The 56,122-nt window shown below is 65.2% G+C and carries 53 protein-coding genes and 1 pseudogene (1 of these 54 cut by a window edge); 23 read left to right on the top strand and 31 right to left on the bottom strand.

Annotation, left to right across the window (positions count from 1 at the left end; genetic code table 11):
* The 3 genes from M3I53_RS14810 to M3I53_RS14800 form a co-directional block, all read left to right on the top strand.
* A protein-coding gene (locus M3I53_RS14810; protein ID WP_254316661.1) for an ABC transporter substrate-binding protein crosses the window boundary here: on the top strand, positions 1-101 show its 3' portion. Its footprint begins 667 nt before the window's first position; the window shows 101 of its 768 coding nt (coding positions 668-768); its start codon lies beyond the left edge, outside the window; the stop codon is at positions 99-101.
* 245 nt (positions 102-346) lie between these two features.
* On the top strand, positions 347-1,462 hold the full coding sequence (locus M3I53_RS14805) for a succinylglutamate desuccinylase/aspartoacylase family protein (RefSeq protein ID WP_254316660.1): 1,116 nt from the start codon (positions 347-349) through the stop codon (positions 1,460-1,462).
* Positions 1,463-1,965: 503 nt separating this feature from the next.
* Entirely contained in the window at positions 1,966-3,141 is a 1,176-nt protein-coding gene (locus M3I53_RS14800) for a porin (RefSeq protein WP_254316659.1), read from the top strand.
* Positions 3,142-3,303: 162 nt separating this feature from the next.
* Here the strand turns inward: M3I53_RS14800 and M3I53_RS14795 are convergent, their stop codons facing one another.
* Positions 3,304-3,645 (bottom strand): zinc ribbon domain-containing protein YjdM, encoded by a 342-nt coding sequence (locus M3I53_RS14795; RefSeq protein ID WP_254316658.1) that lies wholly within the window; start codon positions 3,643-3,645, stop codon positions 3,304-3,306.
* A 167-nt stretch (positions 3,646-3,812) separates the two neighbouring features.
* Here M3I53_RS14795 and M3I53_RS14790 point away from each other — a divergent pair, with 167 nt between their 5' ends.
* Complete coding sequence (locus tag M3I53_RS14790) at positions 3,813-4,229, top strand: DUF6232 family protein (protein ID WP_133187842.1); 417 nt, start codon at positions 3,813-3,815, stop codon at positions 4,227-4,229.
* Positions 4,230-4,271: 42 nt separating this feature from the next.
* On the opposite strand, the gene M3I53_RS14785 is transcribed toward M3I53_RS14790, so the two are convergent.
* Positions 4,272-6,725, bottom strand: coding sequence for a glycogen/starch/alpha-glucan phosphorylase (locus M3I53_RS14785; protein WP_254316657.1), 2,454 nt, complete (start codon positions 6,723-6,725; stop codon positions 4,272-4,274).
* A 647-nt stretch (positions 6,726-7,372) separates the two neighbouring features.
* On the opposite strand from M3I53_RS14785, the gene M3I53_RS14780 reads away from it, so the two are divergent.
* Positions 7,373-8,725: an MFS transporter gene (locus M3I53_RS14780; protein ID WP_254316826.1), complete on the top strand. Its 1,353-nt coding sequence runs from the start codon at positions 7,373-7,375 to the stop codon at positions 8,723-8,725.
* An 86-nt stretch (positions 8,726-8,811) separates the two neighbouring features.
* Here M3I53_RS14780 and ltaE read toward each other — a convergent pair whose 3' ends face one another.
* Both ltaE and M3I53_RS14770 read right to left on the bottom strand, forming a co-directional pair.
* Positions 8,812-9,816, bottom strand: a complete 1,005-nt coding sequence (gene ltaE / locus M3I53_RS14775) for a low-specificity L-threonine aldolase (RefSeq protein ID WP_254316656.1) — start codon at positions 9,814-9,816, stop codon at positions 8,812-8,814.
* A gap of 155 nt (positions 9,817-9,971) precedes the next feature.
* Positions 9,972-10,694 (bottom strand): peptidoglycan DD-metalloendopeptidase family protein, encoded by a 723-nt coding sequence (locus M3I53_RS14770; protein ID WP_254316655.1) that lies wholly within the window; start codon positions 10,692-10,694, stop codon positions 9,972-9,974.
* A 289-nt stretch (positions 10,695-10,983) separates the two neighbouring features.
* Between M3I53_RS14770 and M3I53_RS14765 the strand changes: the two genes are divergently transcribed.
* Positions 10,984-11,304 carry a hypothetical protein gene (locus tag M3I53_RS14765; protein WP_254316654.1) on the top strand — a complete coding sequence of 107 codons (321 nt, stop codon included), beginning with the start codon at positions 10,984-10,986 and terminating at the stop codon, positions 11,302-11,304.
* A 130-nt stretch (positions 11,305-11,434) separates the two neighbouring features.
* Positions 11,435-12,247 carry a DUF2968 domain-containing protein gene (locus tag M3I53_RS14760; protein ID WP_254316653.1) on the top strand — a complete coding sequence of 271 codons (813 nt, stop codon included), beginning with the start codon at positions 11,435-11,437 and terminating at the stop codon, positions 12,245-12,247.
* Here M3I53_RS14760 and M3I53_RS14755 read toward each other — a convergent pair.
* The 10 genes from M3I53_RS14755 to M3I53_RS14710 all read right to left on the bottom strand — a co-directional run bounded on the left by M3I53_RS14755 (position 12,196) and on the right by M3I53_RS14710 (position 21,546).
* Positions 12,196-12,444: a hypothetical protein gene (locus M3I53_RS14755; RefSeq protein ID WP_254316652.1), complete on the bottom strand. Its 249-nt coding sequence runs from the start codon at positions 12,442-12,444 to the stop codon at positions 12,196-12,198. The genes M3I53_RS14760 and M3I53_RS14755 overlap by 52 nt on opposite strands.
* A gap of 17 nt (positions 12,445-12,461) precedes the next feature.
* On the bottom strand, positions 12,462-14,189 hold the full coding sequence (locus M3I53_RS14750; protein ID WP_254316651.1) for an IlvD/Edd family dehydratase: 1,728 nt from the start codon (positions 14,187-14,189) through the stop codon (positions 12,462-12,464).
* A 515-nt stretch (positions 14,190-14,704) separates the two neighbouring features.
* A complete protein-coding gene (locus M3I53_RS14745) occupies positions 14,705-15,031 on the bottom strand; it encodes a DUF4148 domain-containing protein (protein WP_201697350.1) in 327 nt (108 codons plus the stop codon).
* Positions 15,032-15,240: 209 nt separating this feature from the next.
* The gene (gene gndA, locus M3I53_RS14740; RefSeq protein ID WP_254316650.1) at positions 15,241-16,653 is read right to left on the bottom strand and encodes an NADP-dependent phosphogluconate dehydrogenase; all 1,413 of its coding nucleotides are present in this window, start codon (positions 16,651-16,653) and stop codon (positions 15,241-15,243) included.
* A gap of 121 nt (positions 16,654-16,774) precedes the next feature.
* A complete protein-coding gene (locus tag M3I53_RS14735) occupies positions 16,775-17,389 on the bottom strand; it encodes a DUF938 domain-containing protein (RefSeq protein WP_254316649.1) in 615 nt (204 codons plus the stop codon).
* A gap of 47 nt (positions 17,390-17,436) precedes the next feature.
* Entirely contained in the window at positions 17,437-18,054 is a 618-nt protein-coding gene (locus M3I53_RS14730) for a pyridoxamine 5'-phosphate oxidase family protein (protein ID WP_254316648.1), read from the bottom strand.
* 28 nt (positions 18,055-18,082) lie between these two features.
* Positions 18,083-18,949, bottom strand: a complete 867-nt coding sequence (locus tag M3I53_RS14725; protein WP_254316647.1) for an NAD-dependent protein deacetylase — start codon at positions 18,947-18,949, stop codon at positions 18,083-18,085.
* Between the two features lie 21 nt (positions 18,950-18,970).
* Positions 18,971-19,237 carry an oxidoreductase-like domain-containing protein gene (locus tag M3I53_RS14720; RefSeq protein WP_254316646.1) on the bottom strand — a complete coding sequence of 89 codons (267 nt, stop codon included), beginning with the start codon at positions 19,235-19,237 and terminating at the stop codon, positions 18,971-18,973.
* Positions 19,238-19,320: 83 nt separating this feature from the next.
* Positions 19,321-20,085 (bottom strand): SDR family oxidoreductase, encoded by a 765-nt coding sequence (locus M3I53_RS14715; RefSeq protein WP_254316645.1) that lies wholly within the window; start codon positions 20,083-20,085, stop codon positions 19,321-19,323.
* Between the two features lie 51 nt (positions 20,086-20,136).
* Positions 20,137-21,546, bottom strand: coding sequence for a DUF2252 domain-containing protein (locus M3I53_RS14710; RefSeq protein WP_254316644.1), 1,410 nt, complete (start codon positions 21,544-21,546; stop codon positions 20,137-20,139).
* Between the two features lie 258 nt (positions 21,547-21,804).
* Here M3I53_RS14710 and gltS point away from each other — a divergent pair, with 258 nt between their 5' ends.
* From gltS to M3I53_RS14695, 3 genes are all read left to right on the top strand, one after another.
* On the top strand, positions 21,805-23,019 hold the full coding sequence (gene gltS / locus M3I53_RS14705) for a sodium/glutamate symporter (RefSeq protein WP_254316643.1): 1,215 nt from the start codon (positions 21,805-21,807) through the stop codon (positions 23,017-23,019).
* 86 nt (positions 23,020-23,105) lie between these two features.
* The gene (locus M3I53_RS14700) at positions 23,106-23,726 is read left to right on the top strand and encodes a LysE family translocator (RefSeq protein ID WP_254316642.1); all 621 of its coding nucleotides are present in this window, start codon (positions 23,106-23,108) and stop codon (positions 23,724-23,726) included.
* A 191-nt stretch (positions 23,727-23,917) separates the two neighbouring features.
* Positions 23,918-24,895: a 2-dehydropantoate 2-reductase gene (locus M3I53_RS14695; RefSeq protein WP_254316641.1), complete on the top strand. Its 978-nt coding sequence runs from the start codon at positions 23,918-23,920 to the stop codon at positions 24,893-24,895.
* A 123-nt stretch (positions 24,896-25,018) separates the two neighbouring features.
* Here the strand turns inward: M3I53_RS14695 and M3I53_RS14690 are convergent, their stop codons facing one another.
* Together M3I53_RS14690 and oxlT are read right to left on the bottom strand one after the other, a co-directional pair.
* Positions 25,019-26,155, bottom strand: a complete 1,137-nt coding sequence (locus M3I53_RS14690; RefSeq protein ID WP_254316825.1) for a LysR family transcriptional regulator — start codon at positions 26,153-26,155, stop codon at positions 25,019-25,021.
* A 21-nt stretch (positions 26,156-26,176) separates the two neighbouring features.
* Positions 26,177-27,532, bottom strand: coding sequence for an oxalate/formate MFS antiporter (gene oxlT, locus M3I53_RS14685; protein ID WP_254316640.1), 1,356 nt, complete (start codon positions 27,530-27,532; stop codon positions 26,177-26,179).
* A gap of 372 nt (positions 27,533-27,904) precedes the next feature.
* Here oxlT and M3I53_RS14680 point away from each other — a divergent pair, with 372 nt between their 5' ends.
* Positions 27,905-28,849 (top strand): LysR family transcriptional regulator, encoded by a 945-nt coding sequence (locus M3I53_RS14680; protein WP_069261631.1) that lies wholly within the window; start codon positions 27,905-27,907, stop codon positions 28,847-28,849.
* Between the two features lie 101 nt (positions 28,850-28,950).
* On the opposite strand, the gene M3I53_RS14675 is transcribed toward M3I53_RS14680, so the two are convergent.
* The 5 genes from M3I53_RS14675 to M3I53_RS14655 all read right to left on the bottom strand — a co-directional run bounded on the left by M3I53_RS14675 (position 28,951) and on the right by M3I53_RS14655 (position 33,451).
* Positions 28,951-29,922, bottom strand: coding sequence for a hypothetical protein (locus M3I53_RS14675; RefSeq protein WP_254316639.1), 972 nt, complete (start codon positions 29,920-29,922; stop codon positions 28,951-28,953).
* Between the two features lie 49 nt (positions 29,923-29,971).
* Positions 29,972-30,784, bottom strand: coding sequence for a fumarylacetoacetate hydrolase family protein (locus M3I53_RS14670; RefSeq protein WP_254316638.1), 813 nt, complete (start codon positions 30,782-30,784; stop codon positions 29,972-29,974).
* A 15-nt stretch (positions 30,785-30,799) separates the two neighbouring features.
* Positions 30,800-32,047, bottom strand: coding sequence for a formyl-CoA transferase (gene frc, locus M3I53_RS14665; RefSeq protein WP_254316637.1), 1,248 nt, complete (start codon positions 32,045-32,047; stop codon positions 30,800-30,802).
* 458 nt (positions 32,048-32,505) lie between these two features.
* Positions 32,506-33,234: a GntR family transcriptional regulator gene (locus tag M3I53_RS14660; RefSeq protein WP_254316636.1), complete on the bottom strand. Its 729-nt coding sequence runs from the start codon at positions 33,232-33,234 to the stop codon at positions 32,506-32,508.
* Positions 33,215-33,451 carry a hypothetical protein gene (locus M3I53_RS14655; RefSeq protein WP_254316635.1) on the bottom strand — a complete coding sequence of 79 codons (237 nt, stop codon included), beginning with the start codon at positions 33,449-33,451 and terminating at the stop codon, positions 33,215-33,217. The genes M3I53_RS14660 and M3I53_RS14655 overlap by 20 nt, the downstream gene beginning before the upstream one ends.
* Positions 33,452-34,003: 552 nt before the next feature.
* On the opposite strand from M3I53_RS14655, the gene M3I53_RS14650 reads away from it, so the two are divergent.
* The gene (locus M3I53_RS14650; protein ID WP_254316634.1) at positions 34,004-34,465 is read left to right on the top strand and encodes a DUF2917 domain-containing protein; all 462 of its coding nucleotides are present in this window, start codon (positions 34,004-34,006) and stop codon (positions 34,463-34,465) included.
* A 114-nt stretch (positions 34,466-34,579) separates the two neighbouring features.
* On the opposite strand, the gene M3I53_RS14645 is transcribed toward M3I53_RS14650, so the two are convergent.
* The gene (locus M3I53_RS14645; RefSeq protein ID WP_254316633.1) at positions 34,580-35,743 is read right to left on the bottom strand and encodes a porin; all 1,164 of its coding nucleotides are present in this window, start codon (positions 35,741-35,743) and stop codon (positions 34,580-34,582) included.
* A gap of 627 nt (positions 35,744-36,370) precedes the next feature.
* On the opposite strand from M3I53_RS14645, the gene mprF reads away from it, so the two are divergent.
* Both mprF and M3I53_RS14635 read left to right on the top strand, forming a co-directional pair.
* On the top strand, positions 36,371-38,980 hold the full coding sequence (gene mprF, locus M3I53_RS14640) for a bifunctional lysylphosphatidylglycerol flippase/synthetase MprF (RefSeq protein ID WP_254316632.1): 2,610 nt from the start codon (positions 36,371-36,373) through the stop codon (positions 38,978-38,980).
* A 92-nt stretch (positions 38,981-39,072) separates the two neighbouring features.
* Positions 39,073-40,350 (top strand): virulence factor family protein, encoded by a 1,278-nt coding sequence (locus tag M3I53_RS14635; RefSeq protein WP_254316824.1) that lies wholly within the window; start codon positions 39,073-39,075, stop codon positions 40,348-40,350.
* A gap of 165 nt (positions 40,351-40,515) precedes the next feature.
* On the opposite strand, the gene M3I53_RS14630 is transcribed toward M3I53_RS14635, so the two are convergent.
* The 4 genes from M3I53_RS14630 to M3I53_RS14615 form a co-directional block, all read right to left on the bottom strand.
* Positions 40,516-40,779 carry a cupin domain-containing protein gene (locus M3I53_RS14630; RefSeq protein WP_254316631.1) on the bottom strand — a complete coding sequence of 88 codons (264 nt, stop codon included), beginning with the start codon at positions 40,777-40,779 and terminating at the stop codon, positions 40,516-40,518.
* A gap of 194 nt (positions 40,780-40,973) precedes the next feature.
* Entirely contained in the window at positions 40,974-42,575 is a 1,602-nt protein-coding gene (gene ahpF, locus M3I53_RS14625) for an alkyl hydroperoxide reductase subunit F (RefSeq protein WP_254316630.1), read from the bottom strand.
* A gap of 187 nt (positions 42,576-42,762) precedes the next feature.
* Positions 42,763-43,326: an alkyl hydroperoxide reductase subunit C gene (gene ahpC / locus M3I53_RS14620; RefSeq protein ID WP_028202722.1), complete on the bottom strand. Its 564-nt coding sequence runs from the start codon at positions 43,324-43,326 to the stop codon at positions 42,763-42,765.
* A gap of 312 nt (positions 43,327-43,638) precedes the next feature.
* On the bottom strand, positions 43,639-44,547 hold the full coding sequence (locus M3I53_RS14615; RefSeq protein ID WP_254316629.1) for a LysR family transcriptional regulator: 909 nt from the start codon (positions 44,545-44,547) through the stop codon (positions 43,639-43,641).
* 167 nt (positions 44,548-44,714) lie between these two features.
* Here M3I53_RS14615 and M3I53_RS14610 point away from each other — a divergent pair, with 167 nt between their 5' ends.
* The 5 genes from M3I53_RS14610 (at position 44,715) to M3I53_RS38195 (ending at position 47,600) form a co-directional block, all read left to right on the top strand.
* Positions 44,715-45,440: a pirin family protein gene (locus tag M3I53_RS14610; protein ID WP_254316628.1), complete on the top strand. Its 726-nt coding sequence runs from the start codon at positions 44,715-44,717 to the stop codon at positions 45,438-45,440.
* Between the two features lie 132 nt (positions 45,441-45,572).
* A complete protein-coding gene (locus M3I53_RS14605) occupies positions 45,573-45,986 on the top strand; it encodes a DoxX family protein (protein WP_254316627.1) in 414 nt (137 codons plus the stop codon).
* Positions 45,987-46,189: 203 nt separating this feature from the next.
* On the top strand, positions 46,190-46,747 hold the full coding sequence (locus tag M3I53_RS14600) for an aromatic acid exporter family protein (RefSeq protein ID WP_254316626.1): 558 nt from the start codon (positions 46,190-46,192) through the stop codon (positions 46,745-46,747).
* Positions 46,748-47,014: 267 nt separating this feature from the next.
* Positions 47,015-47,143 carry a hypothetical protein gene (locus M3I53_RS38200; protein WP_266227690.1) on the top strand — a complete coding sequence of 43 codons (129 nt, stop codon included), beginning with the start codon at positions 47,015-47,017 and terminating at the stop codon, positions 47,141-47,143.
* A gap of 40 nt (positions 47,144-47,183) precedes the next feature.
* On the top strand, positions 47,184-47,600 hold the full coding sequence (locus M3I53_RS38195; RefSeq protein WP_302057693.1) for a rubredoxin: 417 nt from the start codon (positions 47,184-47,186) through the stop codon (positions 47,598-47,600).
* Between the two features lie 26 nt (positions 47,601-47,626).
* Here the strand turns inward: M3I53_RS38195 and M3I53_RS14590 are convergent, their stop codons facing one another.
* Positions 47,627-48,481: a helix-turn-helix transcriptional regulator gene (locus tag M3I53_RS14590; protein ID WP_254316823.1), complete on the bottom strand. Its 855-nt coding sequence runs from the start codon at positions 48,479-48,481 to the stop codon at positions 47,627-47,629.
* A gap of 130 nt (positions 48,482-48,611) precedes the next feature.
* Between M3I53_RS14590 and M3I53_RS14585 the strand changes: the two genes are divergently transcribed.
* From M3I53_RS14585 to M3I53_RS14575, 3 genes are all read left to right on the top strand, one after another.
* Positions 48,612-49,442: a carbon-nitrogen hydrolase family protein gene (locus M3I53_RS14585; RefSeq protein ID WP_254316625.1), complete on the top strand. Its 831-nt coding sequence runs from the start codon at positions 48,612-48,614 to the stop codon at positions 49,440-49,442.
* A gap of 123 nt (positions 49,443-49,565) precedes the next feature.
* Positions 49,566-50,921, top strand: coding sequence for an APC family permease (locus M3I53_RS14580; protein WP_254316624.1), 1,356 nt, complete (start codon positions 49,566-49,568; stop codon positions 50,919-50,921).
* 534 nt (positions 50,922-51,455) lie between these two features.
* The gene (locus M3I53_RS14575; protein ID WP_254316623.1) at positions 51,456-52,589 is read left to right on the top strand and encodes a DUF2242 domain-containing protein; all 1,134 of its coding nucleotides are present in this window, start codon (positions 51,456-51,458) and stop codon (positions 52,587-52,589) included.
* Positions 52,590-52,665: 76 nt separating this feature from the next.
* Here M3I53_RS14575 and M3I53_RS14570 read toward each other — a convergent pair whose 3' ends face one another.
* Positions 52,666-53,292 carry a LysE family translocator gene (locus tag M3I53_RS14570; protein ID WP_254316622.1) on the bottom strand — a complete coding sequence of 209 codons (627 nt, stop codon included), beginning with the start codon at positions 53,290-53,292 and terminating at the stop codon, positions 52,666-52,668.
* 389 nt (positions 53,293-53,681) lie between these two features.
* On the opposite strand from M3I53_RS14570, the gene M3I53_RS14565 reads away from it, so the two are divergent.
* Positions 53,682-54,164, top strand: coding sequence for an Lrp/AsnC family transcriptional regulator (locus M3I53_RS14565; protein WP_028202732.1), 483 nt, complete (start codon positions 53,682-53,684; stop codon positions 54,162-54,164).
* Between the two features lie 38 nt (positions 54,165-54,202).
* Here M3I53_RS14565 and M3I53_RS14560 read toward each other — a convergent pair whose 3' ends face one another.
* From M3I53_RS14560 to M3I53_RS14550, 3 genes and pseudogenes are all read right to left on the bottom strand, one after another.
* The gene (locus tag M3I53_RS14560) at positions 54,203-54,871 is read right to left on the bottom strand and encodes an OmpA family protein (RefSeq protein WP_254316621.1); all 669 of its coding nucleotides are present in this window, start codon (positions 54,869-54,871) and stop codon (positions 54,203-54,205) included.
* Positions 54,872-54,877: 6 nt separating this feature from the next.
* Entirely contained in the window at positions 54,878-55,681 is an 804-nt protein-coding gene (locus M3I53_RS14555) for a flagellar motor protein (RefSeq protein ID WP_254316620.1), read from the bottom strand.
* 14 nt (positions 55,682-55,695) lie between these two features.
* A pseudogene (locus M3I53_RS14550) lies at positions 55,696-56,122 on the bottom strand (Crp/Fnr family transcriptional regulator); the annotation flags it as partial.

The raw sequence follows: 56,122 nt of genomic DNA, 5'->3' as shown, positions 1-56,122 counted from the left end.
TGAAGGGCAAGATCGACAAGGCTATCGCCGACATGATCAAGGACGGCACGTACAAGAAGATCGAATCCAGGTACTTCGACTTCGACGTGTACGGCAGCTAAGCTCCAAATCGCGCCGGCGCTGTATCACGGCGCACGAAGCCCGGGCTTTCCGCCCGGGCTTTTTCGTTTCCGGAATTTTATTTCGGATTCCATATTTTTACGACGATGCGGCAGACGCGCGCGGGCGCGCTGGTTCCGGCGGCGCGTCGAATCGGCTAAGATCGGTCTACGGCCCCCAGCACTTGCTTACTGGGCCATCGTCCACTCCAACACCTTTGCGGGCCGCCGCGCCTCGCGCATCCATCATGCAAACCCGAAACCACCCGTTGATCGCGCCCGCCCTCGGTACCGCGCGGGAACTTGCCAGTTTCCACTACGGCAAGGCCGGCGGTCCCAAGGTCTACATCCAGTCCTCGCTGCACGCCGACGAACTGCCGGGCATGCTCGTCTCGTGGGCGCTGCGCCGCAAGCTCGCGGTGCTGGAAGCTGAGGGCCGCCTTCGCGGCGAGATCGTAATCGTGCCGGTGCCCAACCCCGTGGGCCTGAATCAGCACTGGCTCGGGCATATGATCGGCCGCTTCGAATCGAACACGGCGCAGAACTTCAACCGTAATTTCCACGAACTCACCGCGCTCGTGCTGCCCAGCATCGAGGCGAGTCTCGGACCCGACGAAGCCGCGAACCGCACCGCAATCCGCGCCGCCATGGGCGAAGCACTGGCCGCGCAGAAGCCGAAAACCGAACTCGATTCGATGCGGCTCGCGCTTCAGCGCCTTTCATACGACGCCGACATCGTGCTCGACCTGCATTGCGACTGGGAAGCCGCCATGCACATCTACACGAACCCAGAGCTGTGGTCCGACGTCGAGCCGCTCGCGCGCTATCTCGACGCCAAGGCGTCGCTCCTCGCGCTCAACTCGATCGGCAATCCGTTCGACGAGATTCACAGCTTCTGCTGGTCGGAGTTGCGCGAGCACTTCGGCACGCGCTTCCCCATTCCGTACGGCTCGATTTCGGTGACGGTCGAGCTGCGCGGCCAGCGCGACGTCTCGCACGAACTCGCCGAGCACGACGCCCAGGCCATCGTCGACTATCTGATCGGGCGCGGCGTCATCGAAGGCACGGCCGCGCCGCTGCCGCCGCTCGCCCATGCGGCCACGCCGCTGGCGGGCACGGAGCCGATCGTGGCGCCTGCCAGCGGCGTGCTCGTGTTTCGCGTGGATTGCGGCACCTGGGTGGAACGCGGCGCGGCGATTGCCGATGTCATCGACCCGCTCGCCGATACTGTGACGACGCTGCACGCGGGCGTGAGCGGCGTGATGTACGCGCGCCATAGCGCGCGCTTCGCCACGGCCGGCATGGAAGTCGCACGCATTGCCGGCGAAAAGCCCATTCGCAGCGGCTCGCTTCTTTCGCTGTAATCTGCAACGCTTTACCGTAAAAAGGCTCGCATCCGTGATGCGAGCCTTTTTTCATGGGCGATTCCCGCTATTTCAATTATTTCGGGTAACTAATTTTCAATTTCCATGAATCGATGGCAATCAACCATGTAAAGCGCGCATTGATCGGCCGTTAATGCGCCCTTGAGATCAATCGAACCCAGCTTGAAGCGAGAGTCAAAAGATCCATTAACCCGGCAGATAGAAGAAAGCTTAGAAAAAAATTTTATAAGGCCGATTGCCGCAGTCCAGCCTTTCGAATTGACAGAAAAATCGCCCGCGAAGCCACCAGTAGCGGGCTTCGGGCGTCGTTGAGCGGGGCTACAACCTGTCTGTGGCATTTACACAACAGAATGGCGACATTTCCCCTACAAACCCTTACTGTCACATTCCTTTCGTTATCGAGCCTTAAATTGCAGCCCGTCGCATTGACCGGCCCATAAGAGGCCGGGAGTAGTCATCTCGTCCTTTACCCGGAGAAACAGTTGAATAAGAAGATTCTGACCACCGCTATTCTGGCCTCGATTGCAGGCGTTGCCCACGCACAAAGCAGCGTAACGCTGTACGGCGTGATCGACGCGGGCGTGAATTACATCAGCAACGTGAAGAACTCGAACGGTACGAACGGCAGCTCGCATCAGTTCTCGTACGGTGACGGCGTGGCGCAGGGCAGCCGTTGGGGCCTGCGCGGCACGGAAGACCTGGGCGGCGGCCTGAAGGCGATCTTCGTGCTCGAAAACGGCTTCAACAGCGGTAACGGCACGGCAGGCCAGGGCGGCGCGATGTTCGGCCGTCAAGCATTCGTCGGTCTGACGCAGTCGAACATCGGTTCGCTGACCTTCGGCCGTCAATACTCGCTCAACACGGACATTCTCGGCTCGCAGTACTCGACCGGTGGCAACACCGTCTCGGGTAACTGGGCATACCACTTCAACGACATCGACCAGCTGACCTCGAGCCGCATCAACAACGCGGTCAAGTTCCAGAGCGTGAACTTCTCGGGCTTCACGTTCGGCGCGTTGTACGGCTTCTCGAACTCAACCTCGTTCGCCGGCGCACCGGCAACGGGCCCGGCGGCCAGCCCGATCGCCGGCTCGTCGCGCGCGTACAGCTTCGGCGCGAACTACGGCTACGGCCCGTTCAGCATCGGCGCTGCCTACTTCAACCAGACGTACCCGGGCCAGACCACGCCGTCGACCACGACCACGATCGCCAACGTTGCACAGGGCACGCTGCGCGACACGCGCTCGTTCGGTGTCGGTGGCCGCTACATCGTCGGCCCGGCAACGCTGTGGGCCCTTTGGACCAACACGCTGCTCTCGCCGATCGCCGGTTCGTCGACGCTCTACAACGCGTACGAAGCAGGCGGCAAGTACGCCTTCACGCCGGCTCTCGCGGCTGCGCTCGGCTACACGTACTCGCGCACCTCGGGCAGCCAGACGGCTCACTGGAACCAGGTCAACGCATCGCTTGACTACGCGCTCAGCAAGCGCACCGACGTCTACGGCCTCGTGTCGTATCAGGACGCATCGGGCACGCTCGCGAACGGCCAGAAGGTTCAGGCACAGATCGGCGACTCGGGCTCGAACATTTTCCAGCCGTCGGGCCCGGGTTCGCAGGATCAAGTCGCGGTTCGCGTCGGTATCCGCCACAAGTTCTAAGCAGCGTCACTCGCGCAACAGCGGCGGCCGGCGACTCATAGCGCCGGCTCTGCTCGGCGCGCCGCAGCTCGCGCTGCACGCCGCGCCTTACCGGACGGGGCATCCCTTGGGATGCCCCGCTTTTTTTGGTTCATCGCAGTCGATGCACGACGACGCTCTTCGTCACGCCTTCCTGACGAACTCCGATTTGAGGCTCATGGCGCCGAAGCCGTCGATCTTGCAATCGATATCGTGGTCGCTATCCACCAGCCGGATATTTTTCACTTTGGTGCCCATCTTGATCACGCCACCCGAACCCTTGAGTTTCAGGTCCTTGATGACCGTGACGGTATCTCCGTCCTGAAGGACATTGCCGGCCGAATCGCGATACTCCTTGCCCGCGGTTTCCGCGGGCGCGGTGGCTTGCCCTGACCATTCATGCGCACACTCCGGGCAGATGTAGACGTTCCCATCTTCGTAGGTGAACCCGGAATTGCATTTCGGACAGCGTGGCAGTGTGCTCATGGAGAATCCCTGGTGCCGACGGGGGCATTAAAAGCGCGCAAGTATAGCGGCTCCGGCAGGCGGCCCAACCCGCCCTTGGTCCGGGCTGCGACGTTATGTCCGCCGCGAGCCCGCCCTGGCCCCGCTTCTGGTACGCTGCGCTCTCTCACCTCGCAGCTATCGAACCGATGGAACTCCCTTTCAACGAAGCCGCCGTCTCGGTCACGCGCAACGCGCTCTCCGCGGCCGGCCAGGTCTTCCCCATGCGCGACATCGAGGACGTGCGTATCGTCATCGGGCGGCGCAGCCGCGTTGTGCCGATCGCGATCAGCCTGGTCGGCGCCGCCGGCGCTGTCGTGGGCGGCGTGCTCGGCTCGGCGTCCGGTCTCGCGTGCGGCGTGATGGTGATCGTGGTGGGCTGGCTCGCGTGGCTCTGGCAGGAAGCCGTGCACCGGCTCTACGTCGTGACGGGCGGCGAATCGCGCGAGGCGGTCACGAGCCTCGACCCGGCATTCCTCGAACGCGTGCAGGAAGCGGTGCGCACCGCCAAGGCCGCGCAAGCGGCGCAGGCAGAAGGCGGCACGACGCGTCCCGCAGCACCCTGATACCGCCGAAAGCACGGCCGGCAGCACCGCGGGCGCTCGCCCTCACTCCATCTCGATCGACTTCACGTGCCAGATATCGCGTGCGTATTCCGCGATCGCACGGTCCGAAGAGAATTTCCCCATCCCCGCCACGTTTTCGATCGCGCTCGCGGTCCACGCCGGCACGTCCATGAAGCGCTGGTCGGCGGCGTCCTGCGCCTCGATGAAGGCCGAGTAGTCGGCCAGCACGAGGTAGTGGTCGCCCCAGTCCACGAGCGTGTGGAAGATGTCCCTGTAGCATGCCGAATCGTGCGGTGAAAAGAAGCCCGTGCGGATCTGGTCGAGCGCGCGGCGCAGTTCGGCGTTTTCCTCGTAGACCTGGCGCGGCCGGTAGCCCGCGCAACGCAGCTGGTCGACTTGGTCGGAGGTGTGCCCGAAGATGAAGATGTTGTCCTGCCCCACCGCCTCGCCGATTTCGATGTTCGCGCCGTCGAGCGTGCCCATGGTGAGCGCGCCGTTGAGCGCGAGCTTCATGTTGCCGGTGCCCGACGCTTCGGTGCCCGCCGTCGAGATCTGCTCGGACAGGTCCGCCGCGGGAATCAGCGCCTCGGCCACGCTCACGCCGTAGTTCGGGACGAACACCACCTTGAGCCGATCGCCCACTACGGGATCGTTGTTGATCTTCGCGGCCACGTCGTTGATGAGGTGGATGATCATCTTCGCCATGCGGTACGCCGACGCGGCCTTGCCCGCGAACAGCACGACGCGTGGTACCCAGTCGCGTTCCGGGGCTTCGAGAATGCGGTTGTAGCGCGTGATCACGTGCAGCACGTTGAGCAACTGGCGCTTGTACTCGTGAATGCGCTTGACCTGCATGTCGAACAGCGCGTCAGGATTGAAGACGATGCCCGTGCGCTGGAGGGCACGATGTGCGAGGCGCACCTTGTTGCTGCGCTTGGCCGCGCGGAACGCGGCTTCGAACGAAGCGTCGCCGCGCAGCTTGCGCAGCGCGCCCAGTTCGAAGAGATCGCTGCGCCAGCGCGGCCCGATCGCTTCGTCCACGAGGCGCGCGAGCGGCTGGCTCGCCTGCGCGAGCCAGCGGCGCGGCGTGATGCCGTTGGTGACGTTCGTGAAGCGCTCAGGAAAGAGACGCGCGAAGTCGGCGAAGATATCGCGCGTCATCAGTTGCGAGTGCAGCTTCGAGACGCCGTTCACCTTGTGGCTCGCCACGATCGCGAGATAAGCCATGCGCACGCGACGCTGGCCGTATTCGTCCACGAGCGAAATGCGGCGGATCAGGTCGAGGTCGTGCGCGCCGTGGTCGCTCGCCTCGCGCAGGAACGCGGCGTTGATGTCGAAGATGATTTCGAGGTGGCGCGGCAAGAGGCGCGCCAATAGTTCGATGTCCCAGGTTTCTAGCGCTTCGGGCATCAGCGTGTGGTTGGTGTACGAGAACACGCGGCGCACGTGGCGCATCGCCTCGTCCCATGGCAGATGATGCACGTCCACGAGCAGACGGATCAGCTCGGGAATGGCCAGCACCGGGTGCGTGTCGTTCAGGTGCACCGCGACCTTTTCGGAGAAGCGCCCGAACGTGCTGTGCGTGCGCAGGTAGCGGCGAATCAGGTCCTGCATCGTCGCGGAGACGAAGAAGTATTCCTGACGCAGACGCAGTTCGCGCCCGGCCATCGTCGAGTCGTCGGGATAGAGCAGCCGCGAGACGTTCTCGGAGATGTTGCGCGCTTCCACCGCGCGCTGATAGTCGCCCTGGTTGAACGCCGAGAGATCGAGTTCTTCATCCGCGCGCGCGGACCACAGCCGCAGCGTGTTGGTCGCGCTGGTGGCATAGCCGGGAATGACCGTGTCGTAGGCCATGGCGTTCACATGCTGCGTGTCGACCCATTCCACATGGCCGTTGCGCTGCATGGTGCGGCCGCCAAAGTGCACGGGATACTGGACCTCGGGCCGCGGAAACTCCCACGGATTGCCATAGCGCAGCCAGTAGTCGGGCGCTTCGACCTGCTCGCCGTTCACGATCTGCTGGCGGAACATGCCGTAGTCGTAGCGAATGCCATAGCCGAAGCCCGGAATGCCGAGCGTCGCCATCGAATCGAGAAAGCACGCCGCGAGGCGGCCGAGACCGCCGTTGCCGAGCGCCGCGTCGGGCTCGTAGTCGAGCACAGTGTCCATATCGACGCCCACGCTCGCCAGCGCTTCTTTCATCTGGTCGTGGATGCCGAGCGCGATCAGCGCGTTCGAGAACGTGCGGCCGATGAGAAATTCCATCGACAGGTAGTAGACGCGTTTGACGTCCTGATCGTACTGGCGGCGCGTGGTGATCATCCAGCGCTCGACTAGCCGGTCGCGCACGGCGAGCGCCGCGGCGTGCAGCCAGTCCTGCGGACGGGCCGTCACGGCGTCCTTGCCCACACCGTACATCAGGCGATTGGAGAGGGAACGGCGCAGCGCTTCGACGCTGCTTTGCAACTGATCGAACTCGAGACCGATGGCTGTCATCGACGACTCCTGTCGAGTACACCTGGCGCTTTAGCTGTCGGCAGGAGTTAGAGCTTTAGCACTTACTCCGGCCCCACGCAGAGCGCTTGGTGCATTCCACGCAAAGCGCTGGAAATGGCGGCGCGCCCATAAAGATGCAGGGCGCGCGGTTGTTCTGGGCATGCGCCGCGCGCGGCGGAACGGGACGACGCGCATCGGCGCATCGGCGAAAAAGGCCGGCACCGCTCGCCAGCGAGCGCAGATCAATTTGCAGAGTAGTGCATTTTCAAGTGGCGTGCGGCAACGCGCCAACCGGGCGTGGAGCGCGGCCGGCCGCCACGCGGAACCCGCCGGGCGCCTCGATCCCTTGCCATGCGGACGGTTGCGCGCGCGCAGAGCGGCGCCACGCTTGCGTGTGACGGGCTTGGCGGTTAGTTGCGATATGTCGGAGCGCGATGGCGATCGCGTCCACCCAGAGCTTACAGTCACCCCACGCTCTGAAGCGTCTCCTGCAGAACCGGGCGGCCTCTGTAACAATCGCAAAATTCGTCCGCTCGGCCCGCGCCGCAGCCTTCATCGTCCACACGCCCGAGACTGTCTTGTCCGAAACCTTTTCCGCGGCGCGCGAAACCCGCAATTCCCTCAGTACCGAGCCGCCCGACGCGCCGATGTCCGCGAAGAACCGCCGCGCCATGGGCGCGGTGATGCTCGCCGTCGCGCTCGCCACGCTCGACACCGCCATCGCCAACACCGCGCTGCCCGCCATCGCCACCGACCTGCACGCGGCCCCCGCCGCCTCGGTGTGGATCATCAACGCATACCAGCTCGCGATGGTCGCGACTTTGCTGCCGCTCGCCGCGCTCGGCGACATCATCGGCCATCGGCGCATCTATATCAGCGGTCTCGCGATTTTTACGGTCGCTTCGCTCGCCTGCGCGCTCGCACCCACGCTGACGGCGCTCGCCGGGGCGCGCGTGCTGCAGGGGCTCGGCGCGAGCGCCATCATGAGCGTGAACACGGCGCTGATCCGCTTTCTCTACCCGCCGCACCGGCTCGGGCGCGGGCTCGGCATGAACGCGCTGATCGTGGGCGTTTCGTTCGCCGTGGGTCCGACCATGGCCTCGCTGATCCTCTCCGCGGGCACCTGGCCGTGGCTCTTCGCGATCAACGTGCCGCTCGGCGTGCTCGCGCTAGTGTTCGCGCTGCCGGCACTGCCGCAGACGGCGCGCGGCAAGCACGCCTTCGATCCCGTCGCGGCGGTGCTCAATGTGATCACCTTCGCAGCGCTCATCTTCGCGCTCGGCGAGGCGGCGCAGCGCGCGCCAGGCATGGAAGTGGGCATTGCGGCCGTCGTGGCGCTGGTGTTCGGCGCGCTGCTGATCCGGCGCGAGGCCGGCCATCCCGCGCCCATGCTGCCCGTGGATCTGTTCCGCCGGCCGGTTTTCGCGCTTTCGTCGGTCACCGCGATCTGCTCGTTCGCGGCGCAGGGCCTCGCGTTCGTCTCGCTGCCGTTCTATTTCGAAACCGTGCTGATGCGCAGCCAGGTGGAGACCGGCTTCCTGATGACGCCCTGGCCCGTGGTCGTGGCCGCCGCCGCGCCCATTGCGGGGCGCCTCTCCGACCGCTATCCGCCGGGCCTGCTCGGTGCGATCGGGCTCGCGATTCTCTCGGCGGGCATGGCGTCGCTGGCGCTGCTGCCCGCGCACCCCGCGGTGACGGACATCGTCGTGCGCATGGCGATCTGCGGCGCGGGCTTCGGCTTCTTCCAGTCGCCGAACCTGCGGGCGATCATGGCGAGCGCGCCGCCCGAACGCAGCGGCGGCGCGAGCGGCACCATCGCGGTCTCGCGTCTGCTCGGGCAGACCACGGGCGCTGCGTTGGTGGCGCTGTGCTTCGGGATCGTCGGCCGGCACGGCCCGACGCTCGCACTGGGTCTTGGCTGCGCCTTTGCGGGCGCGGCGGCCATTGCGAGCGGGCTGCGGCTGTTCGCGCCGTCGCACCGGGCGGTGCAGCACGGGTGATGCGATTGATGCGGTCCGTGCGGACGGCTGAAGTCTGACGCAAAGGCACGCGGGAAAAGCGCGCCTTCGCCAGCCCGTCTACCGGCTTATCGCGCGAAGTAGCCCTTCACCGCCGTCACGAACGTGTCGATATCGGCGGCCGTCACGTCGAGATGCGTGACGAAGCGCGACGCGTACAGCATCTGCGTGAGGATGCCGCGCTCCTTGAGATACGCCTCCAGCGGCGCGCAGTGTTCCTGCGGGAACTGCACGAACACCATGTTCGTGGCCTGCGACATCACCTTCACCTGATCGATCTGCGCAAGACCGGCGGCGAGACGCGCGGCGTTCGCATGGTCGTCGGCGAGACGCGCGACGTTGTGATCGAGCGCGTAAAGGCACGCGGCCGCGAGCACGCCCGACTGGCGCATGCCGCCGCCGAGCACCTTGCGCCAGCGATGCGCCGCGTCGATGAGCGCGCGGCTGCCGACCAGCACCGATCCCACCGGCGTGCCCAAGCCCTTCGAAAAACAGATCGACACCGAGTCGAAGCCCGCCGTGAGCGCCTCGAGCGGCTGGCCCGAGGCGACCGCCGCGTTGTACACGCGTGCACCGTCGAGGTGCGTGGCGAGCCCGCGCTCATGCGCGAGCTGCGTGGCCTTCGCAACGTAAGCGGCCGGCAGGACCTTGCCGCCGATGGTGTTTTCGAGTGCGAGCAGACGCGTGCGCGCGAAGTGGTCGTCGAGCGGCTTGATCGCCGCGGCGATGCGCTCGAGCGGGATCGAGCCGTCTTCGGCGTTGTCGAGCGGCTGCGGCTGGATGCTGCCCAGCACGGCTGCGCCGCCGCCCTCGTACTTATAGGTGTGGGCCGCCTGGCCGACGATGTACTCGTCGCCGCGCGCGCAATGCGCCATCAGCGCGGCGAGGTTGCTCTGCGTGCCGCTCGGGAAGAAGAGTCCCGCCTCCTTACCCGCTTCCTGTGCCACGCGCGCCTGCAGGCGCAGCACGGTCGGGTCGTCGCCCCATACGTCGTCGCCGGTTTCGGCGCGGGTCATGGCGGCGAGCATGGCTTCGCTCGGACGGGTGACGGTGTCGCTGCGCAGGTCGATCATTGCGATGAAATCCTCTTGTTGGAAGCACGCGCGGGACGCACCGGCGCGCGCCTTGTCGGGCGCGCGCCGCGCGGCGTGAGAACCATCGAGTGTATTTTCAAACGGCGGCCCAGCGCAATGCCGGGCCGGGCGCGAAGCGCGCGCTTTCGCCTTGGCTAGTGCGCGAGCAGCGGCAGCGGATCAACGGGCTTGCCGTCGCTACGGACTTCGAACTGAACGCCGCCGCTGCCCATTTCCGCGATCGGCTGGCCTTGCGACACGGCGTCGTCTTCCTTCACGAGCAGCCTGCCGTTACGCCCGTAAGCCGTCACGACCTGGTCGTTGTGCTTGATGATCACGAGCGGGCCGTAGGCCTCGATACCCGTGCCCGCGTAGACCACGCGGCCTGCGGCGGCGGCCTTGACCTCCTCGCCGGGCGTGCCGCCGATCACGATGCCGGTGGACTTGCCCGGCACGAAGCGCTGCAGGATCGGCCCGCGCGCAGGCCACGCGAGCGCGATGCTGGGCGCAACGGGCGCGGGCATGGCCACGCCGGCGGCAGCGGGTGCGCCGCCAGGCATTTGCGCCTGCGGCGCAGCCGTTGCGTAGTTGGGCGGGGGCGCGACGCGCAGCACCTGGCCTGGCAGGATCTGGGCGTTGGCGGAAGGCAGCTGGTTCCAGCTCGCGATGTCCTGGGGACGCTGGCCGAAGGCCCCGGCCACGCGCGAGAGCGTGTCGCCCGGATTGACGCGGTAGTACCCCGCGGGCACGCCGCTAGTGGTCATGGGGGGCGCGCTCTGGGATTCCCATGGCGTGAAGGTGCTGCTACAGGCGCTGCAGACGACCGTGAGGGCGGCCAGCGCCGCATACGCGCCCGGGTTTCGCCGTTGTCTATTCATCTTGCTGTTCCTCGCTTGGTCCTCGCGTATGACGAAAAATACGCATGTGGAGTGCGCGGCGGGCCGCAGGCGTTCGCTTGCGCGCCACCTTTCGCGCGAATGAAGACGGAAAAAGCCGGAAATAGCGAACGTCCCCCATTATATCGTTCATGCTCCAGCCGCCTTTTTTCGCCGGCATGCTCGCCCGGCCTGCGTTTGCGCGGGTCAACGCCTATACTGGTTCACGCGTCGCCCGATAATCAGATGAAAGGCCTCTCGCTGCAGTCCCATGGCCCTGAGGGATCCGAGAATGAACAAAGCCACCTTTCTTTCGCTGCAGCTCAACGTCGAAGATGTCACGTCGTCGCCGGGCCTCGTCGAATTGTTGAACAACCATCTCATCTTTGCGGCCGACGTGGCCGAAGCCGCCGACGAACTGGTCCAGCACGCCAGCATCGCACGGCTTTCCGGCGCCACCCAGGCGTGCGTGGAAATCCCCGCCGTAGTCATCGAGCGCTTGCGCGACGCGCTCGACACGCTGAGCGGCTATGACGAAACCTGGCTTTTCGCGCTCGAGCCCGGCCGTGCGCTCTTCGACGACATCGCACGCCGGCCTCGCCTGCTTCACTAGTACGCGAACCCGGAGCGGACGGCGCCCTACCCGCATCGCCCGCCCCATTTGCCTGCGCGCCGGCGCCTGTATGCCACGCTGCCGCGCGCGGAGCGCCTTGTTTTTGGCGCGCCAAACTGGGGGAACCGCCGTGAAATCCATTTTGAACCGTCGTAACGCCGCGCTCTCTGGCGCGCCATCACGAATCCTTGCCGTCGCCCATGATGCCGCCACGCAGCGCGCCGTCGCAAGCGAAGCCGCGAACCGCGTCTCGCAATCCGCGCCCGAGCCCACCGTGACGCCGCCCGAGGCCCCCGCCGAGGTCGAGTCGCGTGCCGAGGCGGCCGCGGGCACAGCCATGCAGCCCGAAGGCGCCGGCGGGCCTCGGCCGGTGTCCACGCTCCATCCGGTGCCGGTCATGCCCGCGCACCTGAACGGCCGCCCGGTGCAGATCGCCGATGGCGCCGCATTCGAAGCGCTCCACGCCGCCGACGAGTTGATGACCTTCCGCGTCTATCGCTGCTTCGCCTATACGGTCAGCCTCTTCTTCCATCCGCCCACACTCGGCTACTTCGTCGCGCTGCATCAGGAAAACGTACTGTGGCGCGCGCTGAAAGCCAACGACCTCGACGCGGCCGGCTCGGCGTTTCACCTGATGCAGGAGCAAGCCACGCGCCTCGCCGACGGCGAAACGCGCCGCGTGCAACTCGTCGCCCAAAACGCGGAGCTCACGCGGCAGATCGAGGAGTCGGAAGCCCAGGCCGAACGCCTGCGCGTGGACCTTCAACGCCATGCGGAACAGGAACAGACGGTGACGGGCCGCCAGCACCAGATACGCAAGGACGTCGCTCAGCTGGAGGCGCAGCGAATTGCCGCGCAGGCCCAGTTGAACAAGGCACACCGGGCGCTGCATCAGCTCAAGGTCGCGACGAGCGAGGGCGTGCCCCATCTGCATGCGCGGTGATCAGGCGAGCGGGCCCAGCTGCCGCGCGAATCGCCGCGCGGCTTGAGCACGGCGATGCCCGGCGCGCCGCCACGCACGGCCGCTTCGACCTGGCGCCGCATGGCCGCGCGGTCGAGGCGGTTATCGCGATCGAAGAACGCATAGAGGATCGGGTAGATGCCGGCGATTGCCCCGGCGGCTTGGGCTCGCGCGGTCATCGCGTGCTCCGGCGCGATCAGTGGGAGTCGCGCGGCACGGCCGCACCGCTCGCGCCGACCAGAAAGTCCAGGTCGGCGCCCTTGTCGGCCTGCAGCACGTGCTCGACGTACAGCCGGTAGTAGCCGCGCTCGGGCAGCTCGGGCGCCTGCCACGCGGTCTTGCGGCGCGCGAGTTCCGCGTCGGAGACTTCGAGATGCAGGCGCCGCGCCGCGACGTCCAGCTCGATCATGTCGCCCGTGCGCACTAGCGCGAGCGGACCGCCCGCCGCCGCTTCGGGCGACACGTGCAGCACGACCGCGCCATACGCCGTGCCGCTCATGCGGCCGTCCGAAATGCGCACCATGTCGGTAATACCTTTTTGCAGCACCTTTTTCGGCAGCGGCATGTTGCCGACCTCGGCGAAGCCCGGATACCCTTTGGGCCCGGCGCCCTTGAGGACCATGATGCAATGCTCGTCGATATCGAGCGAGGCGTCATCGACCTTCGCGTGCAGTTCCTCGACGTTCTCGAACACCACCGCGCGGCCGCGATGACGCAACAGCGCCGGCGTGGCGGCAGAAGGCTTGATGACCGCGCCGTCGGGCGCAAGGTTGCCCTTGAGCACGGCGATGCCGGCTTTCGGCTTGAACGGCTGCGCGAACGAGGTAATGACTTCGGCGTTGTAGTTCGGCGCGTCGGCCACGTTTTCCCAGAGAGTTTTGCCGTTGACCGTCAACGCGTCCCGATGCAGCAGCCCTTGCTCGCCCAGTTGCCGCAGCACCGCGGGCAGGCCGCCCGCGTAATAGAAGTCCTCCATCAGATAATGGCCGGACGGCTGCAGATTTACGAGGCAAGGGACATCGGAGCCCAGTTCCCAGTCGTCGAGCGAAAGCGGCACGCCGATGCGCCGCGCGAGCGCAATCAAATGCACGACGGCATTGGTCGAGCCGCCGATGGCCGCGTTGGTGCGGATCGCGTTTTCGAACGCCGCGCGGGTGAGGATCTTCGACATCGTGACGTCCTCGCGCACCATCTCGACGATGCGCCGCCCGGCGAGTTGCGCGAGCACCTGGCGGCGCGCATCGACAGCGGGAATGGCCGCGTTGTGCGGCAGCCCCATGCCCAGCGATTCGACCATCGAGGCCATCGTGGATGCCGTGCCCATCGTCATGCAGTGGCCGCGCGAGCGGTTCATGCACGACTCCGCCTCGACGAATTCGGCCTGCGACATCGTCCCCGCGCGCACTTCCTCCGACATTTGCCACACGCCCGTGCCCGAGCCGATGTCATGGCCCCGAAAGCGGCCGTTGAGCATCGGGCCGCCCGAGACGGCGAGCGCGGGCAAGTTGCACGACGCCGCGCCCATCAGCAAGGCTGGCGTGGTCTTGTCGCAACCGACGAGCAGAATCGTGCCGTCGATCGGATTGCCGCGAATCGACTCCTCGACGTCCATGGAGGCGAGATTGCGAAACAGCATCGCGGTGGGCCGCAGGTTCGATTCGCCCAGCGACATGACGGGAAATTCGAGCGGCAGGCCGCCGGCTTCGTACACGCCTTTTTTCACGTACTCCGCGAGTTCGCGAAAATGCGCGTTGCACGGCGTGAGTTCCGACCACGTATTGCAGATGCCGATGACGGGGCGGCCGTCGAACGCGTCGTGAGGGATTCCCTGATTCTTCATCCACGAGCGGTGAATGAAGCCGTCCTTGTCGGCTTTGCCGAACCAGGCCTGGCTGCGCAAGGGTTTGCGGGGGGAGCGGGTCATGGCGGGGCGTCTCCTGTAGCGAGGCAACTGTCAGGGAAACTGCCGCCCGATCATAGGAGTGACGTTCGGACCCGTCAATATTTGATATGGCGTCCTTAGATATGGACAATACGCGCCACAAAAAAAGTACGGGCCGGTGGAGAACCGGCCCGTGCTGGACTGCCTTGCAACAACATACTGCCTACTGCGTACTACAACTGCACGGCTGCACCTCTCACTGCGCCAGCCAACTTCAACTACCTTCTGCTCTCTGCGTACTGCAACTTCCTTCTTGCAACAACTCACCTACTGCGTACTGCAACCACTCACTGCATATTGCAACTGCACCAACTACAACTTCTACTGCAATCACTCTCTGCGTACTACGACTGCAACTTCTATCGCAACCACTCACTGCGTATTGCAACTGCAACTCACTGCTCACTTCTGCTGCAACTACTGACTACGCACAGCGACAACTCACTACAGGGGGTAGCTTGCCGGAACCGCCTGAAGCGGTTCCGTTCGGTCAGGTCTTAGTGGCCGAAGTAAATGCGCTGGTTCGGTGCGACTTGCGCCGGTTGCACCGCCGCACCCGACTGCGACGTACCGACTGCCGGTGCGCCGTAACCGCTGGTGTCGCCGGCGGCGAGCTTTTCCTGGGTCACGCGCGCTTGAGCGGCCTGCAGGTTTTCCGGGTAGTTCACATGGTCAGCCGACGGGTTGTAGCCAGCGTGCTCGAGTTGAACCAGTTCGGCGCGCACCTGGGCGCGGGTCAGGCCTTGCTCGCTCGACTGCGCGAACGAGATTGCCGGGATAGCAAGAGCAGCAGCAACGACAACTGCGGGGATAAGCTTGTTCATGATCGGACCTCCATCTGTTTTATGTTCGCTTCGGAACACCGTGCTCGTCAGCGATTGATTACAGTGTAGGCGCCCGGTCACGCTAGGGAAAACCCTAATTCGTCAAAACACCATTGCGATTTTGGTAATAAAAAAAGGTGAGTCCCAAGGACTCACCTTACGATTCCAACAAAGACCGCAACGACAATGCGGCCTTTCGTCTTGCGACCTTACGACCAGTCGGCGTGGAAACTGCCCGGCTTATCGATGCGCTCGAACGTGTGCGCGCCGAAGAAGTCACGCTGCGCCTGCACGAGGTTGGCGGGCACGCGCTCGGAGCGGTAGCCGTCGAAGTACGCAACCGCCGACGAGAACGCCGGCACCGGCACGCCCGCGCTCACCGCCTGGATGACCACGTCGCGCAGCGCCGACTGATAGTTGGCCGCGATGTCACGGAAATAGGGATCGAGCAGCAGGTTGTCGAGCTGCGGGTCCTTCGCGTACGCCTCCGTGATCTTCTGCAGGAAGCGCGCGCGGATGATGCAACCCGCGCGGAAGATCTTGGCGATCGTGCCGTATTGCAGGTCCCACTTGTACTCGTCGGAAGCCATGCGCAGTTGCGAGAAGCCTTGCGCGTACGAAATCACCTTCGAGAAATACAGCGCGCGGCGCACCGACTCGATGAACGCCTTGCGGTCGCCCGAGAACGGCTTCGCGTCCGGGCCCGCAAGCACCTTGCTCGCGGCCACGCGCTGCGTCTTGAGCGACGAGAGCACGCGCGCGAACACGGCTTCGGTGATGAGCGGCAGCGGCGCCCCGAGGTCCAGCGCGTTCTGGCTCGTCCACTTGCCGGTGCCCTTTTGTGCGGCGCGGTCGAGAATCACGTCGACGAGATCCTTGCCCGTTTCCTCGTCTTTCTTGCCGAAAATCTTCGAGGTGATCTCGATCAGGTAGCTGTCGAGCTCGCCTTCGTTCCACTCCGTGTAGACCTTGCCCAGTTCCTCGTTCGAGAGGCCGAGCACCTGCTTGAGCACCGCGTAGCTTTCGGCGATCAGCTGCATGTCGCCGTACTCGATGCCGTTGTGCACCATCTTCACGAAATGGCCGGCGCCGTCCGGGCCCATGTAGGCCACGCACGGCTCGCCGTCCGTCGGCGCCTTCGCGGCGATTTCAGTGAGAATCGGTGCAACCAGATCGTAAGCATCGCGCTGGCCGCCCGGCATGATCGAGGGGCCCTTGAGCGCGCCTTCCTCGCCACCCGACACGCCCGTGCCGATGAAGTGCAGGCCCGACTTCGCGAGTTCCTGGTTGCGGCGAATAGTGTCGGTGAAGTGCGTATTGCCGCCGTCGATCAGGATGTCGCCCTTCTCCAGCAGCGGCTTGAGCGCGGCGATGGTGTCGTCGGTGGGCGCGCCGGCTTTCACCATCATCAGAATGCGGCGCGGCTTTTCCAGCGAATCCACGAACTCTTCGAGCGTGTACGCCGGCACGAGCTTGCGATCCGGATACTCGGCGATCAGCTCGTCGGTTCTGGCGCGGCTGCGGTTGAACACCGAGACCGCGTGGCCGCGGCTTTCGATGTTGAGCGCCAGATTGCTACCCATCACGGCCAGACCCACAACGCCGATTGGCTGTTTGCTCATGTTGATTCTCCACTTCATTCATTGACGGCGCCGCAACGGGGCGCCAACCGTGCAAGCATAAGGGAAACGTAGCGGCGCTGCGCGAACGCGCGCACGCGCGCCGGACGTTTGCCGACCTGGCTTACTGTTTTCGGAACACGAGGCTGAAGTTATTCGCGGGCATCGGCACGCGCGCTTCGCACTCGAAGCCGTTCTCCTGCGCCAGCGCCTCCACTTCCTCCATGTCGCGCACGCCCCAGGACGGGTCGCGCGCGCGCAAGTCGGCGTCGAAGGCCTCGTTGCTCGGCGCCGTGTGCACGCCTTCGCGCCGGTACGGCCCGTAGAGCACGAGCGCTCCGCCCGCAGCAACGCGCGCGCCCGCGCCTTTCATGAGCGCCTGCGCCGCTGCCCACGGCGCGATGTGAATCATGTTGATGCAGACGATGGCGTCCACCGCGTCGACCGGCCAGGGCTCGCGGCACACGTCGAGATCGAGCGGCGCACGCAGGTTGGCGAGACCCGAGTGCTCGCGCCAGGCGTCGATCGAGGCGCGGGCGCGGGCGTCGGCGTCGCTCGGCTGCCACGCGAGGTCAGGAAACGCGGTCGCGAAGTGGACGGCATGCTGGCCGGTGCCGCTCGCGATTTCGAGCACGGTGCCCCGCGCGGGGAGCGCGCCGCGCAGCACCTCCAGGATCGGCGCGGCGTTGCGCTCGGCGGCGGGCGCGGATAGGCGTTGGGCGGCTTGCGGTTGGTTCATCGTCTTGCGGTCTTTCGGCGTTTGATCGGCGTTCAGTCGGCGTTCACTCAGTACAGCGTGGTCTTGATGCGTTCGGCGAGACCGGCTTCGTAAGTTTCGGCATCGAACGTCTCGCCATATTGCTCCTCGTTCACGCGGCGCAGCATCTCGCCCGCGCTCGGCAGGTGCGAGCGCTCGACGTGGCGCGACGGGTCCCACAGCTTCGAGCGCACGATGGCCTTGGAGCAATGGAAGTACACGCTTTCTACGTCGATCACGAGCACCGAGCGCGGCGGCTTGTCATCCACCACGAAGCTCGCGACGAGCGCGGGGTCGGTGCTCACACGGCCACGCCCGTTCACGCGCAGCATCTCGCCCACGCCCGGCACCATGAACAGCAGCCCCACCTGTGACGAGGCGACCACGTTGCGCAGGCTGTCCACGCGATTGTTGCCGGGCCGGTCGGGCAACGCGAGCGTGTGCTCGTCGAGAATGCGCACGAAGCCGGGTGCATCGCCGCGCGGTGAGCAGTCGAGGCCATCCGGGCCGCCCGTCGCCAGCACGACGAACGGCGAGCTTTCGATGAAGCGCCGGTAATCCGCGTTGACGTGATCGATTTCCTTGCGCAACGCGCGTTCATGCGGCGTGCCGTAGTGCGCTTCGAGGTCGGCTAGCGTAGTCAGCATGTCGTCGGTTCCGTGGGGTCGTGGAGTGTCAGGGGACGAGGCGCGCGCCCAGCGCGTCGAGCACGGCCGCGCAGGAGGCTTCGAGTTTGAGAGCGAGGAGCGGGTCGGCGCGCGTCTTGCCCATGTTGATCGCGGCCACGGGTTTGCCGCGCTGCTGCGCCCAGGCGCAGAAGCGGTAGCCCGAATACACCATCAGCGAGGAGCCGACTACGAGCACGGCGTCGGCCTCGTCGAGCGCGTTCGAGGCGCTCGCCACGCGCTCGCGCGGCACGTTCTCGCCGAAGAACACCACCGAAGGCTTGAGCATGCCGCCGCACGCGGCGCACGCGGGCACGTGGAAGGCGTTGGCGCCGTCGAAGTCGAGATGGGCGTCGCCGTCGGCGGCGGGTTCCGCGCTCGCGCCCGTAACGGCCGGGTTGCGCGCCTCGAGTTCGGGCTGGATCGAGGCACGCGAATACTGCGCACCGCAGTCGAGGCAATGCACGTGCGCGATGCTGCCGTGCAGTTCGATCACGTCGCGGCTGCCCGCGCGCTGATGCAGGCCGTCCACGTTCTGCGTGACGAGCGTGCGCGCGTAGCCCGCCGCGCCGAGGTGCGCGAGCGCGCGGTGCGCGCCGTTGGGCTGCGCGAGCCCCACCGTGGGCCAGCCGATCAGGCTGCGCGCCCAGTACCGGCGCCGCATGCTCTCGGAGCCGAGGAATTCCTGCAGCGTGATGGGCGGCGAGCGTTTCCAGGCGCCGTTCTCGTCGCGATAGCCCGGAATGCCCGAATCCGTGCTGATGCCCGCGCCGGTCAGCACGAACAGGCGCGGATGGCGCTCGACGAACGCCTGCAGCGCGTCGAGTGCGGCGGCGTCGAGAACGGGAGCGTCGGGAACGATAATGGATTCGGTCATGGCGGCAGGCAGCAATGCAGTTCAGCGCGAGGGCTTCTCCCGCGACGGCGCGGCCGATGGGGAAGCCGGTTTTGCGGCTCGCTTGCGCGGCGCTTTCATCTGCGCCTGTGCCTGCCGTTCGGCTTCGCGCGCTTCCCACGCGGCCAGCGCGGCGCGGTACCGCCCGAACTCCTCGTCGTACAGATCGAAGATGCAGGGGTCGCAGCCGCTATGGCAGCAGTCGTCGTTATCGGGGCATACGGGCGGCTGGGGACGCGGATCGTCGTCCGGACGCGGGGGCAAAGACATGGGCGCTCGGGCGTCGTGGTGGTTCAGCGGCCAGTATACGGGACGCGGCGGCCGAGCGTGCGACGCCCGCCCGGGCTACGCGCTCAGCCGCGCCCTACGAACGGCATCTTCGTCGCCATGATCGTCATGAACTGCACGTTCGCTTCGAGTGGCAGCTGCGCCATGTGCAGCAGCGCGTCGGCCACGAACTCCACGTCCATCAGCGGCTCGACGGCGATCTCGCCGTTCGCCTGCGGCACGCCGCGTGCCATGCGCTCGGCCATCTCGGTCGCCGCGTTGCCGATGTCGATCTGCCCGCACGCAATGTCGTAGCGCCTGCCATCGAGCGAAACGGTTTTCGTGAGGCCCGTGATGGCGTGCTTGGTAGCCGTGTAGGCGGCGCTGAACGGCCGCGGCGCGTGCGCCGAAATCGAGCCGTTGTTGATGATGCGTCCACCTCGCGGCGTCTGCCGCTTCATGAGCCCGAACGCCGCGCGCGTGCACAGGAACACGCCGGTGAGGTTCGTATCGACCACGGCGCGCCAGTCGTCCACGGAAAGCTCGTCGATGTCCACGGCCGGCGCGTTGCGGCCCGCGTTATTGAAGAGCAGATCGAGCCGGCCGTAGCGCGTGCGGATCGTCTCGAAGAGCGCCTCGACGGCCGCCGCGTCGGTCACGTCGCAAGGCGCCGCCAGCGCCTCTTGGCCGCGCGCGCGGGCCTCGCTGGCGAGCGCTTCGAGCGGCACGGGCCGCCGGCCTGCCAGCACGACGGCGAAGCCGTTGGCCAGCAGCCTTTGCGCGCACGCTCGGCCAATGCCGCTGCCCGCGCCCGTCACCAGTGCGATCCTGCGTTGTTCCGTATCACTCATCGTTGCCTCGTTCTTTCGGTTGAGCCTTAAATCGAGCGGCTGGTCGTCCGCTCAAACGCGGAAATCGGCGGCCATGTCGTCGTCGCTGCGCGCGACGATCGCGCCGCTGCGCGCGGCCTTGAGGAACACGTCGTAATCGCGCTCCACCTGGTCGGCATAGCTGAATGCGTAGCCCGTGAGCGCCTCCGCGAACTGGTCGCTGCGGCCGATGTACGAAGAGATTTCGATGGCGGCGCTGCCCGACTTCGCATGCGCGCGCGCGAGCGCCCAGCCGCACAGACGCGCATAGCCGCAGAGCAGCGTGCTGTCGAGCAACTGGAGATCGACCGAGAGCTTCATGTCGCGCAACTGGCGCACGTAGAAATGACGCCCATTGGGCCCCGTAGTCCAGCCAAGGAAGATATCGCTCGCCGCCTGCAGCAGCCGCTGGCCGTGCACGACGCGAGCGCCTTCGTGCTTGATCGAAGTCGACTTCAAGTACTGCGAAACGACCGAACGACGCGCCTCTTTCACCTGCAGGAAGAGCGGCTTCTCGTGATGATCGACGAGCAGCATCACGAGGCAACGCGTGCCCACGCTACCCACGCCCACCACTTTGAACACCAGGTCCTGAATCGCGAAGTGATCGAGCAGTTCACGCCGGTCGGGTGCGAGTGTCTTCGCGTAATCCTCGAACATGGGCTCGATCAGCGCGCGCCAGTCGCCAAGCGTGAACCAGTCGTCCTCGGGTTCGAACAGCGTGTTGACGCCGTGCACGTGAAAGAGCGCGGGCGGGAGGTCGTGAATCGTCCAGCGGTCGCCGTCGCGCTGCGCGAGCTTTTCGAGCAGGTTCTCATGCGTGCGATTGGCGGCCTTCTCCATGCCGCGCCGGATCAGGCGACGGCCTTCGGGCGTGAGCGCGGTTTCGACCATGCGGTCGAAGGTGATCTTGTCGTACCAGAGATCGAGCGCGCCGTACTCCGCGTACTGGCGCAGGCGGTCGCGATAGCTGGTCACGGCCGTCATCACCAGTTCCTCGGCCACACCGCGCGAGTAGCGCATGTGCCGCGCCGCCACGACGAAGCTCGCCACGAGGCGCTTCACATCCCACTCCCACGGGCCGGGGGCGACCTCGTCGAAGTCGTTGAGATCGAACACGAGTTGACGCTCGGGCGTGGCGAAGGCGCCGAAGTTCAGCAGATGCGCGTCGCCGCAAATCTCCATCGTCATGCCGGTGTTGGGCACCCCCGCAAGATCGTGCGCCTGGAGGATCGCGCTGCCGCGAAAGAACGTGAAGGGCGAAACGATCATGCGCCCGTAGCGCAACTGCACGAGGTTCGGCACGCGGCCTTCGCTGCTCGAGCGCAGCAATGCGAGCGGATCGCGCTTGATGGTGCCGGTTTCCTTGTGGCTCGAACGTTTCGAGCGCTCGCGCGCGGCACGCCCGGCCGTCACGCGTTCAGCAACGGTGCTCCCATTCATGACCTTCTCCGGTTCTTGTACGGTCTCGCGCCATCGCGGCAAACGGGGAAATGCGGGGTTATTCGTCCTCCATGGCCGGCGGCTTTGCGCTTGTGAATGCCTGCCAATTTAAGCGTGGGGCCCCGTTTCGTGCAAGCAACGTGGCCGAAACCGGCGCGTCGCTGCGCATCATGCGCGCAACCCGCAGGCGCCTGGTGTACCGTGCGCGAAAGATGCGCCGCCAGCCTGGCCCCCTCCTCGCCCCGCCGGACACCCGCCATGAACGTCAAAGTCTACGGAACGCTCGTCGTCGCGTCACTCGTGCTGCTGGTCGGCCAGTGGCTCGTCGCGGCCGTGCCGATCCTGCGCAAATGGACGATACCGGAACCCGTGGCGGGCGGCATCGTCGCGGCGCTGATCGTGTTCGGACTCCACAGCTTCGCGCACACGGACGTGGCCTTCGACACCTCGCTGCAGGCGCCGCTCATGCAAGCGTTCTTCGCCACCATCGGCCTCAATGCGAACCTCGCCAACCTGAAGCAAGGCGGCCCGGTGCTGGTGCGTTTTCTCGCTGTCGTGGTCGCCCTCCTCGTGCTGCAAAACGTGCTGGGCATCGCGCTCGCCATGGCCTTCGGCGTCGATCCGCTGTTCGGGTTGCTCGGCGGCTCGGTCTCGCTCGCGGGCGGGCATGGCACGGGCGCCGCATGGGGCGCGGTGTTCACCGAGCATCACGGGTTGCAGTCCGCTACCGAAGCAGCCATTGCGTGCGCCACCTTCGGGCTGATCATGGGCGGCATTCTTGGCGGCCCCGTTGCGCAGCACCTGATGAAGCGCATCGGCGCACAGGCCGGCGACGCAGCGCCGCGCGCCAGCGACGCGGCAACGCCCGACCCGTACGCCTTCGAGGAACCGAAAGCCGAGCAGCCCACTACGCCTGGCGCGTTCATCAACACGCTCACGCTCATCGCCATCAGCCTCGCCGTGGGCGAAGCGCTCTCCGGGCTGATCGCCGGCACCGCGTTCGAATTGCCGACCTTCGTGTGCGTGCTGTTCGTCGGCGTGCTGCTCGCCAATGGGCTCTCGCTCGTCGGGCGGCCCGTGGCCGAGCATGCCGTCGCGCTGATCGGCAACGTGAGCCTCGCGCTCTTTCTCGCCATGGCGCTCATGACGCTGCGCCTGTGGGACCTCGCCGCGCTTGCGCTGCCGGTGTTCACGATCCTCGCCGCGCAAACGCTGCTGATGGTGGTCTACGCGATCTTCGTGACGTTCCGCGTAATGGGCGCGAACTACGACGCCGTCGTGCTTTCGGCGGGGCACTGCGGCTTCGGCCTCGGTGCAACGCCCACGGCGATTGCGAACATGCAGGCGGTCACGGCGCGCTTCGGCCATTCCCATCTGGCGTTTCTCGTGGTGCCGATGGTGGCCGCGTTCTTCATCGACATTGCCAACGCCATCACCATCAAGCTCTTTCTCATGCTGCCGGTTTTCCATTGAGCGGCCAGGCGGTTCGCGCGCGGCGCGCTAGAATGGCGCGAATCACGGCGCGCCGCGCACGGCGCTAACGTTCTTCGAGCGTCATCATGTCCCTCACCGCCTGGCTCTTCTTTCTGCCCGCCTGCTTCGCGCTCAACATGGCGCCGGGGCCGAACAATCTCCTCTCGATCAATGTGGCCGCGCGGCACGGATTCCTGCGCGCGTTCCTTGGGGGCACGGGCCGGCTCGTTTCGTTCGCCGCCATGATCGCGCTCGCGGCCGCGGGTCTTGCCGTGGTGCTGCGCGCATCCGAGGCGGTCTTCTTCGTCATCAAGCTCGCGGGCGCTGCTTACCTCGTTTGGCTCGCCGTGCAGCTCTGGCGCAGCGACGCCAACCCCATCGGCGAGAGCATGGATGGCGACGCCTCGCTCGCGCGCCTCGCGTGGCGCGAGTGCCTGGTGGCGGCGGGCAACCCCAAGGCGATTCTCGTTTTCACGGCCTTCCTGCCGCAATTCGTCGATGTCGCCAGGCCCATCGCGCCGCAGTTCGGCGTGCTCGGCGCGAGCTTTCTCGTGCTCGAATGCGTGGCCATCGCGCTCTACTCGCTCGCCGGCATGTACCTCGGCCGCTGGCTCACACGCACCGCCGTGCGCCGCTGGTTCAATCGCACCTGCGGCGCATTTCTCGGCCTGATCGGCGTGAGTTTTCTGCTCGTGCGGCGCGCCTGAACAGCCTCGTCTCGCGCCCTCCATGCATAAGCTTCTCTTGATGATTTTCGCGAGAAACTTTAACTGTCGTTAATCGACGACGCCCCCTATGCTCAAACCATCGTCCGGGGTCGCGGCGAGCGGGCAGCTTTTCCCCGAAGCTCGCGCATCGCCCTGCGGACAGCGGTTTTCAACGTCATTGGGGTTTCAACATGAAGATCTGCATCTTTGGAGCGGGCGCCATTGGAGGCATGATGGGCGTGCAGCTCGCACGCGCAGGCGCCGACGTGAGCTTCGTCGCTCGCGGCCCGCATCTGGCCGCCATGCGCGCGAACGGCGCACGCCTGCTGATGGACGGTGAGGAGTACGTGGCGAACGTCCGCTGCACGTCCGATGCGCGCGAACTGGGCGTGCAGGACGTCGTCATCATTACGCTCAAGGCGCACTCGGTGGCGGGCGTGATCGACGCGATGCAGCCGCTCCTCGGCAAGCACACGGCCATCGTCACGGGAACCAACGGCATTCCCTACTGGTACTTCTACCAGCATGGCGGAAAGTTCGCGGGCACGCGGCTCGAAAGCATCGACCCGGACGGCGCGCAATGGAACCGACTCACGCCCGAGCGCGCGATTGGCTGCGTGCTCTATCCGGCCGCCGAAATCGACGCGCCTGGCGTGATCCGTCACGTGTACGGCAAGAAGTTTCCGATTGGCGAGCCTTCGGGCGAGCGCACCCCGCGCATCGTCCAGCTTCATGAAGCCATGCAGGCCGCCGGGTTCGAAGCGCCGATCCGCGAGAACATCCGCGACGAAATCTGGCTCAAGCTGTGGGGCAATCTCTGCTTCAACCCGATCAGCGCGCTGACGCACGCCACGCTCGACGTCATCACCAGCGACCCGGCCACGCGTGCCGTGGCGCGCACGATGATGCTCGAAGGCAAGCGGATTGCCGAGCGGTTCGGCGTGAGCTTCCGCGTGGATGTGGAGCGTCGCATCGACGGCGCGGGCGCGGTGGGCGCGCACAAGACCTCGATGCTCGTCGACCTCGAAACCGGCCGGCCGATGGAGATCGATCCGCTGATCACCGTCGTGCAGGAAATGGGCAGGCTGGTCGGCGAGCCGACGCCGGCCATCGACACCGTGCTCGCGTTGGTCAAGCAGCGTGAGCGGATGGCGATGCAGCCGGCGTAACGTCAGTCATCGCGAAGAGGCGGCGTGCGCGCCGCTTTTTTTCCGCGCTGGTTCCGATGCTGGAAAAACAAAACGGATCGCTTCGAGCGATCCGTTTTGCTTTGCAGATGAAGTAACGCGCCACTATTCGATGCGGGCGTGGGTGCGGGTCACCTGGAGCGGCGGCGGCGTATCGGCGCCGCGCAACGCGACGCGCATCGGCGCGCCGTTAGAGCCACGCATCGGCGAGCCGTCGATGGCCGTTTGCGGCAGTGCTTCGCTATCCGGCGATGAAACCTCCGGGTCCGAACCCTCCGCCACTGCCCCATCCGCGACTGGCCCGTCCGGCATGAACTGCGCCCACGCCTCCTCAGCACAAGGCCGCAGCGAACGATGGCGACGCCGCACGAGCATCGTCGTCACGTTGACGACTGGATGCAGCAAGCGCGTCACGAGCGGCCCCGCGGGCGCGGGCCAGTGACACGTTGCGTGCGCAACGTCGCCCGCACGATGCGCATGCCCCCCGCGCGCGCCGTCCACGCACACCGGCAACACGCCGATGCCCATGCCGAGTTGCGCCATGCGCGCCACGCCCGCCACGTGCGCGAACTCCTGAAGCGGCCTCCCCTCAGGCCGCAGACCGTCCAGCGCACGCATCACCGCGCCACGGCAGCCGGCGTCGCGATTGAGCGTGACCAGCGGTTCGCGCGCGAGATCGTCCCATCGCAGCGCCCCCTGTAGCGCAAGCGGATGGTGCGCGGGCAAGAGCGCGCAAAGCGGCGTGGCCGAGAGCGGCTGCACGTCGAGATTGCCGCTTGCGAACGGCACGCTTTCCGCGATCACGCCGAAGTCGGCCTCGCCCTGCTCGACCGCCTGCAGCACGGCCGCCTGTGGCAAATCCTGCAGTTGCAGCGTGAGCGAAGGAAAAGCCGCTGCGCAGCGCGCGAGCGCGGCGGGCACCCAGGTCGACGAAAGCACCGGGTTGCTCGCCACGAGCACTACGCCGCTATGCGCCTGATGCGCGTCGCGGCCCTCGTTGAGCGCCATCTCGATCTCGTCGAGCAGGCGGCCGATGCGCCGCTCGAAGCCGCTGCCCGCGAGCGTGAGCTCGACCTGGCGCGTGGTGCGATCGAACAGCTTGAGTTCGACCGCTTCTTCCAGTTCGCGCACGCAGCGGCTCACCGCCGACTGCGTGAGCCCGAACTCGCGTGCTGCACGCGTGAAGCTGCGCGCCCGCGCCACCGCGACGAACACCTTGAGCTGCTGGAGCGATACGTTCATCGACATGGCGGGCCGCGCGCCTCATTCGCCGCTTTGGTTGGACCAGTGCGGCAGCCCCGCGCCCGTATTCGTGGCAAGCGTGACGTTGGACTCGCTGCTCGCGTCACTGCTGGCTTCGCTGCTCTGCTCGATCAGACGCTTGCGCATCGGCGCGAGGAAGAACTTGGCGCTCACGCCCGCCGCGATCGTGATGACCGCAGCCGCGATGAACACCGCACTCCAGCCGCCGGTGGCAGACAGCACCGAGGCCACGGGCACGAGCAGCGCTGCCGTGCCCTTGGCGGTGTACAGCGTGCCGGCGTTCGATGCGGCGTACTTGCTGCCGAAGGTGTCGGCGCAGATGGCCGGGAAGATCGAGAAGATTTCGCCCCAGAACAGGAAGATGAGCGCGGCGAAGGTCATGAACGCATACGGGTTCGTGCCGAACTGCATCATGCCGAGCAACGCGAGCCCTTCGCCCACGAAGATCAGGAACATCGCATTCTCACGGCCGATCTTGTCGGAGATGAAGCCGCACAGAGGACGCGTGAAGCCGTTGCAGATGTTGTCGATCGACAGTGTGAGCGTGAGGAGCGGCAGCGTCATGCCGAACACCGTCATCGGAATGCGGGCGAGGCCCCAGTCCTTGGCGATCGGCCCGATCTGCGCCGTTGCCATCAGGCCGCCGGCGGCCACCGCGACGAAACAGACATAGATCACCCAGAAGACCGGCTGCTTGACCATCTGGCCCGGCGTGTAGTCGACGCGCGAGACGAGACGACGGCCTGCCGCAGCGAAGGGGCGCGTCACGGGCTTCACGAGCAGGAGCGAGAGCACGAGAATCGACACGCCCTGGAGCACGCCGAAGAAGAAGAACGTGTGCTCGTAGCCGGAGCGCGTGATCATGTTCGCAATCGGAATCACCGTCACGGCGGCGCCGGCGCCGAAGCCTGCGGCCGTGAGGCCCGCGGCGAGGCCGCGGCGGTCCGGGAACCACTTGAGCGCGTTACCCACGCAGGTGCCGTACACGCCGCCCGCGCCGATGCCCGCGATCACGGCCGACACGTAGAGCATCGGCAGCGTCGTGACGTAGGAGTTGATCACCCAGGCGAGGCCTGCGCAAACCGCGCCGCCCGCCACGACCGGACGGGGGCCGAACTTGTCGACGAGCCAGCCTTCCACCGGCACGAGCCAGGTCTCGGTCAGAATGAAAATAGAGAACGCCAGTTGAATCTCCGCCTGGCCCCAGTGGTGGCGCGAATTCATCGGTGCGACGAACAGCGTCCATGCGTATTGCAGATTGGCAACGAGCGCCATGCATAGCATGCCCACCACCAGTTGAAACCAGCGGTTCGTCCAGAACGGACCGCTCTCGCTCCTCTGACCGATTGAATTCATATCGCTTGTCTCCGCTATCTATTCATTGCAGCCTGCATGATTACGGGTCTGCATAAATCGAGGCTTATGGTTTTAGCTTTTCACTTCGCCGCGCTGTGCTTTGTGATCGCCGGCGGAATCGCCGATCCGATTGAACATCCGTCAATACTCATTCACCCTGGCATAGCGTCAAACACCAGAAAACATCGTAAAACAGGGGATTTTCTACGCGTTGTCCCTTATGAAATCGCATTTCCGAGCGTTAACCCGAACGTTGCTTCGAGCGCTTTGCACGGCATTCGGACTCCTTTCAACTTATGCTAGGGTGATTGCCGAATTACTCACAATTAAAGTTTGTTATTATGTGGATTCAGTATCCTTTATGGTTCGGCCATGACGATGCGAAACGCCACGCTGCGCCAGCTCAAGGTCTTCGAGACCGTGGCGCGCCACCTCAGTTTTTCGCGTGCTGCGGAAGAGCTGCATCTCACCCAGCCGGCCGTTTCCACGCAGGTTCGGCAACTCGAAGATCACGCAGGCCTGCCGCTCTTCGAGCAGCTCGGCAAAAAGATCTATCTCACGCCCGCGGGCACGGAGATGCTGCACTACAGCCGCGCGATCATGCAGCAGTTCCACGAAGTGGACGAGGCGATGAGTCAGCTAAAGGGCGTCTCGGGCGGCAAGCTCAACGTCGCCGTCATTAGCGCCGGCGATTATTTCTTTCCGCGCCTGCTGGCCGAGTTCACGCGCCGCTACAAGGGCGTCGCGCTCAACCTCTCCGTGCACAACCGCGAGCAGTTGCTCCAGCAGCTCGCCACCAACCAGACCGATCTCGCCGTGATGGTGCGTCCGCCCCACGCGACCGACGCCATCAACGAACCGTTTGCGCCCCACCCATACGTGATCGTTGCGGCGCCAACGCATCCGCTCGCCAACAAGCGCGCCATCAAGCTCAGCACGCTCGCCAACGAGGCATTCATCGTGCGCGAGCGCGGCTCGGACACGTGGAACTCCATGGAAGAGGGCTTCGCCGGGAAGATCACGAACCTCAAGATCGCCATGGAGATCCAGAGCACCGAGACGATCAAGCAGGCCGTGATCGCGGGCATGGGCATCGCCTTTCTTTCAGCGCACACCATCAGTCTCGAATTGCAGGTCGGTCACCTTACTGTGCTCGACGTCGAAGGCTTCCCGGTCATGCTCAACTGGTACGTCGTGCACCGGAAAAACAAGCGCCTGCCGCCGGTCGCGCTCGCGTTCAAGCGCTTCCTAATGGAGGAAGGCGCGCCGCTCATCGAGAACATTACAAAAGTGTCAGAAGCGAGTTTGCATAAGTAAGGTTTGATGGCGTCGCCTGGAACCATCACGCATGACTAATCATTCACGTCGTATTGCGTGTTCTGCTATTTCTCCTGGTCCCGCAGATGGTCGATACGACCTCAGTGCGGCCCTTGCCTCTGACGCAGCGCGCCGCCCCGGCTGCGCCGCCGCCGTGGCAAGTCCTGCGACGCGTGATGCCCCGCGCGCCCCGCCCCACCGTGCGGCGTGCCGCTCGCGGCCAGCCACGCGGGCTCGAACGCGCCACTGCCGCAGGCCGCGACCAGCAGTTCGTCCGGCACACCCGCAAAACTTGCATTGAATGTCGCGCTGAAGGGCTCACGCTGCGGTGCCTGGACGACGCCCGTGCGTGCGAGCCGCGGTCGCCGGGCGCCGCTCATGAGCCGCGCGCCCAGCGCCGCGCACAGCACGCTCGCCGCGACCAGCACGGAGATTTCGAATTCGGGGGAAGCACGCGCACTCAGGAACCCATAGCCGAGTGCCGCGCCGAGCAGCAGCGCGAGCGCATTCATGACGCGGTCGCCGCGGCCGAATGGCACGCGCCTGCGCACCGGGCCGCTCGCTTGCGCGCCACGGCTGAGCAAACTCAGCGCGCCGCCGGTTAGCAATGCGCCGGTCGCCGCCGCGACGAACAGCGCCACACGTTCGCCAGCGCTACGCTCAGGCTGCAGCACATAGCCAACGAACGCGCCGATCAAGACACTCGCGCCCGCTACACCACCGAGCAGCGCCGCCGTCCGCGCGCGCCGGGTGAGGTCGCGCCGGCCCACAAGGCACAAACCGCCGAGCACGCCGGCTTCGACCGCGACCGTGGCGTCGGCGGCATGCATCCACCCCGCAGCGATCGCGCCGGGCGCAACGGTCAGTAGCAATGCGAACGAAACGGCGAAGGCGAACCGATGCTTGTACGGCGCACCAGCTCGCCTCGCGCAGCGCGGCCTGGCGTGAGAACGCGACGAAGACCACGCACGCACCGGCGCGAGCGCCGCCAATTGTGCAAATGCACAGCCGAGCCATGCGAACAGCGCGCCAGCGCCCAGCCACGCCAGGTCGCCAGCCAGTTGCTCCGGCATTTCTCCTCCTCGCGCGGCATCGCTGCCGCGCGTCTTTTGTTTCACTCCGTCAAGCCGTGCCCTCGACGGCAGCGAGCGACTCGATCTGCGCCGACGCGGCCCCCAGCGCATTGCTCAGCGTACCGATCCCTTCAATGGTGACCTCGACCGTTGCGCCATCAACGATCGAGCCTACGCCGAGCGAGGTGCCGCACGCAATCACGTCGCCGGGTTCGAGCGTCAGGTCCTGCGAAATGAGGCTCACCTGCTGTGCCGGCGAAAAGACCATGTCGTCGAGCGGATAATTCTGCCGCTCCACGCCATCGAGTTTCGTGACGACACGTGCACGCTGCCAGTCGAACCCGGAAACGATCGCCGGGCCCAGACAACAGAACGTATCGAAACCTTTGGCGCGGCACCATTGCGGGAAGTGCGGATTCTCGGGGATGAGGCCCGCGGCCGTGACGTCGTTGACGATCGTGTAGCCGAAGATCGCCGCCTCGGCTTCCTGGGCGCTCGCATCGCGGCAGCGCTTGCCGATCACGATGCCGAGTTCGCCTTCGAAGACGATTTTTCCCGCGTAGTGAGCAGGACGCCGAATCAATTCCGAAGAGCCGATCACCGAAGCCGCCGGCTTGATCAGAAAAAGCGGGTGCGAGGGCACCGGTTTTTCGAGTTTCGCGGCGAGCGCGTGAAAATTGTTCCACAGCGCAACGACCTTGCCGGGCGCACAGGGCGCAAGCGGCGTGAGGGCGCGCAGCGACAGCACCGCGCCAGTCGGCACCGGCTGACCGAGGCCTTCGTATTCGTGCAGGTAACCGTTCTCGACGCGGCCGAACACGATGCTGCCGTCGCTCGCCATCAAACGCATCCACGTTTCCATGTTTCCTCCCTGATTTCAAACAGCGCCAGAAGCGCGCAGCGAGTGGATCTCGTCCTTCGTGTAGCCGAATTCGGCGAGCACTTCGTCGGTGTGTTCGCCCAGCATCGGCGAACGCGTGACTTCGGTCGGACTGTCCGAGAGCTTGATGGGGTTGCCCACCGTGAGGTACTTGCCGCGCACCGGGTGATCCACCTCGACGATCGTGCCGCTCGCGCGCAGCGATTCGTCGTTGGCGATCTCCTTCATCGAGAGAATCGGGCCGCACGGAATGTCGTAGCGGTTGAGCACGGCCATCGCGTCGAACTTCGTACGATGCATGGTCCAGTGCTCGATCTCGTCGAAGATCGCCTTCAGGCGCGGCAGGCGCGCATTCGGCGTGGCATAGTCCGGATCGTCGATCCACTCCTCGCGCCCGATCAGCTTGCAGATGCGGTCCCACACGGGCGCCTGCGCGATGAAATAGATATAGGCGTTCGGATCGGTCTCCCAACCCTTGCACTTGAGAATCCAGCCCGGCTGGCCGCCGCCCGACGCATTTCCGGCGCGCGGCACGGCCTCGCCGAAGCCGTCGTTGGGATACTGCGGGTACTCCTTCATGACGCCGGTGCGCTCGAGCCGCTGCTGGTCGCGCAGCTTCACGCGGCACAAGTTGAGCACGCCGTCCTGCATGGCCGAGAGCACCTTCTGGCCGCGCCCCGTGTGCGTGCGCTGGTAGAGCGCCGTGACGATGCCGAGCGCGAGATGCAGGCCGGTACCGCTGTCACCGATCTGCGCGCCGGAGACGACCGGCGGGCCGTCGTCGAAGCCCGTCGTCGAAGCCGCGCCGCCCACGCACTGCGCGACGTTCTCGTAGACCTTGCAGTCCTCGTACGGACCAGGGCCGAAGCCCTTCACCGAGGCCACGATCATGCGCGGGTTCAGCGTCTGTATACGTTCCCAGCTGAAGCCCATGCGCTCGAGCGCGCCCGGCGCAAAGTTTTCGACCAGCACGTCGCAGTCGCGAATGAGCCGCTCCAGCACGCGCTTGCCTTGCGGGTTCTTCGTGTCGAGCGTGAGCGAACGCTTGTTGCCGTTGAGCATCGTGAAGTAGAGGCTGTCCGCGTCCGGCAGGTCGCGCAGTTGCTCCCGCGTGATGTCGCCGGCGCCTACGCGCTCTACTTTGATCACGTCCGCGCCGAACCACGCGAGCAGTTGCGTGCAGGTGGGTCCCGACTGCACGTGCGTGAAATCGAGGATGCGCACGCCGGTCAATGCCTTGCCCATGTCATGTCTCCTTATCTAATCGTGGCCGGGCGAGTTTTCGAAAATCGGTGGGGTTGCGTGGGCGAGGGGTTTCGCGCGATGGCGCGTATCTGCGTCCTTGAGCAATACGGTATGTGATATATCAGTATGAAGCAAGAGGGGAATTGCCCATCGGGAATGCCATCAGAATCGCGTCGACGCCTTATCCAGCGTGGTTTCGGCGAAAATTCGACGGCCTTGACGCGGTGCACACGAGGGAAAACCCCGAACGTCTTCCCACTCTGATATGCCAGATTTCGTGTGAAGGATGGGTCGCGCACCATGACCGGGTCAGGGATGCCAGAGATTGATGCGCATAAAGTCGGCTGATGGAGGCCGTTCACGCGACGTGTGATGAATGGCGTGAAGGGCGTAAACGCAAAACGGGAGACCGGATGGTCTCCCGTTCTGCCTTGCTTGAGCGGCGTCAGCCGCCTGGCTCAATCCAGGAAATCGCAGTTCTTCTCGACATAGACCGCGAGATCGAGCGAATGCTGGCGCACGAGCTTTTCCGCCAGCTCGGTGTCACGCTTCTCCAGCGCTTCGATAATGCGCAGATGATCGACGATCGAGCGCGAAGCCCGGTCGCTCTGCGAAATCGTCATGCGGCGAATGGCGCGCACGTGCACGAAGATGTTCTTGATGGTGTCGAGGATGATCTGCGACTTCGAGAGCTCCACAATCGCCTGGTGGAACGCGATGTTGGCGTCCGAGTACTCGGCGATGTGTTCGGCGGGCGTGCTGTCGCGGAAGTCGTCGAACATGTGGCGCAGCCGCGCGATTTCCTCGTCGGTGGCGTGGATCGTGGCGAGGCGCGCAGCCATGCTTTCGAGCGCGGCCCACATCTGGATCATCTCGACGATCTCGCGCTTGCTCTTGCGCACGATATAGATGCCGCGGCGCGGCACCATGCGCAGGAAGCCCTCCTGCTCGAGCAGCGTCATGGCCTCGCGCACCGGCGTGCGACTCACGCCGAGCGATTCGCTCAGCACGCGCTCGTCGAGCCGGATTTCCTCGCGCGACTGGTAGATGTCGGCGTCGGCGATGGCTTGGCGCAGCATGGCGTAAGCCTGATCGCGCAGGCTCAGTGTTGCGTTGATGGGCTGCAGCACCAGCTTGAGCGGCGCCGCTTCCCGGCTTGCTACAACTTCAGTTTGTTCTGACGACATTGATTACCTCTTTTCCGACCTGCGCACGGATTCGCGGACCGAATTGTGCACGACGAATAGCCCTGGCGCGCGGAGCTTCGCCCAAACCAACGTACCGGCCATGCTGCGCGGCCTGCTCAATGGCAGACTGCGGCAGCCACCTGGCGATCATGACCGTAGCAACTGCACCCAGACCCACGACCGCTGCACCGAACAGTGCGAGAGAAACGAAATCCATTTGAAGCTCCGCATGATTGAGTAATCGAATCACTCAATCATATGCTGCGCCGCGACAAAAAGCAATATTCTGTATGTGATATATCAGACACAGTCGTTTCCACACAACACTGTGAAGCTGCGGGCTTCTCAAGGGTGCGCTCCCATGCGAACACCGTCGACCGGATATTTATGTAAACCACCGATCCTATTGAGAAACCAGTGCCGCCGGCAAGAGAATATGCCATCGAAGGGCGCGATCGCATCATGCAAAGGTGGAAAGAGACTCGCACGCAACACAAGCGACGGCTGGCAAAGCCAGTTAAAGCATTTCTGGTTGACAGCGCGGCAAGGCACCCCGCACACTCGACCCATGCACACTTCCTCCACCCGCCTCGTCATCGCAAACACGATGAATCATCCGTGCAAAACCCATACGGGTAACCCACGGGGATGGTGTGCGTACTAGCAGTCTGTCGTCACGCAAATCACAAGCCCCGCCGGCATCGACGGGGCTTTTTGTTTTTCTGGGTGACAGCGCTCCGTTCGTCGGCTCCAAAAACTGGAGAAAACGATGGATGACGCTTTTCAGGCAGCCTCACTGACCGCTTCGCAACTCGCCTCGCAACCCGCTTCACAGCCCGCTTCACAGCCCGCTTCACAGCCCGTTGCGCACGCCGTTGCGGACGCAACCGACCGCTTCGACGATTTGTTGCCCGTCCAATCGGTCCACTTCGCCGTGCCGCCCATGCGCACTGTCACCTGGCGCGTGAGCGCATCGGCCACGCTGCGTGTTCGGGTAACCCAGGTGTGGGTCACGCGCGCGCGGTCGCCCTACGACCACTGGCTGCAACCGGGCGAGACGCTTCGGCTCGAGCGTGGCGAGCGCATCTGGCTCAGCACCGAGGCCGCCATGCCGGCGCGCGTGAGCATCACGAGCGCGTGGCAGCCGCCGTTCGCGGGCGTGCGACGCGGTATGGAGCGCCTCGCCGCCTGGCTTGCGCTGCTAACGCTCCGGCGTTCGCACGAGGCGTGACGCGCGAAGCCCTGGCGCTTGACGCGCTTTGACCCGCACTCAGAGCCGCAAACGCCAAAACGCCGGATGCGCCGCCCTACTGGCGCATCCGGCGTCGGATATCGCGGCGCGCGGTCAGAACTTGTGCCGCAGCCCGAGGTTCACGATGGTCTGGTTCGACGTGCCAGCGTACCCGTAGGAGCCAACCGAAGCCTCGGCCGGCATCGAGCCGCCCGCGCCGTTGCCGGTATCGCCGCTCGCATGCTGCCAGGCTGCCGTCATGTAGAGGTCCGTACGCTTGGAGAGGCTGTAGTCCGCGCCGAGCGATACCTGGTTGTAATTCGCCGCGGTATCGCCATTGGCGTGCGTGTAGCTGTAGCCAATGCCGAGCAGCAGCGCGGGGCTCAGCTGATAGTTCATGAAGCCCTGGCCGGTGTTGTACTTTTGCGTCTCGCGGAACACAGAACTCGCATCGGGCGAGTAGCGCGCATTGCTGTAGCCGAGGCCAAAGGTAAACTGTCCGAGCTGATACTGCGCCGCTGCGCGCGCGATGGTGAGCGAGTGTGCCGTGGCGTAGCCGGAGTTGATAGGGCCGTCGAAGGTGCCGTCCGAAGTGCTCGTCCAGCCGCCGGTGCGAATCGCGTTCACGGCCTGGCTGTTCGTCGCGTAGAAGTAGCCGCCTGCCAGCGCGAGCGGACCGTTGGTGTAGTTGAGCGCCGCCGAGTACGACTGCTCGGCGCCTGTCGAGCCCGCAATGCCGCCAAACGAGTACATCGCCGCAGCCTGGAGACCGCTCCATACGGGAGTGGTGTACTTGACGGCGTTGTTCACGCGAAAGCTGTTGTCGTAGTTGTCGACGTCGCCGGGCGTGGCGAACACGGAGCCGAAATAGTTGTCCGCCGTGATGCCCTGCACGAGGTCGATGAGCGGGTCATACTGCCGCCCGAGCGTGAGCGACCCGTACTGCTCGGCCGTCAAGCCCACGTATGCCTGTCGGCCGAACAGCCTGCCGCCCTGCGCAAGCGCGCCTGTGGACGGGTTGAAGCCGTTTTCCAACTGGAAGATCGCCTTGAGGCCGCCGCCGAGATCTTCGGCGCCCTTCAATCCCCATCGCGAGCCGGAGAGATTGCCGTAACTGCTGTTGCCGAGCGTCCAGAGATTGTGGCCGCCGTCGGCATGGTTGACGTAGGTAATCGAGGTGTCGATGGTGCCATACAGCGTCACGCTGGTCTGTGCCTGAGCCACGCCGGCCACCCCGAGCGCGGCCAGCGAAAGGGAAGTCAAGGCTAGTCTTTTCACGTCATTCTCCCGGCGCAGTAAAACAACTCTTGACCAAAGCAGACTAACTCGCCCGTCGAGCATTGTAAAAGGATTAAACAAGCTGTCTCGAATTAGTGACAGCGATTGCAGGAAGCACCTGGCTAACAAGTGAAACATTATCTCAAACTGCGCAACAATGCCCGACGCAACTGTCTGGAACGCCCGCCACGCAAGGCTTTCGGCAGATCGGCCCCATCGGTGCATGGTTTCATGCGTGCACTCAGCGGCCGCTCATTACTCATAACTTAACGATTACCTTCCGGTTCGACCCACCTGGTAATCAGACTTTCAAAGAATCATCCCCTAATGATTATTCCCCAATTAAACCCGCTGATCACGACGCGCCATCGAGCCGGAAAGATCTGCACCCAATAACGGTTTCTTGCACCCCGGCGTCAACCGGCGGGGAGTCCTATGCGTTTGCTGAGCTTAACGAGTCCTTTCCGAACGATTACGATTCGGCTCGAATTTCCGGTTCGCGGCGCGCGGTGCGCGAGAACCGGCCTCGAAAGAAAGTAAGCGCAAAACGCGAATAACGCGATGTCACCGCCGGGGAAGCTGTAACAGTCGATACGGCGACATCGCAGAGAGCCACCAGACCGATCCATGTCTCGATCGCATTCTTCGCGCGCGGCGCGCGCCCTCGGGGCGCTGCGCCGCCGTGCCGGGGCCCTGCACCTGCAGCGCTTTGTCGCGCCGGTGTTCGCGCTCGGCATTTGCGCGCTGCTGCTGGTCGTGTTCCAGCACCTCTCGCGCACGGTCGACTACCACTCGGTGATCCGCCAGCTCTGGACGCTCACGCCAGCGCAATGGGTCGGCGCGCTCGCCGCCACGGCCGTCAGCTTCATCGCCTTGGTCGGACGCGACGCCGTGGGCCTGCGCTACCTGGGTGCACGCGTCTCGCGCGGCGCGCTGTGGGCCGGCGCGATCGCCGGCTCGGCGCTCGGGAACGTCACCGGCTTCGGCGCGCTCACGGGCGGCGCCGTGCGCTGCCGCGTCTATGGCGGCGCAGGCGTCACCCCCGCGCAGATCGGCCGCATGACGGTGTTCACGAGCGTCACGCTCGCCCTCGCCCTCGTGCTCATGACCGCGCTCGGCATGGTGGGCGCCGCCGTCACGCTCTCCGGTCTGCTGCACCTCTCGGCCGACGAGCTGCGCCTGATCGGCGGCGTGGTCCTCGGCTGCGGCGCGGTGATGGTCATCCTTTGCCCCGCAAGCGCGCGCGAGATCGAGCCGTTCGGCCGCGCCTGGCTGCGCTTTTCGGTGCCTGCGCGGCGCGACCTCGTCGCGCAGCTGCTGCTCGCCGCGCTCGACGTGGTCGGCGCCGGGCTCGCGCTGTGGTCGGTCATGCCGCATGCGCTCCTCGGCTTCAGCGACTTCCTCACCGTGTATTGCGCCGCCATGCTGCTCGGCCTGATCGGCCACACGCCCGGCGGCATCGGCGTGTTCGAGGCCGCGATGGTCTACGCGCTCGGCCCGAGCGTGCCCACCTCCAAGGTGCTTGCTGCGCTGCTCGCCTATCGCGCGATCTACTTCGGCGCGCCGCTCGCACTCGCCGCGGCGGTGCTCGCCGTATTCGAGGGCCGCGCGCTCAAGACGCCGCTCAGCGCGCGCTTTGCGAAGCGCGGCGCCGACGGCGTCTCGCAACTCGCGCCGCTCTTCCTCGCCATCGTGACGTTCGTGACCGGCAGCATGCTCGTGATCTCGGGCGCCACGCCCGCGTTCTCCAAGCGCATCGCGCTGCTGCAAACCATCGTGCCGCTCTGGGTGCTCGAAAGCTCCCAGCTGATGGGCAGCCTCTTCGGCGTATTGCTCCTGTTCGTCGCGCGCGGTCTGCTGCGGCGTCTGGACGCCGCCTGGTGGCTCGCGCTCGTAATCGCGATGGCCAACCTCGCGCTCTCGCTCGCCAAAGGCCTCGCCTTCGTCGAAGCGGGCGTCCTGGGCGTGCTGATCGTGCTGCTCCTTGGCACGCGCAAGCGCTTCAATCGGCACTCGTCGATGTTCTCCGAGCGGTTCACGCCGGCCTGGCTCGCCTCGGTCGGCTGCGTGATCGCGCTTGCCGTGTGGGTGCTGCTGTTCGCGTTCCGCGACGTGCAGTACTCGCAAAGCCTCTGGTGGCAATTCGCCTTCCACAGCCGCGCCCCGCGCGCGCTGCGCGCCACGCTCGGCGCCGGCGTGTTCGCGGCCGCGCTCGCACTTTGGCAATTGCTGCGCCCCGCCGCCGGCCGCTTCGTGATGCCCCCGAGCGAAGACCTCGAAGAGGCCGCGCGCATCGTGCGCGCCCAGGAGCGCAGCGACGCGGGCCTCGCGCTGATGGGCGACAAGAGCTTCCTGTTTTCCGTCTCGCGCAAGGCCTTCCTCATGTACGCGAAGCGCGGCCGCACCTGGGCGGCGCTGCACGATCCGGTCGGCCCCCGCGAAGAGTGGCCAGCGCTGATCCGCGAATTCGTCACACTCGCCCATGCGCACAACGGCCGCGCCGCGTTCTACCAGGTGCGCGCCGACGCGCTGCCGCTCTATCTCGACGCCGGCCTCACGCTGATGAAACTCGGCGAGGAAGCGCGCGTGATGCTGCAGGAATTCGACCTCAAGGGTCCGCAGCGCGCGCACCTGCGCTACGCGCTCAAGCGCGGCGAACGCGACGGCTTTTCGATCGAACATATCGAGCCCACGCAGATGGGCGCGAGCCTGCCGGTGCTGCGCGCGATCTCCGACGCCTGGCTGCAGGACCGCGAAGCGCGCGAAAAGAGCTTCTCGGTAGCTGCATTCGACGACGACTATCTCGCCGCGCAGTCCGTGTTGCTGATTCGCCAGAACGACGAGCCGCTCGCCTTCGTCACCTTCATGACGACCGATCTGAACACCGACGCAACGGTGGGCGTCATGCGCCATTTGCCGGGCGCCTCGCCCTACGCGATGGAGTATCTGTTCACGCAGCTCGCGCTGCATTTGAAGGCCGCCGGCTACCAGTCGCTCTCGCTGGGCATGGCGCCGCTTTCGGGCATGGGCCCCTCGCCGCTCGCGTCGTCGTGGCACCGGCTCGCGGGCTTCATCTGGCGCTTCGGCGGCCGTTTCTATAACTTCCGGGGGCTGCGCGGCTTCAAGAACAAGTTCGCGCCGCGCTGGGAACCACGCTATCTGGCCGCATCGGGCTCGATCAGCGTGTTCATCACCCTCGCCGATCTATCGCTGCTGGCAGGAGGCTGGCGCTCATGACATTCCGTATTCCCAGGCTGCCGCGCATTGCAGGCACGGCAGCGGGCGCCGCTGTGCTCGCGTTTTTCACGGCTCACGCCAGCGCGGCTTCGATGCCCGTCTCGACGCCCGCTTCCGCCGCGACGATGCACGTCTCCGGCGGCCGTTACGGCGAAGTCGCAGTGACGAAACCGACTGGCGCGATGCGCGGCTTCACTGTGCTGTTCTCGGCGGATCCGCACTGGAGCGCCGCCGACCAGACGCGCGCCGAAGCGCTCGCGCAGCATGGCGCACTCGTCGTCGGCGTGGATACGGAGCGTTATGCGCAGAACCTCGCCGCCGTGAAGAACGAGACCTGCCACAAGCTCTACAGCGACGCCGAAGCGCTGAGCCACCAGCTCGAACGTCAGCAGGGGTCCAGCGAGTATTACGCGCCGATCGCCATCGGCAGCGGCGAAGGTGCGCTCATCGCCCAGCGCATGCTCTCGCAGGCGCCCGCGAACACGATGGCGGGCGCCGTGTCGCTCGATCCGGCTGCGAAGCTCGACGCGCGCTTCGCGCCCTGCCCGGCCGATCCCACGCTCTCGCGCGGCAACGGCCTGCCCGGTTTCTTCGAGCAGGGTGTGACGACGAAAGATGCGCGCGCAACCAGTTCTGGCGCACCGCGTGCCTTCGCTCCCGGCGTTGCCGACGCCGACAAGATCGTTGCACTCACCACGAATCATCTGCGCGTCGTGACGGAAAGCGAAGAGGACGTGTCGGACCTGCCGCTCGTCGAACTGCCCGCGGCACACCCCACCGACATGCTCGCAGTGGTAATTTCGGGCGACGGCGGCTGGCGCGATCTCGACAAGACGATTGCTGAAGCGCTGCAAAAGCAGGGTATTTCGGTGATCGGCTGGGACGCGCTGCGCTACTTCTGGAGCGAAAAGACGCCCGAGCAAACGAGTCACGATCTCGCCCGCGTACTGAAAACCTACGGCTCGCGCTGGCATGCGCAGCACATCGCGCTGGTGGGCTACTCGTTCGGCGCGGACGTGATGCCATTCGCCTACAACCGTCTGCCCGACGCGTTGCGCGCGAAGGTGTCGTACATGTCGCTGCTCGGTTTCGCGCCGGACGCCGACTTCCAGGTCCGCGTGACGGGCTGGCTCGGCATGCCCGCCAGCGACAAGGCGCTGCAGGTGCGCCCGGAACTCGCGAAGGTGCCGCCTTCGATCGTGCAATGCGTGTATGGCGCGGGCGAGAAAGACACGCTGTGCCCGGCGCTCGTGAATACCGGCATCGACGTCGTGAAGACGAACGGCGATCACCACTTCGACGGCGACTACAACGCGCTCGCCGGGAAGATCATCGCGGGGTGGAAGAAGGAAATCGCGGCGCGGGGGTGAGGGAGCGAGTCGCCTTCGCGCCAGCGCTCCCACATTAGTCTTCGCTGGCTATCGGAGCACTCGGTCGCTGTTTCATTTGTAACACCTCGGCTGCTCACGCAGGGTTTGTGTGCTGCATCGACCGGTTGAATCCGCTCGGCCCCTCGCGGCATAGGCGCCCCGCCTTCACTTCCTCCCCACCAGGTACTGCACGCCCTGCGGCCCATAGCGCTCGGCGTGCGGCAGGTTGGCGGCGAGATGAAACACGTCGCCGGCCTTGTAGTGTCGCTCTTCGTCGCCTACGCGGATGTGCAGTTCGCCCTCGATGACCAGCGCCTTCGCTTCGAACGGATGCGAATGAACCTCCATGACGCCGGCTTCGCGCGTCACGACAACGGGCTCGGGAAAGCCTTCTTCGGCCAAGCCGCGGATGAATGTTTCGCGCTGCATGTTTCGTCTCCTCGATCGACGGTGTCGACCCGACAGCAGCCAGTTTGGCACGCGCACCGAGACGGTGTTCAATTAATTTCGCATATTGCGTAAAAGGCTGTCCGCCCGTGCGGGACTGAGCCGTCTTCTTGCGCGAAACCATAAAAAAACGCCGGCGTGAGCCGGCGTAAAGAGAGACTGCTCTAAACCTTTGCTCAGGCGACCACAGGCGCCGCTTTCGCGTCCTCTTCCTGCTCCACGGAGGAGCGGATCAGGTAATCGAATGCGCCGAGCGATGCCTTCGCACCTTCGCCCACGGCGATCACGATCTGCTTGAACGGCACGGTCGTCACGTCGCCCGCGGCGAACACGCCCGGCACCGACGTCTGGCCCTTCGCGTCCACCTCGATCTCGCCGTGCTTCGACAGCGCCACCGTGCCCTTGAGGAACTCGGTGTTCGGCACGAGGCCGATCTGCACGAACACGCCTTCGAGTTCGAGATGGCGCTTCTCGCCCGACGTGCGTTCGAGCCAGGCGAGACCCGTGACCTTCTGGCCGTCGCCGGAAATCTCCGTGGTTTGCGCGTTCAGGTGCACCGCGACGTTCGGCAGGCTGCGCAGCTTGCGTTGCAGCACTTCGTCCGCACGCAGTTGCGCGCCGAATTCGAGCAGCGTGACATGGCTCACGATACCGGCCAGGTCGATCGCCGCTTCCACGCCCGAGTTGCCGCCGCCGATCACCGCGACGCGCTTGCCCTTGAAGAGCGGACCGTCGCAGTGCGGGCAGTAGGCCACGCCCTTGTTCTTGTACTGCTGCTCGCCCGGCACATCGACATTGCGCCAGCGTGCGCCGGTAGCGAGCACGACACTCTTCGCGCGCAGCGTCGCGCCGCTTTGCGTGCGCACTTCGAAGCCGTTGCCCGTGGGCACGAGCGCTTCGGCGCGCTGCAGATTCATGATGTCGACGTCGTAGGCGCGCACGTGCTGCTCCAGCGCCGTGGCGAACTTCGGCCCTTCCGTTTCCGTCACGGAAACGAAGTTCTCGATGGCCATCGTGTCGAGCACCTGGCCGCCAAAGCGCTCGGCGAGCACGCCGGTCTTGATGCCCTTGCGCGCCGCATAAATCGCAGCCGCAGCGCCAGCGGGGCCGCCGCCGACGATGAGCATGTCGAAAACATCCTTCTGATTGAGTTTCTCGGCTGCGCGCGACGATGCGCCGGTGTCGAGCTTCGCGAGAATCTCTTCCACGCCCATGCGGCCCTGGCCGAACACTTCGCCGTTCAGATAGATGGTCGGCACGGCCATGATCTGGCGCTTCTCGACTTCGTCCTGATACAGCGCGCCGTCGATCGTGACGATCTGCACGTTCGGGTTGAGCGAAGCCATCGCGTTGATCGACTGCACGACTTCCGGGCAGTTCTGGCACGACAGCGACATATAGACTTCGAACGAGAACGCGCCGTCGAGCGCCTTCACCTGTTCGGTGGTGTCGTTCTCGAGCTTGACCGGGTGGCCGCCCACCTGCAGCAGCGCGAGCACGAGCGACGTGAATTCGTGGCCCATCGGAATGCCCGCGAACGTGACCTTCACGTCGGAGTTCGCGCGCTTGATGTCGAACGAAGGGGTACGCGCGTCGCCGGCTGCGGCGCCACGGCGTTCTTCGTAGGAGATGCGATTCGAGAGCGATGCGATGTCCTGCAGCAGTTGCTGCAGTTCTTGCGACTTCTCGCCATCGTCCAGGTACGCAACGATCTCGATCGACTGCGTGACTTTTTCGAGGTAGCTTTTGAGTTGATCTTTGAGGTTGGCGTCGAGCATGGCTTTTTTTCCGGCTAGAGAAGAAGCGGGGAATTCTAAGTATTGCCTGGCAATTTCGCCGCTCCGCTTAAGGCGTCAAGAGGCGAACAGGGCACCCGGGCCGCGGCCGCGTGGGCGCGGCCCGGGGATACAGCTAGTGAGACTTGGGCGTCATGCGATCAGGGCGATCGCATTTGAACAGCGACGCTTAGATCTTGCCGACGAGGTCGAGCGACGGCTTGAGCGTTTCAGCGCCCGGCGTCCACTTGGCGGGGCAGACTTCACCCGGGTGCGATGCCACGTACTGAGCAGCTTGCACCTTGCGCAGCAGTTCCTTGGCGTCACGGCCAATGCCGTTGTCGTGGATTTCGCACAGCTTGATCTCGCCTTCCGGGTTGATCACGAACGTGCCGCGCAGTGCCAGACCTTCTTCTTCGATCATGACGTCGAAGTTGCGCGTGATTGCGCCCGTCGGGTCGCCGACCAGCGGGTACTTGATCTTGGCGATCGTGTCCGACGTGTCGTGCCATGCCTTGTGCGTGAAGTGCGTGTCGGTCGACACACCGTAGACTTCAACGCCCAGCTTCTGGAATTCTGCGTACTGGTCAGCCAGGTCGCCGAGTTCCGTCGGGCACACGAAAGTGAAGTCGGCCGGGTAGAACACGACAACCGACCACTTGCCCTTGAGGTTTTCCTCAGAGACCGGAACGAACTTACCGTTGTGGTATGCGGTTGCCTTGAACGGCTTGACTTGCGTGTTGATGAGAGACATTCGTTGTTTCCTCGCTCTGGGTTGGGAAAAGGTATGGACGAAGATTACGGGAACCGCGTCCGTTTGAAAAATTGGTTGCTTTGATCGCGGGTATTAACCCTGCCTATCGGACCCTATAGCGTCTGTCAAAGCCCGCCAGCACGGGGTTCCGCGCCCGCATCGCGCGGCCCGAGCGACCCTCGGGGCGGTGAGCATACAACGAAACTGCGACAATGCGCCTCACGCGGCCGCGCTGTCATGCTGCGTTCACGAAGCTTCACGCCTTAGATGCAGGCGCAACGGCCCATCTGCAAGGGCCGCATGCTTGCTGCGTCAAAGCGCCCCGCCACGCGCGGTTGCCGCACGAGCGGCGAGCCGCTCGCGCAGGTATTGCGTGAATGCGCGGATCGTCACGGAAGCTTCACGATGCTGCGGGTACAGCGCGTGGAGCGCGTTTGGCGGCGGCATGAACGGCTCCAACACCTCCACCAGCAGGCCCGCATCGACCGAGCCCGCCACGATGAAGTCCGGGAGATAGCAGATGCCGAGCCCGGCGATGGCCGCCTCGCGGAGCACTTCGCCGTTATTCGCGCGCAGCGGCCCATGCACGTCGAAAGGCGTGCGCACGCCATCGACGATGAATTCCCACGGTGCGCGGCCCTGCTGCCCGTACGGCAGGCAGGCGTGCTGCGCCAGATCGGCGGGCGTTTGCGGCGCGCGCCGCCGGCGCCGGTAGCCGGGGCTGCAGCAGGCGATCATGCGCACGTCGATGAGCTTTTGCGCCACCAGCGTGGAATCCGCCAGCCGGCCGATACGCAGCGCCATGTCGAAACCCTCGCCGATCACGTCGACGGTGCGGTCGCTCAGATCCATGTCGAAGCGCACGTCCGGGTGCTCGCGCAGAAATTCGGCGACGAGCGGCGAAAGGTGCGCCATGCCGAACGACATCGGCGCGCTCACTTTCAGCAGGCCGCGGGGCTCGCTGCGCCGGTCCGACATGGCCTGCTCGGCCTCCGAGACGTCCGCAAGGATGCGTTTCGCGCGCTCGTAGAAGTCCTGACCGAGGTCGGTGACCGCCAGCTTGCGCGTGTTGCGTACGAGCAGGCGCGCGCCCAGATCGGCCTCCAGCGCCGCCACACGCCGGCTCACGAACTGCTTGGAAAGCCGCAGCCGATGGGCCGCCGCCGTGAAATTGCCCGCATCCACGGTGTTCACGAAAATTCGCATGTCGTCGAGTTGCATTCCAATTGTCCACTTCGCGGTGACAGTGAGTCGTATTTTACGGCGATTCAATTCGATTTGATTGACCTAAACTTCTTCCATCGCAAGCAATCAAGCGAATCCCATTAACCCAATGGGGCCAGAGGAAGGCGCTAGCGCGCCAGCTCTGCCCGCCAGGAGAGACGGAAATGATCGAACTTCGCAAGGCAGACCAACGCGGCCGCGGTGAACATGGCTGGCTCAGCTCGCGTCACACGTTTTCGTTTGCCAACTACTACGATCCGAAGCAAGTGGGCTTTTCGGACCTGCTGGTGATCAACGACGACCGAGTGGCCCCGGCGCGCGGCTTCGGCAAGCACCCGCACCGCGACATGGAAATCTTCTCGTATGTGCTGGAAGGCGCGCTGGAGCACAAGGACTCGATGGGCACGGGCTCGGTGATCGTCCCCGGCGACGTGCAACTGATGAGCGCCGGCACCGGGGTCGCGCACAGCGAGTTCAACCACTCGGCCGACGAAGGGGTGCACTTCCTGCAGATCTGGATTGCACCGAACGTGAAGGGTGCGCAACCGCGCTACCAGCAGAAGAACATCGCCGATGAGCAAAAGCGCGGCAAGTTCCGCCTGATCCTCTCGCCGGACGGCGCCGAAGACTCGCTGTTGCTGCGCCAGGACACACGCGTCTATGCCGGCCGCCTCGACGGCGCGGAAACGGCGAAGGTCGAAGTGGGCGCCGAGCGCTACGCTTATGTTCACGTGGCGCGCGGCAGCGTCAAGCTGAACGGCGTGGAACTGGGCGAAGGCGACGGCGCGCGCATCCGCTCCGAGCGCGAGTTGAGCTTCAGCGACGGACACGATGCAGAGGTCCTGGTGTTCGATCTGCGTAATATCGAAGTGTCGGAGCTTTGGTCCTGACTTCGGCGTTGCGCTTGAGGTTATGCTGGCGCGGACCGGCGCGCGGCGGTCCGCTCACTGAGAGCGGGCCGCCGCCCGGCAAAGCGCGAACTGATACGTAGTGAAATGCTTAAAACTTCTTCGGAGAAAACCATGCGATACAACCTGTTCGGGCCAGGCAACGACGTCGTGCTGCTGGTCTCGCGCATCTTGCTGACTTCCCTGTTCATCCTGTTCGGCTGGTCCAAGATCACCGGTTTTTCGGGGACGGTCGACTACATGGCGCACGTGGGCGCGCCCGTGCCGATGCTGTCGGCCGTCATCGCCGTGATCATGGAGTTCGCGGTCGGCATCCTGCTGCTCGTGGGCTTCTTCACGCGGCCGCTCGCCGTCCTGCTCGCGATCTATACCGTTGCGACAGCCTTCATCGGCCATCACTTCTGGACCATGACGGGCGCCGATCAAATGGCGAATATGATCAACTTCTACAAGAACATCAGCATCGCCGGCGGCCTGCTCGCACTCGCGGTAACGGGTCCGGGAGCGATCTCGATCGACAGGAAGTAACGCACGGTTTGGTTTGACGGAAGAAAGGCGCGATGCTGGATGGCATCGCGCCTTTTTTGTGTCCGGAGCGCGACCTGCGCCACGCGGCGAAGCCGTTGCGCAAGTCTTGCCTGCCCGGCGATCCGCACACGGCGAACACGGCTTGATATGCTTGGCAGCGCGAGCGCTTATCCTCACGTTCTCCTTACGATCGATCACGCGTGATGCACGACCCACAAGACGACCTCTACGCCTATCTCACCTCGCTCCAGCAATCGGCGCTGGGCGCGCTCAAACGCCTGCCGCTCAAAAGCCGCGCCGCGCAAGGCACGCTCATGGCGCTGCGCGCCGTCTGCGCGGCAGGTCTCGCGTACAGCATCGGTCGCGCGCTGCACACCGAACAGGCGTTCTGGGCCGCGATCACGGCGATTGCCGTCACCCAGCACGATTACGCCGATACGCTCGCGCAGTCGCGCGACCAGTTCATCGGCGCGATTGCGGGCGGCGCGGTGGGGCTCGCGACGGCGGCGTTCGGCCCGGAAAATCTCGCGGCCTACCTCGTCGCCGTGAGCATAGTGATCATCGGCTGCTGGTGCCTGAGCGTGAGCACCGCCGCGCGACTGGGCGCGATCACCACCACCATCGTGCTGCTCGTGCCCATGAACGGGCCCGTGTGGGACATCGCGCTGTTTCGCGTGGCGCAAGTCGCCATCGGCATGGCGTGCGCAGTGCCGGTCAGCTGGCTGTTTTCGTATATCGAACGCCGCTGGCTGCAGTTGTGAGCGGCTTCTCTCAACGGCTGCGAAATAAACCATCTCCGCGCGTTCAGGAATCCGGTCCGCCTTCGCGGCGATAATCGATGCCGCTGTTCGGCGCAGGTTGCCGGGGGCGGAAATACGCGGCGCGTACGCGCAGTCGCCGCGCAAATGCCCCCTTGGGCGCGAAATCGTGCGAAACTCCCCCGCCGCGCTCTGCCGCCGTCATACCGATGATGGCGACTTTACGGGGCGCAATCGAGACCGCAACCCACGCCGCCGCAAGATCAACTTATGAACACCACCACCCGTCCCGCCGCTTCGAACGCCAAGTCCAGCAAGTCCATCACGCTCCTGCAAATGCTCGCGCTGATCGCCGCTGGCGGCATCGCGGCCTCGCTGCTGTTCCGCTACTTCCTGTGAGCGCAGCGCGTCCGGGGCATCAAGCCAACCGTTTTTGCTTATGTACAAGAAAGGCGTCGCCCTCGAAATCCAGTTCTCGCCAGAACGCCTGAATGACGGCGCCGGCGACCCGTACTGGATCGACCTCACCGCCGAGGAAGCCGCAGCGCTGCTCGCCACGCTGCAAAGCAGGCTCGCTGAACGCGATGGCACCGCAGCGCCGCTCGTCGTCGCGCTCGACACCCCGCCCGAAGGCGCCGCGCCCGAGGCCCCCGCAAGCGCCTCGACGGCTGCGGCCAGCGCCGACGACGGGCCCAAGCAATGGGTCTGTGTGATCTGCGGCTGGGTGTACGACGAAGCCGCAGGCGCCCCTGACGACGGCCTCGCTCCGGGCACCCGCTGGGCCGATGTGCCCGACGACTGGCGCTGCCCCCTCTGCGACGTGGGCAAGGAAGACTTCGCGCTCGTCGAGTTCTGACGCGCGCCGTCAAAGGCGTGCGGCGCTCATACGCCCACGCGCCCGAGCGGCTCGTAGAAAAGCGCAAACAGCTCAGACTGCGAACTCACGCCGAGCTTGGCGTAAATATGCTTCTTGTGCGCACGCACGGTCTCGAACGAGATGTCGAGCCGCTCGGCAATCGCGCGCGTGGAAAAGCCACTCAGGCTCAAGCGCACCACTTCGATCTCGCGCGCAGTGAGCGGCACGCGTCCGCTTTGCTGCGTGACCGTTTGGATGCGGCTCGCGAAGCCCGCCTCGCTCAACTGCCCCTGCCGCGCTGCGCTGCCGGCTTCAGACGCGTCCGACGCGACCGCCTCGGCGACACCCTCGGCAAACGTCTCATACGCAAGCCGCTGCTTCATGAGCGCGATCACCCACGGCGCGAACATCGCGAACAACGCAATATCGCGCTCCGTGTAATGGTGCTGTGCGCCGAGCGAGAAAATCAATGTGCGTGCTTCGTCGAGCGGCACGTTGAACTGCACTTCGTCGCCGATGATGTTGCTCTTGAAGTAACGCTGATAGTAGTCCGTCATGCGGAAATTATCGGGCGCGACTTCGGCGAGTGTGACGAGCCCCGCGCGCGGCTTCTCGCTCGCGTTCAAATAGAACGGATCGAGCAGGTACATCCCCTCCAGATACGCGCGGAACAAGAGATCCACGGTGCCGTCGGGCATGGGCGACTCGGCGCATACGAGCGGCACGCGATCGCGCCGGAAGACGAGCGCAACCCAGTTGTCGAACGCGACGAAGCGCTCGATCACACGCGTCATGCGAGTCCAGAAGTCGGGGCCGTCGAGGGCATCGATCAGCGTCGCGATATGGTGATGGAACGCGCGGTCCTGCCAGTCCAGTTCCACGAGGGGCTCCATGGGTCCTCCGATCAGGGTACCCCTGCAGGGTAATTTCTCGACAAAAATAACGTGGAGATAATAGCCGCTCCAGACGCCCACGCGGTGCTTTACGTAATACATAAGGAAGGAGACAGGCATGCAACTCGAACTCGCGCAGATCCCGATCGTGGACGGCGCAGTCGCTCCCAACCTCGCCCGCGTACTCGACGCTACGGCCAAACGCCGTGAAGGCAGCGATCTCATCGTCTTCCCCGAAGCCACGCTCACGGGCTTTCCCACCCGCGAAAACGTGCGCGACGTAGCCGAATCGCTCGAAGGTCCGTCTTTGAGCAAAGTCCGTGACGCCGCTCGCGCCGCGAAGATCGGCGTGGCGGTCGGCCTTGCCGAGCGCGACGGCGACCGCTTCTACAACACGACCGTCCTGATCGACGAACGCGGCGACATCGCGCTGCGCTACCGCAAGACGCATCTGTGGGCCACGGACGTGGGCGTATTCACGCCCGGCGACCACTTCGAGGTGTGCGAATTCAAGGGCATGACCGTGGGTCTCCTGATTTGCTACGACATCGAGTTTCCCGAAACGGCGCGCGCCGTGGCCTCGCTCGGCGCGGAAATGCTCGTCGTCACGAACGGCAATATGGATCCGTTCGGCCCCGTGCATCGCCGCGCGATCGTTGCGCGCGCAATGGAGAACCAGATGTTCGCCGCGCTCGTGAACCGCGTCGGTCACGGCGACGACAACCTTACGTTCCCGGGCGAAACGGCGCTCGTGAGCCCGTTCGGCGACGTGCTCTGCGAGTTGAAGAGCGAAGACGCGGTGCTGCACGCGAAGGTGGATCGCGCCCTGCTCGCGCAAAGCCGCGAACATTACAGCTATCTGCACGACGCACGCATTGCGCTCACTCTCGCGGACGAGAACGACGCGCGCGGCCGCCGCTCGCTCAATATCCGCCCGCGCACGCGTTAAACGCGCACAGCAGCAAGACCAGGTAACAAGCCCGGCAATCAGCGATCCGGCACGCCGCCATGCGCGGCTCGCCAGGCTCGCCCATGCCTGCCAGAACCGCAGCACCCAGGAGACAACTGCATCATGAAGCCTGCCTCGCCGTCGCATGAACGCGGCACTCAAGAACCTCACCTGAAGCGCACGCTCGGCCTGCCGTCCGTGCTCCTGTTCGGCCTCGCCTATATGGCGCCGCTGATCGTCTACGGCACCTACGGCGTGCTCGCTGGCGCAAGCCAGGACACCGCCGCTCTCGCGTATCTCATTGCGCTCGTCGCAATCGTCTTCACGGCGCTCAGCTACGGCAAGCTCGCGCGCCTTTTCCCGGTGGCGGGTTCGGCCTACACGTACACGCGCAAGAGCTTCAATTCGCATCTGGGCTTCATGATCGGCTGGGCCACGCTGCTCGACTACTTCTTCCTGCCGATGGTGATCTGGCTGATCGGCGCTGCGTATCTTGGCGCGGCGTTCCCGAGCGTGCCCGCGTGGATCTGGATCGTCGCGTTCATCGTGCTCACGAGTGCGCTGAACGTCATTGGCATCGAACTCGCGGCGCGCTTCAACATCGTGCTCATGATCGTGCAGCTCGGCATTGCGGCCATGTTCGTAGTCCTGTGTTTGCACTACGCCTCTGCGGCCGCGGGCCCCGGCGGCCTCATCACGGCACAGCCGTTCTTCCAGCCGCACGTGCCGCTCTCGGCAACGATGGCGGGCGCTGCGATCGCCGCGTATTCGTACCTCGGCTTCGACGCCGTTTCCACGCTCACCGAGGAAACCATCGAGCCGGAAAAGACCATTCCGCGGGCCATTGTGCTGATCGCGCTGGTGGGCGGCGCTATCTTCGTGATCGCCGCGTACACGCTGCAGCTCGCGCATCCGGGCGCTGTCTTCAAGGACCCCGATTCGGCCGCGTTCGAAATCGCTCGCAAGGTGGGCGGCGATATCTTCGTGACGATCTTCCTCGCAGGCCTGATCCTCGCGCAGTTCGCCTCGGGCATCTCGGCGCAGGCGAGCGTGGGGCGTCTGCTCTATGCGATGGGCCGCGATGAGGTGCTGCCCAAGTCGATCTTCGGCTACATTCACCCGCGCTTTCGCACGCCTGCGATCAACATCGCGATTGCCGGTGTCGTCGGTCTGATCGCGCTGAAACTCGACGTGGCCACGTCCACTTCGTTCATCAACTTCGGCGCGTTCCTCGCGTTCACTTCGGTGAATCTGTGCGTGATCCGCCAGTACTTCAGCGGCGCGGCGGGCACGCGTGGCTTCGGGTTGCTCGGCGGTCTGGTGTTCCCGCTGATCGGTGCCGTGACCGACATCTGGCTGCTGTGCAGCCTCGAAAAGACCGCCATCGTGCTCGGCGTGATCTGGTTCGTGCTCGGCCTCGTGTACCTCGGCTGGATCACGCGGTGCTTCCGCCAGGCGCCGCCCGAAATGGCGGTGTAAGCGCAGCGCGGCACACTCAAGTCTGCTTCAAGGAAAACGGCGAGCATCCTTACGGGCGCTCGCTGTTTTCCATTCTGCGTAGCGAAAAGAAACGCTTAGCTGTCCAGACTATCCAGTCAGCGTCCCCGCCTCACCCACGACGCGCCGCTTGCAGGCGTCGACGATCGCGCAGTGATCGCTTTGCACCTCGTTTTTCTTCCGTATCGAGCGACATGCGTAGATGCGGATTTCGATTCGTCGTGCTCAGGCAGTACTCCTCGATCATCGCAGACGCGCGTTATTCGCGGGCGCGCACAGCGCCAGATTGAACTGGCGGTTGCATCCGGCTTACTCCGCGGCGAGGAAGCCCGCTTGTTTCATCATGTGGGATGTAAGCTTCGAGACGCCTTCGTCCGGCTTTCGTGAAGCTTCGAAAAAACGAGCGTTCGGTCATGCGCAGCGGAACCGAACTACAATGCATGCCGTCCGATGCAATGCCGCATTGCTGCCCAGTTTCCCCCGAACATGTCCCGTTTTTCTAAAGTTTTCCCTCGTTTGGCCGTCCCGCTTCGCAGCGCCACCCTCGCCGTCGTCACGGTGACCCTGGCTGCTGCGCTCGGCGCGTGCTCCTCGCCCAAGCCCAAGTTCCAGGAAGATCAGCTGCTGAGCACCGCGCCCAGCCAGTTCTCGCGCAGCTTCAACTACGCGAGTACCGACGCCTGCGAGTCGTCGCGCCGCGCGCTCCTGAGCCAGGGCTACATGACGACGATGACGCGCAACGACACCGTCGACGCCACGAAGAACTTCCAGCCGACGATGGATCAGCACATCGTCGTGGAGGTGCATGTGGTCTGCACGCCGGGCGACGCGAGCAATACGAGCATGGTGTACGTGAACGCCGTGCAGAACGGCTACGCGCTCAAGAAGAGCGACACCTCTGCGAGCGTGGGGCTCTCGATTCTGGGGTCGGTTTCGCTGCCCATCCGCTCGAACAGCGACGAAATGGTGAAGATTTCGAGCGAGACGATCCAGTCCGGCCCGTTTTACTCACGCTTCTTCGATCTGGTCGGGCGGTATTTGAACGCATCGGCGCGCAGCGAGCCTGTGCCGAACGCCGGCGCGATCAAGATTTCGCCGTTGCCGCCACCGATCGAGCCGGTCACGGCCAGCGCCGCGCCCGCCGCGACCACAGTGGGGTCGGCCGCGCCGGCAGCCGCTGCAGCGGCTGCGGCGACCGGTGCGGCTGTGTTGCACAGCAACGCGCAGCCGGCCGCGCCCGTTGTGACAGCGCCACCGGCTGCGCCCACGCCAGCGCAGGCGCCTGCCACGGCGGCACCCGCGCCCGCCGCTTCGGCTCCGGGCGCATCCGCACCGGTCGATCAGGGCGCTGCAGCCGCGGCGGCGATCATGGGCGTGCCGTCGCCGGTTGCGGCAAACCCGCAGGCCGTGGGGCTCGCGGCGAGTGTGACCACTCACAGCACGGCGGCGCCTGTCGCGGCGGCCGCGGTGGCGGCGTCGGCCAGCGGAGCGACGGCACAAACGCTCGCGTCGGCCTCGACGACCTCCGGCACCCAGAGCGTGGCAGCGGCATCGGCAACGCCGTCAGCGGCCACGCTGACTGCAGCGGCCACGCTGACTGCAGCGGCCACGCTGACTGCAGCGCCGGCCGCATCGATCACCTCGCCGTAAGCGCCACCGAGCGCCAAACGGGCGTCACGCGAGCGGGCCCGCGCACACGCGCGCGAGCCATCCGCCGCCTGCGCGTTCAGCGTAAGCCGGCCATCATCGCGCCCATTCCCACCAGCAGGCTACCCATCAGGCGATTCACGGCGCGCATGCGCTTCGGCCGCTGCAGCACGTGGCGCAGACGGTGCGAAAACAGCGCCATCGAAGCCACGCCGCCTGCGAACAGCAGCGCGAACGTCGCCGCCAGCAGCAAAAACTGACGGTTGGCGCTCCAGGGCGCATCGGCGCTCATGAACTGCGGGAAAAACGACGGGAAGAACAGCAAGGTCTTCGGGTTGACCCCGGAGGTCGCGAATCCGCGCCAAAACAGATCGCGATGGCTCGCGCCATCGGCTTCGGCAGGCGCATCCGTGCCCGTCAAGGAGCGGCTGCGCCACTGTTTGCAGCCCAGCCAGACCAGATAGGCCGCGCCCAGCCAGCGCAGCAACGTAAGTGAATGCTCACTTATGAGCAGCAGCGAATTGAGGCATAGCGCCGTCAGCGCGAGCTGAAGCAGTACCGCGAGCGTGCCGCCCCAAACGCAGGGCAGCGCACGGCGCCAGCCGGCATTGAGCGCCTGGCTCATGGTGAGCACGTTGACGGGACCGGGCGTGTAGACAAGGACGAGCGCGGCGGCGAGAAAAGAGAGATACAGCTGGATCGACATTGGGGGGCGTACTGGCGAAGACGGGTGACGAATGGCGCTCGCGGTCGCGGGGATATTAAAAACGGGCAACAAAAAACCGCGCGACGCGCGGTTTTCAAATGCCACCTGCCTGACCGGGCACTGCTGGCCGCGTGGTGAACGCGCGCAACGCCCGGTAGCCGCCGCAAGGTGCAACGGAAACGGCCCTGACGGACCGCCGCTGCTTGTGGCTGCGGCGGCGCGCCCCATAGCGGGAAGGTGGCCGCGTGGGTCGTGCCAGGCAAGAAGGCATGTGGAAAATATACCGGGGAAGAGCGTGTATGGGCTTCCGGTTTTCAGGCAATATTGGTCAATACACGGAAGCTTCTTCCGCTAGAATTGCCAGTACCTGTACAAGATTCTTTTTCGCCATGAGCCCTCGTGAACGGCCGCCCAAAGCGCTCGACAACCAGGACCGCAAGATCCTCAGCGCCCTGCAAAAGAACGCCCGACTTTCGAACGCCGAACTGGCCGAGCAAGTGGGCATGTCCACCACCGCGTGCTGGAACCGCACGCGCCAGCTCGAAGCCGATGGCTATATCGACGGCTATGTCGCGCTCGTGAACCAGCAAAAGCTGGGCTACGCCGACATCGTGATTCTGGAAGTGACGCTCGACCGTCACGAAGACGACGCGCTCGCGCGCTTCGGCGCCGAACTCGCGGCGCTGCCCGAAGTGCTGGAGGCCTATCTCGTCTCCGGCGAGTACGACTACTGGATCAAGGTGGCGGTGGACGGCACCGCTGGCTACGAGCGTTTCCTGCGCGAGAAGCTCTATCGCATCTCGAGCATCCGCCACAGCCGGTCGATGTTCGCCTTGCGCTGCATGAAGGATGTGCCGTCCATGCAGGTGTGACGCGCGTTCGCCTGGCAATCACGCGAAGGGCGTGAGCGTCAGCGCTGCACGATCAACGTCACCCGCCGGTTCAGTGCGCGGCTCGCCGGGTCGTTGCCTGCCACGAGCGGGAAGTTATCGGCGCGGCCAATCGCGGCGAGCCGGTGAGGCTCGATGCCGCGCTCGACCAGATAGCGCACCACCGCGCCCGCGCGCGCCGAAGAGAGCTCCCAGTTCGACGCGAATTTCGCGTTCGAGATCGGCGTGCTGTCGGTGTGCCCTTCCACGAGGATGTTGCCCGCCGGCGCCGCGCGCAGCACCTCGGCGATACGGCCCAGCACGCCAAGCGATTCGGGCAGCAGCGTGGCATCCCCCGCGTTGAACAGGATCTTCGCGTTGATGCCGATCTCCACGCCGCGCGCCGCCGGCACGATCGTGATTTCGCCGCGCTCGCGCAGCGTTTCGAGCGCGGCGAGCAGCGCCTGATCGACGGCGGGCATTTTCCCGATCGCTGCCACCGTGCTTGTGCCCGTTCGCTGCGCCGCCGACCGTATTTCGGATTCCTTATGCTTTGCCAGCTGCATCGCGTAGAGCGCGAGGAACAGCACCATCAGCGTCGTAATCAGGTCCGCGTAGGAAAGGAGCCAACGGCCGGAACTCGATTCGCCGCCTTCGTCCTCGTCGTGATCGAATTGGGCCGTGAGCGGCAGGTCTTTATCGGAATGCATGGGCGGTCAGCTCGCGCGCGTCGTGTCCAGCGCCCACACGTTCGCTTCGCCTTGCAAACCGCCGCTCTTGCCGCCCACCTCCCCAGCGAGGCGCGTGGCGATCGTGTGGGGCGACTCCTTGCGCGAAATGGCGAGCAGGCCGTCGAGATACAGCTTGCGCAGGCGCAGATCGCTTTCGATATGGGCGCGCATCTTGCCATATAGCGGCAGAAAAACGAGGTTCGCGAATGCAAGGCCGTAAAGCGTCGCGACGAAGGCCACGGCAATGCCGGGCCCGAGTTCGGCAGGCTCGATCAGATGCCCTGTGACCTGGATCAGGCCGAGCACGGAGCCGAGAATGCCGAACGTGGGCGCGTAGCCGCCCGCCTGCTGCCACACGCGCGCCGCCGCCATATGCTTGCGCCCGGTGGCTTCGAGTTCGCGCTCGAGCGCATCTTCGAGCACGGCGGTCGAAACACCGCTCGCAAGCAGTTCGAGCCCGCGCCGCGCGAACGGATGAATGCCTTGCAGATCCATCGACTCGAAGGCGAGCAGACCGTTGAGCTTGGCCTGATCGCCCCATTCCAGCACGGCGGCGAGGCTCGCTTCGTCTACGCGCGGCGCTTTAACGAAGGCCATGCGCAATTGCTTGATGGCGTCGAAGAAACGCGCCCACGTGTTCTGGATCATCACGGCGCCGAGTGTGCCGCCCAGCACAATGGCCAGCGCCTCGGGCTGAAGCAGCGTGACGAAGTGGCCGCCTTCGAGCGAGAAGCCCGCGACCACAGCGAGCGCGCCAATCGCGATGCCGATCAGGGTAAGCAGATCCATGCGTGTCTCCCGACTCAGCGATCCGCCTGGCCCGCGCCAGGCGTCTTAAGTGCACGCACCGCTGCAAGCAGGCGCTGCTCGATGTCCTCGACTTCCACGGGATCGATCTTGATGTCGCGACGCATGACCCACGACACTTCGTTCTTGCGTGCGTCCGCCATCACCGAGAGCAGGCGCCCGGATACGGCCGGATCCTCGATCGAGGCGAGCAGCTTCGCGAGATCGTAGGTATCGAGCGCGCTCACGGCTTCGAACAGCGTGCGCTGATCGACGAACAACAGATCGTCGAGCGCCTTGAGTTCGCCCGAGCCGCGGTTCGTGCGCTGCGAAAAATACGCGACGCCCTTTTGCTCGACGAAGTTGAGCACCTTCGACTTGCGGAACGCGAAGACCTCGTCGGCGATTTCGGCGTGCGAGAGCTTGTTGAGAATGACCTTGCGC

Origin of the sequence: Paraburkholderia sp. CNPSo 3272, assembly GCF_024206495.1 — a bacterium.
GTDB lineage: Bacteria > Pseudomonadota > Gammaproteobacteria > Burkholderiales > Burkholderiaceae > Paraburkholderia.
The sequence above is the reverse complement of the archived record's forward strand: the minus strand, read 5'-3'. Positions and strand labels throughout refer to the sequence as shown.

Coding starts and splice junctions, on each gene's coding strand:
- M3I53_RS14805 (WP_254316660.1), top strand. CDS start 347: ATGCAAACCCGAAACCACCCGTTGATCGCGCCCGCCCTCGGTACCGCG.
- M3I53_RS14795 (WP_254316658.1), bottom strand. CDS start 3,645: ATGAGCACACTGCCACGCTGTCCGAAATGCAATTCCGGGTTCACCTAC.
- M3I53_RS14790 (WP_133187842.1), top strand. CDS start 3,813: ATGGAACTCCCTTTCAACGAAGCCGCCGTCTCGGTCACGCGCAACGCG.
- M3I53_RS14785 (WP_254316657.1), bottom strand. CDS start 6,725: ATGACAGCCATCGGTCTCGAGTTCGATCAGTTGCAAAGCAGCGTCGAA.
- M3I53_RS14780 (WP_254316826.1), top strand. CDS start 7,373: ATGTCCGCGAAGAACCGCCGCGCCATGGGCGCGGTGATGCTCGCCGTC.
- ltaE (WP_254316656.1), bottom strand. CDS start 9,816: ATGATCGACCTGCGCAGCGACACCGTCACCCGTCCGAGCGAAGCCATG.
- M3I53_RS14770 (WP_254316655.1), bottom strand. CDS start 10,694: ATGAATAGACAACGGCGAAACCCGGGCGCGTATGCGGCGCTGGCCGCC.
- M3I53_RS14765 (WP_254316654.1), top strand. CDS start 10,984: ATGAACAAAGCCACCTTTCTTTCGCTGCAGCTCAACGTCGAAGATGTC.
- M3I53_RS14755 (WP_254316652.1), bottom strand. CDS start 12,444: ATGACCGCGCGAGCCCAAGCCGCCGGGGCAATCGCCGGCATCTACCCG.
- M3I53_RS14750 (WP_254316651.1), bottom strand. CDS start 14,189: ATGACCCGCTCCCCCCGCAAACCCTTGCGCAGCCAGGCCTGGTTCGGC.
- M3I53_RS14745 (WP_201697350.1), bottom strand. CDS start 15,031: ATGAACAAGCTTATCCCCGCAGTTGTCGTTGCTGCTGCTCTTGCTATC.
- gndA (WP_254316650.1), bottom strand. CDS start 16,653: ATGAGCAAACAGCCAATCGGCGTTGTGGGTCTGGCCGTGATGGGTAGC.
- M3I53_RS14735 (WP_254316649.1), bottom strand. CDS start 17,389: ATGAACCAACCGCAAGCCGCCCAACGCCTATCCGCGCCCGCCGCCGAG.
- M3I53_RS14730 (WP_254316648.1), bottom strand. CDS start 18,054: ATGCTGACTACGCTAGCCGACCTCGAAGCGCACTACGGCACGCCGCAT.
- M3I53_RS14725 (WP_254316647.1), bottom strand. CDS start 18,949: ATGACCGAATCCATTATCGTTCCCGACGCTCCCGTTCTCGACGCCGCC.
- M3I53_RS14720 (WP_254316646.1), bottom strand. CDS start 19,237: ATGTCTTTGCCCCCGCGTCCGGACGACGATCCGCGTCCCCAGCCGCCC.
- M3I53_RS14715 (WP_254316645.1), bottom strand. CDS start 20,085: ATGAGTGATACGGAACAACGCAGGATCGCACTGGTGACGGGCGCGGGC.
- M3I53_RS14710 (WP_254316644.1), bottom strand. CDS start 21,546: ATGAATGGGAGCACCGTTGCTGAACGCGTGACGGCCGGGCGTGCCGCG.
- gltS (WP_254316643.1), top strand. CDS start 21,805: ATGAACGTCAAAGTCTACGGAACGCTCGTCGTCGCGTCACTCGTGCTG.
- M3I53_RS14700 (WP_254316642.1), top strand. CDS start 23,106: ATGTCCCTCACCGCCTGGCTCTTCTTTCTGCCCGCCTGCTTCGCGCTC.
- M3I53_RS14695 (WP_254316641.1), top strand. CDS start 23,918: ATGAAGATCTGCATCTTTGGAGCGGGCGCCATTGGAGGCATGATGGGC.
- M3I53_RS14690 (WP_254316825.1), bottom strand. CDS start 26,155: ATGAACGTATCGCTCCAGCAGCTCAAGGTGTTCGTCGCGGTGGCGCGG.
- oxlT (WP_254316640.1), bottom strand. CDS start 27,532: ATGAATTCAATCGGTCAGAGGAGCGAGAGCGGTCCGTTCTGGACGAAC.
- M3I53_RS14680 (WP_069261631.1), top strand. CDS start 27,905: ATGACGATGCGAAACGCCACGCTGCGCCAGCTCAAGGTCTTCGAGACC.
- M3I53_RS14675 (WP_254316639.1), bottom strand. CDS start 29,922: ATGCCGGAGCAACTGGCTGGCGACCTGGCGTGGCTGGGCGCTGGCGCG.
- M3I53_RS14670 (WP_254316638.1), bottom strand. CDS start 30,784: ATGGAAACGTGGATGCGTTTGATGGCGAGCGACGGCAGCATCGTGTTC.
- frc (WP_254316637.1), bottom strand. CDS start 32,047: ATGGGCAAGGCATTGACCGGCGTGCGCATCCTCGATTTCACGCACGTG.
- M3I53_RS14660 (WP_254316636.1), bottom strand. CDS start 33,234: ATGTCGTCAGAACAAACTGAAGTTGTAGCAAGCCGGGAAGCGGCGCCG.
- M3I53_RS14655 (WP_254316635.1), bottom strand. CDS start 33,451: ATGGATTTCGTTTCTCTCGCACTGTTCGGTGCAGCGGTCGTGGGTCTG.
- M3I53_RS14650 (WP_254316634.1), top strand. CDS start 34,004: ATGGATGACGCTTTTCAGGCAGCCTCACTGACCGCTTCGCAACTCGCC.
- mprF (WP_254316632.1), top strand. CDS start 36,371: ATGTCTCGATCGCATTCTTCGCGCGCGGCGCGCGCCCTCGGGGCGCTG.
- M3I53_RS14635 (WP_254316824.1), top strand. CDS start 39,073: ATGCCCGTCTCGACGCCCGCTTCCGCCGCGACGATGCACGTCTCCGGC.
- M3I53_RS14630 (WP_254316631.1), bottom strand. CDS start 40,779: ATGCAGCGCGAAACATTCATCCGCGGCTTGGCCGAAGAAGGCTTTCCC.
- ahpF (WP_254316630.1), bottom strand. CDS start 42,575: ATGCTCGACGCCAACCTCAAAGATCAACTCAAAAGCTACCTCGAAAAA.
- ahpC (WP_028202722.1), bottom strand. CDS start 43,326: ATGTCTCTCATCAACACGCAAGTCAAGCCGTTCAAGGCAACCGCATAC.
- M3I53_RS14615 (WP_254316629.1), bottom strand. CDS start 44,547: ATGCAACTCGACGACATGCGAATTTTCGTGAACACCGTGGATGCGGGC.
- M3I53_RS14610 (WP_254316628.1), top strand. CDS start 44,715: ATGATCGAACTTCGCAAGGCAGACCAACGCGGCCGCGGTGAACATGGC.
- M3I53_RS14605 (WP_254316627.1), top strand. CDS start 45,573: ATGCGATACAACCTGTTCGGGCCAGGCAACGACGTCGTGCTGCTGGTC.
- M3I53_RS14600 (WP_254316626.1), top strand. CDS start 46,190: ATGCACGACCCACAAGACGACCTCTACGCCTATCTCACCTCGCTCCAG.
- M3I53_RS38200 (WP_266227690.1), top strand. CDS start 47,015: ATGAACACCACCACCCGTCCCGCCGCTTCGAACGCCAAGTCCAGCAAG.
- M3I53_RS38195 (WP_302057693.1), top strand. CDS start 47,184: ATGTACAAGAAAGGCGTCGCCCTCGAAATCCAGTTCTCGCCAGAACGC.
- M3I53_RS14585 (WP_254316625.1), top strand. CDS start 48,612: ATGCAACTCGAACTCGCGCAGATCCCGATCGTGGACGGCGCAGTCGCT.
- M3I53_RS14580 (WP_254316624.1), top strand. CDS start 49,566: ATGAAGCCTGCCTCGCCGTCGCATGAACGCGGCACTCAAGAACCTCAC.
- M3I53_RS14570 (WP_254316622.1), bottom strand. CDS start 53,292: ATGTCGATCCAGCTGTATCTCTCTTTTCTCGCCGCCGCGCTCGTCCTT.
- M3I53_RS14565 (WP_028202732.1), top strand. CDS start 53,682: ATGAGCCCTCGTGAACGGCCGCCCAAAGCGCTCGACAACCAGGACCGC.
- M3I53_RS14560 (WP_254316621.1), bottom strand. CDS start 54,871: ATGCATTCCGATAAAGACCTGCCGCTCACGGCCCAATTCGATCACGAC.
- M3I53_RS14555 (WP_254316620.1), bottom strand. CDS start 55,681: ATGGATCTGCTTACCCTGATCGGCATCGCGATTGGCGCGCTCGCTGTG.